This is a genomic window from Kitasatospora phosalacinea (assembly GCF_000717185.1).
In the GTDB taxonomy this organism is placed as follows: Bacteria; Actinomycetota; Actinomycetes; order Streptomycetales; family Streptomycetaceae; genus Kitasatospora; species Kitasatospora phosalacinea_A.
Genome location: NZ_JNYE01000050.1, coordinates 1 through 56,861, shown reverse-complemented (window position 1 = coordinate 56,861; position 56,861 = coordinate 1). Strand labels below are relative to the sequence as shown.

The following is a 56,861-nucleotide window of genomic DNA, read 5'->3' as shown; positions in this document are numbered from 1 at the left end:
CCGCGACCCGGGTCATGGTGGTCGCCAACCAGAAGGGCGGGGTGGGCAAGACCACCACCACCGTCAACCTGGCCGCCGGACTGGCCATGCACGGGCTCCGGGTGCTGGTCATCGATCTCGACCCGCAGGGCAACGCCTCGACCGCGCTCGGCATCGACCACCACGCCGAGGTGCCGTCGATCTACGACGTGCTGGTCGAGGGCAAGCCGCTGGCCGACGTGGTGCAGCCGGTGGTCGACGTGGAGGGGCTGTTCTGCTGCCCGGCCACCATCGACCTGGCGGGCGCCGAGATCGAACTGGTCTCGCTGGTCGCCCGGGAGAGCCGACTGCAGCGCGCCATCGCCGCGTACGAGCAGCCGCTGGACTACGTGCTGATCGACTGCCCGCCCTCGCTGGGGCTGCTGACCGTCAACGCGATGGTGGCCGGCCAGGAGGTGCTGATCCCGATCCAGTGCGAGTACTACGCGCTGGAGGGCCTCGGCCAGCTGCTGCGCAACGTGGAGCTGGTGCGGGCGCACCTGAACCCCTCGCTGCACGTGTCGACGATCCTGCTCACCATGTACGACGCCCGGACCAGGCTGGCCGCGCAGGTCGCCGAGGAGGTGCGGACGCACTTCGAGAAGGAGGTGCTGAGCACTGCCATCCCGCGGTCGGTGCGCATCTCCGAGGCGCCCAGCTACGGGCAGACCGTGCTGAGCTACGACCCGGGCTCCACCGGTGCGCTCTCCTACCTGGAGGCGGCGCGCGAGCTGGCGTTGCGGGCCGAGGTCGCCAAGACGACGGTCGGGCGGCACCGGGCGGCGGGCGCGGCGGTCGTTCCGCCGCGCAGCGGCGGGGAGACGTCCGCGCCGACGGCACAGCACAGTTCGATGGAGGGCAAGCGGTGAGTGGCACGCGCAGGGGTCTGGGCAGGGGTCTGGGGGCGCTGATCCCGGCGACCCAGCCGGCGGCCGCCGGGGGAGCTCCGGCCGAGCCGGCCGAGCCCGGGACGGTCACGGTGGTGCCGGTGGTGCCGGTCCCGACCGACCGCGGCACGGTGGCCGCCAAGGCCGCCGCGGAGAGCCTGCGGGAGCTGGCGGGCGACCAGCGCCGCAGCGTCCTGGAAGCGGCGCTGACCCCGGTGAACGGCGCCCGGTTCGCCGAGCTGCCGCTGGAGTCGATCCGTCCCAACCCGCGCCAGCCGCGCGAGGTGTTCGACGAGGAGAAGCTCGCCGAACTGGTCGCCTCGATCAAGGAGGTCGGCCTGCTGCAGCCCGTGGTGGTCCGTCAGACCGGTCCCGACCGGTACGAGCTGATCATGGGTGAGCGCCGCTGGCGGGCCTCCCGGGAGGCCGGTCTCGACGTCATCCCGGCGATCGTCCGGGCCACCGACGACGACAAGCTGCTGCTGGACGCGCTGCTGGAGAACCTGCACCGGGCCGAGCTGAACGCGCTGGAGGAGGCGGCCGCCTACGACCAGCTGCTGCGCGACTTCGGGTGCACGCACGAGGAGTTGGCGAACCGGGTCGGCAAGTCGCGGCCGCACGTGTCCAACACGCTGCGGCTGATGACCCTGCCGGTGTCGGTGCAGCTGAAGGTCGCCGCGGGGGAGGTCAGCGCCGGGCACGCCAAGGCGATCCTGATGGTGTCGGGTCCCGAGCAGCAGGAGAAGCTGGCCCACCGGGTGGTCTCCGAGGGGCTGTCGGTGCGCTCCACCGAGGAGGCGGCCAAGCTGCTGGCGGGCATCGAGCCGAAGAAGCGGGCCCCGCGGGCGGAGCCGCTGCCGACCCCGGCCTTCGAGGAGCTGGCCGGGCGCCTCTCCGACCGCTTCGAGACCAGGGTCAAGGTCGAGGTCGCCCAGAGCGGCGGCAAGTTCGGCAAGGGCAAGGTGGTACTGGAGTTCGGTTCGGTCGAGGACCTGAACCGGATCCTGGACAGTCTGGCCCCGGGTGAGCGGGGTCTGCCGCTGTCCTGACCCCGGGAGCACGATCGGCGGACCAACGGGTGCATGTTTCACGTGAAACGTGCACCCGTTCCGTCGGGCGGAGCAGACTGGAGGTCTGGACCGTTTCCGCCTGGAGGAGGAGGTGCGGGCGTGGGACGGAGGGTCGTTCCGCTGACGCTGGACAACCTCTCGGATCTGCCGAACACCTGCCGCTCCTGCGTCTTCTGGGAGCTCGACCCGGTCAGCGGGCGGGACGCGCAGGACGCCGGCAAGGGGGAGTTGGAGAAGGAGGGGTGGATCTCCGCCGTGCTGCTGGAGTGGGGCTCCTGCGGGCGGGTCGCCTACGTGGACGACCGCCCGGCCGGGTTCGTGCTCTACGCTCCGCCCGCGTACGTGCCGCGCGGGCAGTCCTTCCCGACCAGCCCGATCTCGCCGGACGCGGTGCAGCTGATGGTCTCCCGGGTGCTGCCGGAGTTCCAGGGGCAGGGCCTGGGGCGGGTGCTGGTGCAGTCGGTGGCCAAGGACCTGGTCCGGCGCGGCTTCCGGGCGATCGAGGCGTTCGGCGCGCAGGGGCGGGAGGTGCCGAGCTGCGTGCTGCCCGCCGACCACCTGCTGGCGGTGGGCTTCAAGACCGTCCGGCCGCACCACCGGTACCCGCGGCTGCGGTTGGAGGCGCGCACCACGCTCTCCTGGAAGGAGGACGTGGAGGGCGCGCTGGAGCGGCTGCTCGGCGGGCGGCGCACCGAACCGGCGCTGCGGCCGTTCTGAGCGGGCGGCCGGGAGCTGTCGGGGCCGGGGCCGAGGGGCCTTCGGGAGCTTCGGTGGAGCGGTCCTCCGCTCCGGGCGGTCGCTCCCCGGCGGGCCGTCGCGGCGCTGAGGGCTTCTCAGCGAAGCCTCCGGAGCGCCGGGGCCCGCGGCCGGGCGGAGGCCCCCGCGCGCTCAGGGCTTCCTGACGAAGCCTCGGAGCACCCCGGGAACGCCGAGGCGGCCCGGACGGATCATCCGTCCGGGCCGCCTCGGCGGAGCGGGAGGACCTACAGGTACTCGGCGAGCTCGCGCAGCAGCGCGGCCTTCGGGCGGGCACCGGTGATGGTCTTCACCAGTTCGCCGCCCTTGTAGACGTTGAGCGTCGGGATGGAGATCACGTTGTACGCCGCTGCGGTCTCCTGGTTGGCGTCCACGTCGAGCTTGACGACGGACAGCTTGTCGCCGTGCTCGGCCGCGATGTCCTCCAGGACCGGGGCGACCTGGCGGCACGGACCGCACCAGGTGGCCCAGAAGTCGACGAGGACGGGCTTGTCGCTCTTGAGGACCTCGGCGTCGAAGGTGGCGTCGGTTACTTCCTTGGTGGCGCCGGCCACGGGAACTCCTTGGGGTCGGAGGAGAGGTGCGTCAGTGATAACAACGGCGGGGGCGGATCTGTTTCTGCTTCCGCCGGGGCGGACCTGGTGCTGAGTCAGGTCCGCCGCGGCCGCCGGGTACTGCGGGGGTGTGCTGCGGGTGGTGCGGGTGGGTCAGACCGCGACGACGGCGGCCGGGGCCTCGTCGGCGTCGGCCAGCGCGGCCAGGTAGCGCTCGGCGTCCAGCGCGGCGGAGCAGCCGGTGCCGGCGGCGGTGATGGCCTGGCGGTAGGTGTGGTCCACCACGTCGCCCGCGGCGAAGACGCCGGGGACGTTGGTGCGGGTGGAGGGGGCGTCGACCTTGAGGTAGCCCTCGGCGTCCAGGTCGAGCTGGCCCTTGAACAGCTCGGTGCGCGGGTCGTGGCCGATCGCGATGAACAGGCCGGTGACGGCCAGCTCGCGCAGGTCTCCGGTGTTGGTGTCACGCAGGGTCAGGCCGGAGAGCTTCGGGTCGCCGTGGATCTCCTCGACCGCGCTGTCCCAGGCGAAGGTGATCTTCGGGTCGGCGAAGGCGCGCTCCTGCATCGCCTTGGAGGCGCGCAGCGAGTTGCGGCGGTGGATGACCGTGACGCTGCGGGCGAAGCGGGACAGGAAGGTGGCCTCCTCCAGCGCGGTGTCGCCGCCGCCGACCACCGCGATGTCCTGGTCGCGGAAGAAGAAGCCGTCGCAGGTCGCGCACCAGGAGACGCCGCGGCCGGAGAGCTTGTCCTCGTTGGGGAGGTCGAGCTTGCGGTGCTGCGAGCCGGTCGCGACGATCACGGCGCGGGCGCGGTGCACGGTGCCCTCGGAGTCGGTGACGGTCTTGACGTCGCCGGTGAGGTCGACCGCGACGATGTCGTCCGGGACCAGCTCGGCGCCGAAGCGCTCGGCCTGGGCGCGCATGTTGTCCATCAGCTCGGGGCCCATGATGCCGTCGCGGTAGCCCGGGAAGTTCTCCACCTCGGTGGTGTTCATCAGGGCGCCGCCGGCCGTGACCGCTCCTTCGAACACCAGCGGCTTCAGGGAGGCGCGCGCGGTGTACAGCGCAGCGGTGTACCCGGACGGGCCGGAACCGATGATGATCACGTTACGGACGTCGCTCACTGCTTCTCCTGGTCTGCCTGGCGTCCCGCTCGCGCGGTGGAGGGCGGTCTGCTCCGCCGCCCCGGACAACGACTCACCAGTCTCCCGCATTCCCAGGCCCGGCCGCACCCACCGCCCGCACTCCGGTCGCGGTGGGCCCGGCCGGGTGAGGAATCAGGGGGCCGGGACGGTGCTGTGCAGCAGGATCGTCGAACCGGGGCAGTCGGGGGTGGCCAGGTAGACGTCCAGCGGCCCGTCGCCGCCCGGCGGGCGGAACACCAGGGCCAGTACCGGGCGGCCCCGGTAGCGGCCCGGGCCGGCGGCGGCGGGCTGCTCGCCGGGGTGCCCGGCGGCCTCCAGGGCGCAGGACGGGGGCGCCGCCGCGCCGCCGGGGGTGGGCGCGCCGAGCTGGTGCGGGGACTTCCCGTCCAGCAGCTGCCGGACCTGGGCGGGGAGCCGGTCGGCGGTGAAGTCGGGCCCGTCCTCCCCGCTGCTGCCCTCGGTGCCGTTGCCCGGGGCGACCTGCTGGGGGGCGCCGGCGTCGCCGCCGCCGGTGCCCATGTCGGCCGGGGAGTCACCGACGGCCGCCGCGGGCGCGTTGGCGCTGGCGGCGCCGGAGTCCTGGCCGCTGCTGCTGCGGTCGAGCAGCGCGCCGCCCAGGCCCGCGCCGAGCGCCACCAGCGCGACGGCCGCGGTGGCGAGCAGGGGGTGGTCGGGGGGGAGGGGTCGGTCAAGGGGGGCGAGGGCTGCGGCCGGGTCTCGGTGCGGGCGGCCGATTCGGCGGCCAGGGCGGCCGTCAGCCGGTCCGCGAGGTCCTGCGGCATGGCGGGCACGGGGGTGTCGGCCAGCAGGTCCGGGAGTTCGCGCAGCAGGGCGAAGTCCTCGGCGCAGGCCGGGCAGTCGGCCAGGTGCGCGTGCAGCGGGGCGGCCTGCTCGGGCGGCAGCAGGTCCTCGGCGAGGTCGGCGAGGGCGTCCGGGCCGGGGTGGCCGGAAGGCGGGTGCGGCGTCATCGCGGGGTCGCATCTCCTTCCAGCGCGGGCGAGGGATCCGTGGATGGGACGGGGGAGGGCGGGTTCGGGTTCCCGTCCCGGGGGGCGGGCGGGACGGCGGCGCCCCGCGCCGGTGTTCCACGTGGAACGTCCCCGGACGCCTGGCCCGGTGTTCCACGTGGAACACCGGGGGGTTCGGCGGGGGCGACGGCGCCTGTTCCACGTGGAACGGGAGCGCTGCCGGGAAGCCCGGTTTCACGTGGAACACGATTCGGGCCGAGGTGGCGCAGCAGCGGCAGCAGCCGGGCCCGGCCGCGGGCGCAGCGGCTCTTGACGGTGCCGACCGGGACGCCGAGCACCTCGGCGGCCTCGGCCACCGGGTAGCCCTGCATGTCGACCAGCACCAGGGCGGCCCGCTGCTCGGCGGGCAGCTCGGCCAGCGCCTCGGCCACCTCGCGGCGGGTCTCGGCCCGCTCTGCGTGCTGCTCCGCCCCCTCGGCGCTGCCGAGGGCGCGCTCCGCGGTGCCCTCCGGCCGCTGGTCGAGCGACTCGGCCCGGCGGACCGCGCCGCGGCGGGCCCGGTCCAGGCAGGCGTTGACCACGATCCGGTGCAGCCAGGTGGTGACCGCCGAGCGGCCCTGGAACCCGGCGGCGGCCCGGAACGCGGAGACCAGGGCGTCCTGCAGGGCGTCGGCGGCCTCCTCGCGGTCGCCGAGGGTGCGCACCGCGACCGCCCACAGGCGGTCGCGGTGGCGGTGCACCAGCAGCCCGAAGGCGTCCGGGTCGCCCGCCGTGTGCCGGGCGAGCAGTTCGGCGTCGGTGGGCTCCTCGGCCATCCGCGCCCCCTCCTTGCGGTTCGGCCGTCCGCTGCGGCGGCCCGGGTCACGTCGTTGCGACCCCGGGTCACATCGTTGGGGATGTGCCGCAGCGGATCAAGGGGTGTTCGGGAGAGTGGCCCTAACCGTTGACCTGGACCTCGGCGACCTTGCCGCGGAAGCCGCCGCCGTCGTCGTTGGCCGGGACGTTGGTCAGCCAGAGCAGCAGGTACCGGGTGGTGACCGGGCTGTCCGGCGTCAGGGCGACCCTGGTGCCGGAGCCGGCCGCGACCGAGGCGCCGAAGCTGCGGAAGCCGGAGTCGTCGGCGCTCGGCGGGGCGGTGGTGCCGGCGGGGGCGGCCTTCAGCTCGGCCTTGGTGTCGCCGAGGAACTGGACGTTCACCGAGCCGACCTGGCGGGGCGAGCCGAGGTCGATCAGGATGCCGGTGCCGGGCCGGTAGGCGCCGCCGAACTGGTCGTTGTAGCGCTGGGTGGTCCAGGCGGTGGACGGGTTGCCGTCGGTGGCGTTCGGCAGCTCGACGCTGTGCTCGTCCTTGGTGTCGCCGAAGGCGTTGAACGGGGCCAGCGAGGAGATCGTGAGCTTCTCGCCGGTGGGGGCGGGCGCCGAGCCGGTCGGGGCGGGGGCGGGGCTGTTCTGGGTGCTGCCCGCCTTGTCCTGCTGGTCGTTGACGTACTGGGCCAGCTGCCAGGAGCCGATCGCCACGGTGGAGAGCGCGACCAGCGCGGCGGTCCACTTCAGCAGGCGGCGCAGCCCGCGGCGGCGGCGTGGCGCGGGGGCAGGAACGGGCCCGGCGGGCGGGGCGGGCTCGGTGCGCGGCAGCGCCTGGGTCGGCGCACCGGCGGCGTAGCGCGGCCGGGCGGCGGGCAGGGCGCGCAGCGCGGGCGGGGCGGGCTGCTCGGGCTGCCGGACCTTCGGCATCCGGCCGATCGCCGCGGCCAGCTCGGCGGGGCTGGTGATCGGCTCCTTGTGGTTGGGGGGCTGCTCGCACAGGATCCGCGCGGCGAGCTCCGCGAGGCCCTTGTGGACGCCCGCCCGGACCTGGTCCGGCGGGACGCAGCCGAGGCCCTTGGGCAGGCCCTGGAGGTCGTAGCGGTCCTCGGGGTAGGGCCAGCGGTGGGTGAGCGCCGCGTACAGCAGCGCACCGATCGCCCGGACGTCGGTCAGCTCGGCGTCCTCGGCGGGCAGGCCGCGCAGGGCCGCGTCCACCGCGATGCCGTTGATCCGGTACTGGCCGCCGTCGGTGCGCAGCACGCACTTGGGGGTGAGCCGCAGGTGCGCCTGGCCGCGCTCGTGGGCGGCGGCGATCGCGTCGGTGACCTGGCGGACCATCTGGTACGCGTCGTACGGCTCCATCGGGCCGCTCGCCAGCAGCTCGCCGAGGTCGTGGGCGCCGGGCAGCCACTCGCGGATGACGTAGACCAGCTCGCCCTCCTGCACCGCGTCCAGCACCTGGACGAAGCGCGGGTCGCCGAGCAGGGCGGCGCTGCGGGCGGCGGTGAGGACCGACTTGGCGCGGCGGTGGCCGGCCGCGAGCAGGTGGACGCCGACGGCGCGGCGGAGCTTCTCGTCGACGGCGCGCCAGCTGGTGAAGGTCTCCGACTCGGAGATGCACTCCTCCAGCCGGTAGCGGGCGCCGATCTTGTCGCCGCTGTGCCGCTTCGGGGCGGGCAGCACGGTCGGCAGGGTGGCGGTGTCGGCGTCCAGGGTCTCGGTGCTGGTGGCGGGGGCGGGCTCGGCGGGCTCGACCGGCGGCAGCGGGCGGCGCACCCCACGGCTGCGGGAGGGGCGGTCGGGGCGGGCGCCCTGGGCGGCGAGCTCGGCGTCGATCTCCTGGGCGGAGAGCGGGGCGGTGGCCTCGGGGGGCAGGGCCTGCGGCCGCTCCGCGGGGCCGTCCGGCGCGGGTGCGCCGGTGCGGGTGCCGACGGCGGGGGCGGCGGTGCTCCCGGGGGCGGCGGTCTTCGGGCGGGCCGCGCGCAGCGGGGTGGTCTTCGGGTCCGCCTTGGCGGTGCCCTTGCCGTTGCTCCGGCCGCCGTTCTTCTCCCCGCCCTTCGCCCCGCCCTTCTCCCCGCCCTTCGTCCCGTTTTTCGCCGCGCCGCCGGAGGTGGCCTTCGCCGCGCCGCCCGGGGAGCCCTTCGCGGGGCCCCCAGCGGCCCGGCCGGGCTCGGGCGCGCGGTCGGGCGCGCGGTCGGACCCGCGGTCGGACCCGTGGTCGGAGCCGGCGTCGAGCTCCGCGCCCGTCGCGGGCGCGGCCTCGGTCGCCGCCCCGTCCGTTTCGGACGTGTCGACGATCGCCTTGGTGCCGTCAGCCACCGTGGTCCTACCTCCCCTTGAGTCGCCCCGGTCCATCCCTGGACGGTCGACGTCCCCGTCTGCCGGGGCGGTCGGCCGTGCAGGGTCAATTGTGCCCACTTCCGGACGTCAGGTACGACCTCTGGGAGTGGCGGGAGGTTGCCCGGTTCTCCACTTCCGGCGGAACAGCAGACGAACGGGCCGGAACCGGGGGCGTACCCCGACTCCGGCCCGTGAGAAGCGTACTGAGGATCTGACGGTTCGTCCTCGTCCGGGTTGACGGCTCGTCAACGCGGTGCCCGCGGACGGTTCAGCGGCCGAGCCGCCTGCGGACCATTCCGGTGAGCGCGCCGAGTTCCTCGATGCGCATCTTGCGGGCCAGCACCAGGAAGACCGCGAGCTGCGCGCCGCCCGCGACCAGCAGGGTCAGCACGTTGCCGGTCCAGCCGTCCAGGACCTGCAGGGCGAGCAGTTCCAGCGCCAGGCCGACCACCGCGGCGGGCAGCGAGGCGATCGCCAGCCGGACGTACGTCTTGGTGATCCGGGCGGTGTCCAGGCCGCCGACCTTCGCCTTGAGCTTGGGCACCGCGACGGACACGCCGACCGCGTAGGAGAGGCCGTAGCCCAGTGCCATGCCGGTGACCGCCCACTGCGCGGGCAGCACCAGCCAGCACAGCACCGCGGTGGCGGCCTGGGTGAGCGCCACCCAGACGGTGTTGGAGAACGGCGTCCGGGTGTCCTCGTAGGCGTAGAAGCCGCGCAGCAGCACGTACTGCACCGAGTACGGGATCAGGCCGAGGGCGAAGGCGGAGAGCATGTAGCCGACCGCGGTGGTGCCGTGGGCGACCGCGCCGCCGTTGCCCAGGCCGTAGATCGAGGAGCCGATCACCGGGCCCAGCGACAGGAACAGGAACGCGGCGGGGACGATCGCCACCGCCGAGGTGCGCAGGCCGTACGAGAGGTCGTCGCGGACGGCGCCGGAGTCCTGGTCGGCGGCGGCCCGGGAGAGCCGGGGGAGCACCGCGCTCATCACCGAGACGGTGATCACCGCCATCGGCAGCTGCCAGATCAGCAGCGCGTTGGAGTAGGCGGCCAGGCCGACGCCGAGGTGGCCGTCCTGCTCGGCGGCCTTCCCGGAGGCGGTGGCCAGCTGGGTGACCACCAGGAAGCCGGCCTGGTTGGCCAGCACGAAGAGGAAGGTCCACTTGGCGAGCCGGGCGGCCTTGCCGAGGCCGTGGCCGCGCCAGTCGAAGCGCGGCCGGAAGGAGAAGCCCGCCGCCCGCAGGTAGGGGATCATCGACAGCGCCTGGACGGCCAGGCCCAGCATGGTGCCGATGCCGAGCAGCCGGACGCCCTCGGGGGAGATCGACTGCGGGGTGACCTCGGTGTGCTGGAAGGTGCCGTACACCGCGATGTACATCACGAAGGTGAAGATCACCACGACGTTGTTCAGGACCGGCGTCCACATCATCGCGCCGAACCGGCCGCGGGCGTTGAGGATCTGGCCCATCACCACGTGCACGCCCATGAAGAAGATGGTCGGCAGGCAGTACCGGGCCAGCGCCACCGTCGTGTCGGCGCTCGCCCGGTCGCGCATCAGCGCGTGCGAGACCAGCTGCACCAGCACCGGCGCGGCCAGCACCGCCACGAACACCACGCCCGCCAGGCCGGTCACCACCAGGGTGAGCAGCCGGTTCGCGTAGGCGGTGCCGCCGTCCTCGTCGTTCTTCATGCTGCGCACCAGCTGCGGCACGAACACCGCGTTCAGCGCGCCGCCGCCGATCAGGATGTACAGCAGGGTGGGCAGGGTGTTGGCGGCGTTGTACGAGTCGCCCATCGAGGCGACGCCGATCGCGGCGGCGATCACCATGGTGCGCAGGAAGCCGGTGCCGCGGGAGACCAGGGTGCCGGCCGCCATCACGGCGCTGGAGTTGAGCAGCCCGGCGACCCGGCCGCCGCCGTCGGGACGCTCCGGGGCCGCGGTGCCCGCGGTGTTCCCGGCCGGGGCGGGCCCGGGCGGGAGGACGGGTGCCGCCGGGCCGGTGGGCACGGCCGCGGCGGCGGCCGCGTTCGCCTCCAGCACGGCGGCGTCGACCTGCAGCACCGCCTCCTCCTCGGACAGCGGCGGGTCGAACTCGATCGGCGGCACGTACGGGCGCGTGCCCTCCGCGGCGGGGGCGGGCCGCTCCGGCCCGTCCTCCTGGTCCTCCTCGTCCTCCTCCTCGTCCTCCTCCGCGGGCTCCCGGGGCTCCCCGGGGCCGTCGGCGGCCGCCGACAGCAGCGAGTCCACCCCGACGTAGTCCTCCGCGGGCTCGGGCTCGGGCTCGACCTTCCAGCGCGGTCCGACCCCCCCGGTTCCCGCGTCGGTTCCCGCGTCGGTCTCCGGCTCGGGCCGGGCCGGGGGCCGGGCCTCGGGCCGCGCCTCGGTGCCCGCCTCCGCCGCGACCTCGGCGGCGATCGACGCCCAGCGCGGGGCCGGGGCGGTCAGCTGCAGGGTGGCCTCGGGCCCGCGCTCGCCCTGCCCGGGCACCGCGGCCGACCCCTCCGGGGTGTCCGTCTCGTCCGGGCCGGCCCCCGGCAGGTCGATCGCGCCGTACGGGTCCGCGCTCCCGAAGGCCCCGGCCGCGTACGGGTCGTGGGCGTAGGTGTCGGCGACGTACCAGTCGGCGGCCGGTTCCGCGGGGGCGGCGGACCGGGGGCCGCCCGGGCGCTCCTGGGGCGGGCCGCCGCCCTGGTCCTGGGTTGCTCGCTCGCTCCGCTCGTTCATGCCACCAATCCACGTCAGAGATGGGGGGACGGGCGCCCGGGGGGTGGGGCGGCCTAGTGATCCACCTTCTCATCACCGGCGACCCGATCGGTGTCATCCGCAGCGGACGAGGGGTCCGCGTCGGACGGCGGCTCGGTGCCCGTCCCGGCCGCGGCGGAGCCGTCGACCGGGCGGTCCGGGTCCTCGTCGACCTCGCCGGCCGCCCGGCGCTTCTTGCGCTGCAGGGAGAACCGCACCCCGGCCAGGACCATCAGCACGGTGCCGCCCGCGATCACGTACATCACGCCGCTGGCCACCGAGGTGACGTCGACGGTGAACTCCATCGCCTCGCCGTAGGGGCGGGCGTCCGGGCCGGTGGTCCACAGCTGGGCGGTCACCTGGACCGGGCCGTTGACCTGGGCCTCGACCGGGAAGCGGAGCGAGGAGTTGGTGGTGGCCTCCAGCACCAGCGGCTGGACCGGGTAGTCGATCCGCAGCCGGTTCGGCTGGGTGGAGGTGACGTGCAGCTCCAGGTTGCCGACCGACTGGGTCAGCCCGTTCTTCACGCTGACCAGCATCGTCGCGTTGTCGCCGGGCAGGGTCACCACGCTCTTCTGGATGACCCGGACCGCGGACTTCAGGTTGTCCAGGTAGGTGCGCGCCCCGAGCCGGTACTCGGCGCCGGCCTTCGGCCGGTCGCGCCACTCGGTGGACATCGAGCGCACCATCGTGGCGCTGAACGACTCGCGCACCCGCTCCGGCCGGGTGAGGATCATCATCAGCTGGTCCACGCCGTCCTGGAGCTGCATGGTGGCCGACAGCTCGGCGGTGGACAGCTCCCCGGCGGTCGCGTCGGACGGGTACGACTCCGGGACGGAGGTGTTCGCCTCCTTGTCCTGGGTCATCCCCGCGACCTTCTCCAGCGTCGCCTGCGCGACCCAGCCCCCGGCGGCGGCCTCCTGCACCGAGTCGTGCAGCGCCTGCGCGGTGCCGACGGTCAGCGTGCGGGGCGGCAGCACCAGCAGGCCGCGCGGGTGCTCCGGCTGCTGGTGGGCGATCGCCATGGTCTCGGCCAGGAAGTGCTGCCCGGTCAAGGTGCGGTCGTGCGTCGAGGCCAGGTCCGACCGGAACATCGCGGCGAGCGCCTGGTCGGAGACCACCGCGGTCTGCCCGTTGCCGATCGACCGGGCCGCGCCCGGCGTGTAGGGCAGCTTCTCGGACTCCGGCAGCGACGCGCCGTCGACCAGCACGATCCGCCCGCCCGCGACGGCCGCCACCGCCGCGGTGCGCTGGTCCAGCAGGCCCCGGTACGGCCAGGCGACGTCCGAGCGGGCGTCCACCGCCAGGCGGGCCTCGGTGGTGATCTGCCCGGCCGTCACCGCCTTGCGCAGCGCGTTGTCCATGCCGTTCAGCCCCGCGCCGTTGTGCGCGATCGAGGCCAGGTCGGGGTCGGCGTACGGCAGCGACACCACCTCGCTGCCCGAGGAGGCCAGCGCGGTGCGCAGCTTCGCCAGCCAGGCCGTCGCCGCGTCGCGGCCGGTGCCCGGGACGGTGTTCTCCTCGCTCGCGGACTCGCCGGAGGTGCCGGGCTTCTGCACCCGGTACGACTTGGTCATCGCGAACACGGTGTCCAGCAGGTTCGGGTCGATCGCCCAGGTCAGGTTCGGCATGCCGGTGCCGATCTCGACCAGCCGGTTCAGCCGCCCGTCGCCGGTCAGTTCGGCGGTCAGGCTGTCGTCGCGCAGCACCGGCGTCTGGTCGGCGTCCGCCATGGTCTGGGCGACCAGCACCGGCGCGTGGGTGAGCGGCCAGACCACGGCCAGCTGCGAGGGCTGGGCGGCGTCCTTGCCCTGGTACGGCAGGTACGTCCGGCCGATGCCCAGCGGGTGCGGCTGCTCGCCGCCGGTGCTGCCCCAGACGTCCACCGCCAGCTCGTAGGGGCCGGTCTCCCGGACCTTCAGCGCGGAGACCGGCACCGTCAGGGTGAAGTCCTCGCTCTGCCCCGGCTCCAGGTCGCCGACGTCCTCGGACGGCTGGTCCAGGGCCAGGCCGTCCAGGGTGCTCGGGGTGGTCCGGGACTCGGTCAGGTCGATCTCGCTGCGGGTCTTCATCGGCCGGGCCTGCGGCTGGCGGACCTTGACGGTCGGCGACTTGAGCTTCGTCCGGCCGGAGTTGAGGACCTTGCCGGTGATCGTCACGCTCTCGTTCTCGTGCGCGACCTTCGGCGCCACGGTGTCGATCTCCACCACGGCCGGGTAGTCGGCCGTCGCGGCCGGTCTGGAGGCGGCCGGGGCGGCGCAGAGGGCGCCGGCCAGCCCGCTCGCGAGCAGGGCGGCGGAGGCCCTGGCCAGCAGGCCCGTCCACCGTCCGCGACGCGCCGCCACTGCCGCGTTCCGCCCGGTCCGCTCGTCCACGTGCGTCCTCGCCGTTCCCGATCGTCTCGATCACTCCACGCACCGCCGCGGCCGACCCGACCGCGCGGGCCCCTGCCGAGGAGCACCCACCCGGCATGGTAACGACGCCGCCCGGCCCGCAGTGTTGCGGCCCGGGAGCTGCCGGACCGGCCCGGCGGCGCGAAACGGGAGGGCGGCGGAGCTGGCCGGGCACGTACCCTTGTGAGCCGTGTCCACTGCCAATGCGTCCAGCGCCAATCATTCCAGCTCCGCCGACCGGGTCGCCCTGCCGGGGCTGACCGAGGCGCAGACCCTCGGCCTGCAGGAACTGCTGCGGGTCTCCCCGGTCGCCGACGAGATCGCCCGCCGCTTCCAGGACGCCGGCCACCGGCTGTCGCTGGTCGGCGGTTCGGTCCGGGACGCCCTGCTCGGCCGGCTCGGCAACGACCTCGACTTCACCACCGACGCCCGCCCCCAGCAGATCCTCAAGCTGGTCAAGGGCTGGGCCGACGCGGTCTGGGACGTGGGCATCGCGTTCGGCACCGTCGGCGCCCGCAAGGACACGGCCGAGGGCTCGTTCCTGATCGAGATCACCACCTACCGCAGCGAGGCGTACGACCGCACCTCGCGCAAGCCCGAGGTCAGCTACGGCGACTCGATCGAGCAGGACCTGGTGCGCCGCGACTTCACCGTCAACGCGATGGCCGTCGACCTGCCCGGCCGGCAGTTCGTCGACCCGCACCGCGGCCTGGACGACCTGGAGGCCCGGGTGCTGCGCACCCCCGCCACCCCCGAGGAGTCCTTCTCCGACGACCCGCTGCGGATGATGCGGGCCGCCCGGTTCGCCGCCCAGCTGGACTTCGACCCGGCGCCCGAGGTGGTCGCCGCGATGACCGCGATGGCCGAGCGGATCACCATCGTCTCCGCCGAGCGCGTCCAGGCCGAGCTGAACAAGCTGCTGCTCGCCGACCACCCGGTCAAGGGCCTGCGCCTACTGGTCGACACCGGCCTGGCCGACTTCGTGCTGCCCGAGCTCCCGGCGCTGCGCCTGGAGAGCGACGAGCACCACCGGCACAAGGACGTGTACGAGCACTCGCTGACCGTCCTGGAGCAGGCGATCGCGCTGGAGACCGAGGGCCCCGACCTGGTGCTGCGGCTGGCCGCGCTGCTGCACGACATCGGCAAGCCGCGCACCCGCCGCTTCGAGTCCGACGGCCGGGTCTCCTTCCACCACCACGAGGTGGTCGGCGCCAAGATGACCCGCAAGCGGATGCGCGAGCTCAAGTACTCCAACGAGCTGGTCAACGAGGTGTCCCGGCTGGTCGAGCTGCACCTGCGCTTCCACGGCTACGGCGGCGGCGAGTGGACCGACTCCGCGGTGCGCCGCTACGTCACCGACGCCGGGCCGCTGCTGACCAGGCTGCACAAGCTGACCCGCTCCGACTGCACCACCCGCAACAAGCGCAAGGCCGCCGCGCTGGCCCGCACCTACGACTCGCTGGAGGAGCGGATCACCGCGCTCCAGGAGCAGGAGGAGCTGGAGGCGATCCGCCCCGCGCTGGACGGCAACGAGATCATGCAGCTGCTCGGCCTGCGTCCCGGCCCCGCGGTGGGCCGGGCCTACAAGCACCTGCTCGAACTGCGCCTGGAGCACGGCCCGGTGGAGCACGAGGAGGCGGTGGCCGCCCTGCGCGCCTGGTGGGCCGAGCAGCCGCAGGACTGACGCCCGCTCAGTGCTTCCCGGTGGACGGTGCGGGCGCGGCGTTCGCCGGGGCCAGGCACACCCGGTACCGGTAGGTCCGCTTGTGCGACCGGTACTGGCCGTCGTGGGGCGTCGTCCCCGGGTGGTCCTCGCTGCAGTCGAGCGACGGGGTGCCCCGGCCGGACTGGCGGTACAGCACCTTCCAGGCGGCGTCCGACGCGCTGCAGGACACCTCCTTGTGCTTGCCGTTCAGGCACTCCCCGACCTTCGGGCCGCTGTCGCCGGCGCCGGTCAGCGCGGCGAACGCCCACAGGCCGCCGACCACCACGCCGATCGCCCCCAGGCCCATCACGGCCCCGCGGACCTTCGCGCCCCGGCCGACCTGCTTGGCCGGTGCCCGCGGCGGCTCCTGCCCCCAGCCGGTCAACTGCCCTTCCCCGGCGGGAGGTTGGCCGTACCCGGGCGGTTGGCCGTACGCGGGCGGTTGGCCGTACGCGGGCGGTTGGCCGTACGCGGGCTGCTGCCCGTAGGCGGGGGGTTGCTGCCCGTACGCGGGGGGCTGGGCGTAGCCGGACGGGGGCTGCTGGCCGTAGCCCGGCTGCTGGCCGTACGCCGGGGGCTGCTGGCCGTAGCCCGGCTGCTGGCCGTACGCGGGCGGTGGGGCGTAGCCGGACGGGCCGCCGTACGGCGGTGGCGGCGGCTGCTGGCCGGGCTGGCCGTACGGGTCGGGCTGCCCGTAGGGCCCGGGCGGCGGCGGTGTGCTCATCTGATGATCCCCCTGCGGCGGTGACGTTGCCGTGCGCCCACGTACCCTAGCGGCCGCCCCCCGTCAGGGGCGGCGAGCGGCCCGGAAGTAGAGCACCGCCCCGAGCGCGTACAGCCCGGACAGCGTCAGCAGCACCGGCACGGAGCGGCCGTCCAGCGGCAGCACCAGCGCGGTGGCGGCGGCCGCGGCCACGTACGAGACGTTCATCAGGACGTCGTAGATCGCGAACACCCGGCCGCGGTACTCGTCCTCCACCGACTCCTGGACCAGCGTGTCGGTGCAGATCTTGCTGCCCTGGGTGACCACGCCCAGCAGCAGCGCCGCCGCCATCACCGGGGCCTCCCGGAAGGTCAGGCCGAGCGTCGGCACGAACACCGCGGCTCCGGCCAGGCAGATCGTCAGCCAGCCGTGCAGGCCGAACCGGCGGGTGGCCCACGGGCTGGCCGCCGCCGCCAGGAAGAAGCCCACCGCGGACATCACGACCGCCAGGCCCAGGGTGGCCAGGCCGCCGTCGACGTCCTCGGCCCGGTTGAAGGTGTAGCGGCACAGCATCAGCACCACCACGGTCAGCACGCCGTAGCAGAACCTGGCCAGGCTCACCGCGGCCAGCGCGCGCACCGCCGGACGGCACTCCCGCAGCAGGTGCCGCAGCCCGGCCCGCAGGTCGTTCCAGGCGGTCGCCAGGGCCTGCCGCAGCGGCGGGAGTTCGCGGTGCAGGTCGGGCCCCAGCTCGTCCGGCGCGATCGGCCGCACGGCCAGTGCGGCGACCAGGTACAGCAGCGCGGAGAGTCCCACGGTCAGGGCGCTGGCGGCCGAGCCGGTCGCCAGCACGCCGCCCACCAGCCCGAGGGAGCCGCCGACCGTCGCCGCGACCGTGCCCAGGGTCGGCGACACCGCGTTGGCGGTGACCAGTGCGGACGGGTCCGCCACCACCCGGGGCAGTGCGGCCGACAGCCCGGCCAGGATGAACCGGTTGACCCCGATCACCACCAGCGCCGCCGCGTAGAACACCCAGCGCGGCAGCCCGCCGAGCAGCAGCAGGGCGGTCGACAGGCAGAGCGCGCAGCGGAGCAGGTTCCCCGTCAGCAGCACCTGGCGCCGCCGCCAGCGGTCCAGCATCACCCCCGTGAACGGCCCGACCACGGAGAACGGCAGCATCACCACCGCCAGCGCGACGGCGATCTCGGCGGGGGAGGACTGCTTGTCCGGGGAGAAGAGCGCGTAGGTGGCCAGCGAGGCCTGGAACACCCCGTCCGACAGCTGCGAGAGCAGCCGGACCGTCAGCAGTCGCCGGAAGCCCGGACCGCGCAGCAGGCCGAGCAGCAGCCCCGGCAGGGTGGCCTCTCGCGGGGCCCGTTCGGTGATCACCCGCCAAGGGTGCCACGAGGCCGTCCCGTTCCACGTGGAACATCCGTTGGCTTCCGGCGGACGGACGCCCCCCGCGTGCTCCCGCACCACCGATGACCTCGCCGTTCCGGGGTCGTTGACCACTCCGGGAGGGAAGAACCAGTTCGGACAACGGGAGGCTCCCATGCGGGACGAGTTCACCGCCCTGCTGCTCGGACAGGTCGGGCAGCACGAAGGCCGCGACCCCGACGGCACCTGGAACAACCGCCAGCGCTACAGCACCGAGACCCCCGGGCTCGAATGGTCCGACGGCCAGCCCTGGTGCGCCACCTTCGAGGCCTGGGCCGCCCACCGGGCCGGCATGGACGCCCTCTGGCCGATGACCGCGTCCTGCCTGACCGCGGTCGCCTGGTGGCGCGACCACGGCCGCTGGAGCGACTACCCCGTCCTCGGCGGCCCCTTCTACCTCGGCCCCGGCGGCGGCACCCACACCGGCGTCGTGGTCGCCTACGACGCCGACACCATCAGCACGGTGGAGGCCAACACCAACGACAGCGGCTCCGCCGAGGGCGACGGCGTCTACCTCAAGTCCCGCCCGCGGCGCGGCCCCGGCTCGCCGTACGGGTACGGCGTCCCGGCCTTCCCGGAGGGCACCGTCTCCGCCGACCCGGCCCTCGGCGGCGTCCCCGCGGCCCGGACCGCGGCCCAGGCCACCACCCCGGCCGCCGGTGCGCCGCGCTGGCCCGGCCGCTACCTGCGGGTGCGCACCCCGATGCTGCACGGGGACGACGTGCTGATGTGGCAGCGCCGACTGGCCGCCCGCGGCTGGTCGATCACCGCGGACGGCTGGTACGGCCCCGCCTCGGCCCGGGTCTGCCGGGCCTTCCAGCAGCGCCACGGCCTCGCCGCGGACGGCGTGGTCGGCCCGGCCACCTGGGCCGCCGCCTGGTCCTGAACGCGCCGGAGGGCCGCCCCGCACGAAGCGGGACGGCCCTCCGGCCACACCTGACGATGAGTCAGTCTTGCTCAGCGCTCAGCGCTCGCCTTCAACAGCGAGCAGGCTTCGCTGCGCTCAGCGCTCACCTTCAACAGCGAGCAGGCTTCGCTGCGCTCAGCGCTCGACCTCGCCGCGGATGAACTTCTCGACGTTCTCCTTGGCCTCGTCGTCGAAGTACTGCACCGGCGGGGACTTCATGAAGTACGAGGACGCGGAGAGGATCGGGCCGCCGATGCCGCGGTCCTTGGCGATCTTCGCGGCGCGCACGGCGTCGATGATGACACCGGCCGAGTTCGGGGAGTCCCAGACCTCGAGCTTGTACTCGAGGTTCAGCGGGACGTCGCCGAACGCGCGGCCCTCGAGGCGGACGTACGCCCACTTGCGGTCGTCGAGCCACGCGACGTAGTCGGACGGGCCGATGTGGACGTTCTTGGCGCCCAGCTCGCGGTCGCGGATCTGGGAGGTGACCGCCTGGGTCTTGGAGATCTTCTTGGACTCCAGGCGCTCGCGCTCGAGCATGTTCTTGAAGTCCATGTTGCCGCCGACGTTCAGCTGCATGGTGCGCTCGAGGACGACACCGCGGTCCTCGAAGAGCTTCGCCATCACGCGGTGCGTGATGGTGGCGCCGACCTGCGACTTGATGTCGTCGCCGACGATCGGGACACCGGCCTCGGTGAACTTGTCGGCCCACTCCTTGGTGCCGGCGATGAACACCGGGAGGGCGTTCACGAAGGCGACCTTGGCGTCGATGGCGCACTGGGCGTAGAACTTGGCGGCGGCCTCGGAGCCGACCGGCAGGTAGCAGACCAGGACGTCGACCTGGCGGTCCTTGAGGATCTGCACGACGTCGGCCGGGGCCTCGTCGGACTCCTCGATGGTCTCGCGGTAGTACTTGCCGAGGCCGTCGAGGGTGTGGCCGCGCTGCACGGTGACGCCGGTCGGCGGCACGTCGCAGATCTTGATGGTGTTGTTCTCGCTGTTGCCGATGGCGTCGGCCAGGTCGAAGCCGACCTTCTTGGCGTCCACGTCGAACGCGGCGACGAACTCGACGTCCTTGACGTGGTAGTCGCCGAACTGGACGTGCATCAGGCCGGGGACCTTACCGGCCGGGTCGGCGTCCTTGTAGTACTCGACACCCTGCACCAGCGAGGCGGCGCAGTTGCCCACGCCGACGATGGCTACGCGAACCGAACCCATTCCGGTTGCTCCCTGAATCTCATGAGGTCCGCCGTGCTGCGGCGGCAACCTCGTTCCACATCTGTTCTGACTGTCTGGTCGGGCGCACGGGGCGCCCACGCCTCGCCGCGGGCGGCGGGGCCGGCGCGGTGGTGCAGCGCTCCGCTAGGAGCGCCCCGGGCGGTCGTACGGCGGCCCGGGCGGGTCGGAGGACCCGTCGGCCGGACCACGGCCGTCCGAAGTGCTGGGGGACGCGGCACTGCGTCCGGTCCGGGTGGCCCGCTCGGTCTCGATCAGCTCGTTGAGCCATCGGACCTCGCGTTCCACGGACTCCAGGCCGTGGCGCTGGAGTTCGAGGGTGTAGTCGTCGAAGCGCTCGCGGGTGCGGGTGATGGAGCTGCGCATCCGCTCCAGCCGCTCCTCCAGCCGGCTGCGGCGGCCTTCCAGCACGCGCATCCGGACCGCCCGGTCGGTCTGGCCGAAGAAGGCGAAGCGGACGCCGAAGTGCTCGTCCTCCCACGCCTCCGGGCCGGACTCGGCGAGCAGTTCCTCGAAGCGCTGCTTGCCCTCCGGGGAGAGCCGGTAGACGATCTTCGACCGCTTGCCGTTGAGGGCGGTGGCCGGGACGTACTCGACGTCCGGGTTGTCCTCCACCAGGAAGCCCTGGGCGACCAGGCTCTTCAGGCAGGGGTAGAGCGTTCCGTACGAGAAGGCCCGGAACGAGCCCAGCAGGACGTTGAGCCGCTTGCGCAGCTCGTACCCGTGCATGGGCGCGTCGTGGAGCAGGCCGAGGACGGCGAATTCGAGGACGCCGGAGCGTCGGCTCATACCGCCTTCCTCCTTCCGTGAGGGTTCCTGCTCGTCGGGTGCGGGCCCCGGTCCGGCAGTGTATGCCGAACCGATGTGTCGCGCCGATGTATCGGCTCGATATATCGGCAACAGTAACCCTGGGTCACGGAAGGAGCAAGAGGGGCACGCGTAACTGCGATCACAAGGCTTCTGGGCAACGGGCGTGTAATGAATCGCGGTCAGTTCGTCCCGGTTGGCTTCCAATGCCCGATTAGGAGGCTTTTCGGGAGCCGTACTCTTTCGCCTGTGCACCCTGACCGAGGAGCTGCGGAGAGATGAGCGAACACCGGCGCAGGTCGGCCAACCCCGGGGGCGAGCAGCCGCCTCCGCGGCGGTCCGACTCCGGAAGGCCGTATGCGTACGGCAACCCGGTCGAGGGCGCACCCGAGTACGGCCGCCGCGGTCCGGGCGGTCCGGGCGGCGGGCACCCCGGCCTGGGCCGGGCCGGTCGCCCCGGGCAGGTGCCGGGTCAGGGCGGTCCCGGGGGCCCCGGCGGTCCCGGGGGTCGGCGCGCCGCGCGGGAGACCGCCGAGCAGCCCCGGCTGACCCGGGCGGAGATGCGCAAGCAGTCCCGCAAGGGCGGCGGCGGTGGCGGTGGCGGTGGCGGCGGTCCGCAGGGCGGCCGTGCCGCCGGGCGGGGCGGCGGTCGGCCGGGCAAGAAGCGGATGATCGACTACCCGCGGTTCGGCAAGACCGGCTTCCGGCGCTGGGTGCCCTCCTGGAAGCAGGTGCTGAGCCTGTTCCTGGTCTTCTTCGGCGGCAGCGTGGCCGCGGTCGGCCTCGCCTACGCGATGGTCCAGGTGCCGAACGAGAAGATCCCGCTGGAGATCCAGAGCAACGTCTACTACTGGGCCGACGGCACCGAGATGGCCCGCACCGGCACCGACAACCAGCAGCTGGTGGAGCTCTCGCAGATAAGCCGCGCCGCCCAGGACGCGGTCATCGCGGCGGAGAACGACACCTTCCGCACCGACTCCGGCATCGACCCCAAGGGCATCGCCCGCGCCGTCTACAAGATGGCCTCCGGCGGCGAGACCCAGGGCGGTTCGACCATCACCCAGCAGTACGTGAAGAACGTCTACCTCTCGCAGGACCAGACGCTCTCCCGCAAGGCCAAGGAGTTCTTCATCACCCTGAAGGTCAACGGTGAGAAGACCAAGGACCAGATCCTCACCGGCTACCTGAACACCAGCTGGTTCGGCCGCGGCGCGACCGGCATCCAGGCGGCCGCGCAGGCGTACTACGGCATCGACGCCAGCAAGGTCGACGTCTGCCAGGGCGCCATGCTGGCGGGCCTGCTGAAGGGCGCGGGCCTGTACGACCCGAGCCTGAGCAAGGCCAACCACGACCGCATGGTGGGCCGCTGGAGCTGGATCCTGGACCGGATGGTCACCACCAAGGTGCTGTCCGCCGAGGACCGGGCCAAGTGCAAGGACTTCCCCGAGCCGATCGACGCGCAGAAGGCCACCAAGACCACCGGCGAGACCACGTACCTGATCCAGATGGCCAAGCAGTACGTCACCGCCAAGGACCCGAGCATCACCACGGCGGCCCTGGACCGCGGCGGCTACGAGATCCACACCACCTTCGACAAGGGCAAGGTCGACGCCCTGAAGAAGGCCGTGGACGACTTCTCGGCGGCCACCCTGAAGCCGGAGAGCCGGGAGCAGGACAAGAACGTCCAGGTGGGCGCCGCCTCGGTGGTGCCGGGCGACGGGGCGATCGTGGCCATCTACGGCGGCCCGGGCAGCGAGTACGGCCACTACAGCAACAACGCGGACGGCTCGGTCCTGGTCGGCTCGACCTTCAAGCCCTTCGTGCTGGCCGCCGCGATGGAGGACGGCGTCCTCACCAAGAACGGCGAGGACGGCCAGCCGGCCAAGATCAACCCGGACTCCCGCTACCTGGCCGACGACATGGCGCAGATCTACCGCGCCGACGGCAGCAAGGCGATCGGCGACGACGGCCAGCCCTACCGCCAGCGCAACAGCGAAACGGGCAAGAAGGGGTACGTGACGCTGCGGACGGCCATGCAGTGGTCGTACAACGTGCCGTTCGTGCAGCTCGGCCAGGACGTCGGCGGCGACAAGGTCGTCGCGATGGCGGAGAAGCTCGGCCTGCACGGGGACACCCTGGCCGGGGCCGACACGCTGACCCTGCCGCTGGGCACCTCGACGCCGAGCTCGATCCGGATGGCCTCGGCCTACTCGGTGTTCGCGGCGCACGGCCAGCAGGTCGACCCGTACTCGGTGACCCTGGTGAAGTTCCACGGCAAGGAGCTCCCGCAGTTCACCCACCCGACGCCGAAGACGGCGCTGGACCCGCTGGTCGCCGACACCATCACCGACGTGCTGCAGAACGCGGCGCTGCGCGGCACCGGCAGCAAGACCGCCGAGCTGGGCTTCCCGGTGGCGGGCAAGACCGGCACCACCGACGACAGCGTCTCGGCCTGGTTCGTCGGCTACACGCCGAGCCTGTCCACCGCGGTCGGCATGTGGCGCGACGACGTGAACGACAAGGAGAAGAAGGTGCGGCTCGACCTGCGCGGCACCGGCGGCAAGAAGGAGGTGCACGGCGGTGACTACCCGGCGGACATCTTCACCCGCTACATGAAGGTCGTCGGCCCGGGCAACCCGCGGAGCTTCACGCCCCCGTCGGGCACCTGGGGCGAGGAGGTCGACTCCTCCGGGGCCCCGGTCACCGCCTCGCCCTCGGCCTCGGCCTCGGCCTCCGAGTCGCCCACGGCCCTGCCGAGCGAGACGCTGCCGAGCGAGACGCCCGACCCGTCGCCGTCCGAGACCGACCGGCCGACCGGACGGCCGACCGGCCGCCCGACGAGCACGGCCAGCACCCCGTCGGACTGCCTGGTCCCGAGCCTGTGCCCGACCAACACCGCGACCTCCACCGCGACTTCCACCGCGAGCCCGGGTGCGGGGGGCGGCAACGGCGGCAGGAACGGCGGCACCACCGCGCAGTAGCCGCCGCATCCCGGCGCAAACACCGCAGAGGGGCACGGATCGCGAGGGCGATCCCGTGCCCCTCTTCGATTGCGCGGAGCGGTGCGGCAGTATGTGCGCCATGACCTCCAGCCTTCGTGACGAGACCTCGCCGCCCGGCCCCGCGCAGGCCGACGGTCCGCTGCCCAACACCGTGGTGGTGCCCGCGGACGAGGACCCGGTCGCGGAGGCCGGAAGCGAGCTGTTCGGCGGCCCGCCCGGGCGCCGGGCGCTGCTGGGGGTGTCCTGGTGGACGCCGGCCAAGTTCCTCGCGCTGGCGGTCATCGCGGTCTACGTGCTGGGCCTGTTCCAGAAGGCCCCGTGCTACACCGACGGCTGGTTCCACGGCGCCACCACCCAGTACACGAAGGCCTGTTACAGCGACATCCCGCACCTGTTCTCCGGCCGCGGCTTCGCCGACGGGCTGCACCCGTACCTGGACCCGATCCCGCAGGGCTCGCCGGACATGCAGTACCTGGAGTACCCGGTGCTGACCGGCCTGTTCATGCAGGTCGCGGCCTGGCTGACCACCCACAGCGGCGACCTGATGAGCCGTGAGCAGTGGTTCTGGATGGTCAACGCCGGGATGCTGATGATCTGCGCCGTGGTCGCGGTGGTCGCCACCTCCCGCGCCCAGCGCCGCCGCCCGTGGGACGCGCTGCTGTTCGCCCTGGCCCCGGCCCTGGCGCTGAACGCCACCATCAACTGGGACCTGCTGGCGGTCGCCCTGGCCGCCGTCGCGATGGCCTACTGGTCGGGCTCCAAGCCGGTCATGGCGGGCGTCTTCATCGGGCTGGCGACCGCCGCCAAGCTCTACCCGGCGCTGCTGCTGGGCCCGCTGCTGGTGCTCTGCCTGCGGTCCGGCAAGTGGAAGGAGTTCGGCCAGGCGTTCGGCGGCGCGGTCGGCGCCTGGCTGGTGGTCAACCTGCCGATCATGATGGCCAACTGGAAGGGCTGGCTGACCTTCTACAGCTTCAGCCAGACCCGCAAGGAGGACTACGGCTCGTTCTGGCTGATCCTCATGCAGGCCGTCCGGAACAAGAACCTGGAGACCCTGAACACCTGGATCGCCGCCCTGCTGGTGCTCAGCTGCCTGGCGATCGGCTGGCTGGCGGTCAGCGCCCCGCGCCGCCCGCGCTTCGCCCAGCTGGCCTTCCTGGTGGTGGCGGCGTTCATCCTGACCAACAAGGTCTACTCGCCGCAGTACGTGCTCTGGCTGATCCCGCTGGCCGCGCTGGCCCGGCCGCGCTGGCGCGACTTCCTGATCTGGCAGGCCTGCGAGGTGCTGTACTTCCTCGGCGTCTGGTCGTACCTGGCCTACAACGGCGACGGCAAGCACCACGGCATCGACCAGGAGTGGTACCACTTCGCCATCGCCCTGCACCTGGTCGGCACCCTGTACATCTGCTACGTGGTGGTCCGCGACATCCTGCAGCCCGACCGCGACCCGGTCCGCTGGGACGGCAGCGACGACCCCTCGGGCGGCGTGCTGGACGGCGCCCCGGACCGGTTCGTGCTCGGCACCGCCCGCGCCCTGCGCGAGCAGGAGACGTACGCGGCCTACGCCCCGGAGCGGGACTGGCTCGGCAAGGAGCCGGAACCGGTGGTCGAGCTGGGGCCGGGCGCCGGGTCCGGCCCCGCGCCGGAGCCCGGCAGGTAGCCGCGCGGCCGCCAGCGCGGCGGCCGCGCCCGAACGCACCGAAGCCCGTCCGCCGTGGTCCGGCGGGCGGGCTCCTGCGTTGCGGACCCCCGGGGCCCTACCGCTCGACCACCCGGTCGAAGTGGGTGGTGGTGTGGCGGACGGTCAGCGCCAGCTCGTCGCCGATCGCGGGCGGCTTGAGCTCGCCGGGCAGGAACAGGATCGACACCTGCATGTGCGGCGGCTCGGCGAACCACAACTGCTTGCCCTGCCAGGAGTACGGCGAGAGCGTCCGGTTGACGGTGGCCAGGCCGGCCCGGGCCAGCCCCTTGGCCCGCGGCAGCACCCCGTGCACGTACTTGGGCGCCTCCAGGCCGACGCCGTGCGCGGTGCCGCCGCCGACCACCAGCAGGTGGCCCTCGGAGGGGGCCTTGTGCTGCCGGTAGCCGTAGCGCTCGCCGCGGGCGACCGGGGTGACGTCCAGGACGGTGGCCCGGGAGGACAGCGCCTCCACCTCGCCCAGCCACAGCCGGGTGCCGATCCGGGAGCGGAACTCCGTGTCGGGGTGCCGCTCGGCCAGCCGCAGCCCGTCCTTGGCGGACAGGTGGCTGAGGTAGACGGTGCCGGTGGGGAGCCCGGCCTCGCCGATCGCCCGGACCAGCCGGTCCACCTCGTCCACCGGGTCGCTGCCGTCCGGCCGGTCCAGCGGCAGGTGCAGGGCGAAGCCCTCCACGGCCAGGTGCCGCACCGGCAGCCGGGGCAGCTCGCCGACCGCGACGCCGTGCCGCCGCATCGAGGTCATGCACTCGACCACGACCCGCGTCCCGGCGGGCAGCGCGGCCAGCGCCTCGGTGTGCGCGACGGTGCGCACCACCCGCCCGGCGGGCAGGTCGGCCTCCGGCTCGCCGGCCCGGTAGGGGGTGAGCACCAGCAGGTCGCCGGGGAAGTCGCCGGCCACCGCGGCCGCCTCGGCCGCACTGCCGACCGCCAGCACCGGGACGCCCAGCCGGGCCGCCTCGGCGGCCAGCCGGGCGTTGCCGAAGCCGTAGCCGTTGCCCTTGGCGACCGGGACCAGCCCGGCGAACTCGGCCAGCAGCCCGCGCTGGTGCGCCCGCCAGCGGCCGGTGTCCACGTACATCGTCAAGGTCATGGCGTTCTCCCCGTGCTCCCCGTGGTGTTCTTCAGGTGGCTCAACGGCGCGACATGTAGAGGTCGAGCGCCTTGTGCAGCAGCTTGTTGAGCGGGTAGTCCCACTCGCCGAGGTACTCCGCGGCCTGGCCGCCGGTGCCGACCTTGAACTGGATCAGCCCGAACAGGTGGTCGTCCTCGTCCAGGGTGTCGCTGATGCCGCGCAGGTCGTAGACGCTCGCGCCGAGCGCGTAGGAGTCCCGGATCATCCGCCACTGGACCGCGTTGGACGGCTTGACCTCGCGCTTGTGGTTGGCGGAGGCGCCGTAGGAGTACCAGACGTGCTCGCCGACCACCAGCATCGTGGTCGCGGCCAGCGGCTCGCCCTCGTGGTAGGCGAGGTAGAGCCGCATCCGGTTCGGGTCCTCGGCGGTGAGGGACTGCCACATCCGCTGGAAGTAGGACAGCGGCCGGGGCGTGAAGCGGTCCCGCTCGGCGGTGACCACGTACAGCTTGTGGAAGACCGCGAGGTCCTCGTAGCCGCCCTGGACCACCTCGACGCCGCTCTTCTCGGCCTTCTTGATGTTGCGCCGCCACAGCTGGTTGAAGCCGCGCTGCACGTCGTCCAGCGAGCGGCCGCCCAGCGGCACCTGGAACACGTACCGGGGCTGGACGTCGCCGAAGCCCGCGCCGCCGTCCTCGCCCTGCAGCCAGCCGGAGCGGCGCAGCCGCTCGGCGGCCTCCAGGGCGCGCGGCTCGGAGAAGTCGGGGCCGACGTCGCGCAGCCGCTTGGCCTGCTTGCCCGCGATGGCGTCCTTGATGGTGCTGGCCTCCCAGCGGCGGACCACCACCGGCGGGCCCATCTTCACCGAGAACGCGCCCTGCGACTTCAGGTGCGCCAGCATCGGCTTCAGCCAGCGGTCGAGGTCCTGGTCGAACCAGTCGATCACCGGACCCTCCGGCAGGTACGCCAGGTACCGCTTCACCTTGGGGAGCTGGCGGTAGAGCACCAGCCCGGCGCCGACGATCGCGCCGGAGGCGTCGAACCAGCCGAGGCTCTCCGCGCGCCACTCCGCCTTCACGTCCGCCCAGGAGGGCACCTGCATGTGGCTGGCCGAGGGCCGGCTCTGGATGAACGCCAGGTGCTCCTCGCGCGTGATGGTCCGCAGTCGCAGGCTCATGCCGCGTGCTCCTCCTCGTCGGATCTACCCATGGTGACCCTATCGCCCGAATGGTCCGATTCGACCGGGAACCGACCCGACATGATGATGCCCCCCCGTGCGCACCCGCTGGTACAGGTACTACGCCGGGAGGGCACCGGGGGTTGCGCGGCGGGCCGCAGGTTCACCCCGCGCCGCGCCCGGGCGTCACCACGCGCCCCCGAACAGGCCGCCGTGCGCGACGCCGAGGAACAGGCCGAACGCGGCGGCACCGGTGCCGATGACGACCGCGAAGCGCTCGGCGGTGGTCACCGAGACGAACAGCCCGGTCAGGCCGGTGATCACGCCGATCAGACCGGTCCACGAGGTCAGGATGTGCAGGTTGTCGAAGAACGAGGTGACGAAGGCGACCACGCCGAGCAGCACGGTCACGCCGACCAGGGCGTTCTCCCGGGGGTGCGGGTGTCCGTCGGTGTTGAGGGTGAACTGCGGCCGGTGCTGCTGCCGCGGCCTGGGTGCGGCCTGTGCCATGGGGACCCACCTCCTGGGGGAGGGAACGTTCGTTCTGTCCAGGTTGCGACCGATGTGACCGAGATGACAACCCGGGCGGGCAACTGTTTTGTCCACCGGTCGGCTCACCCGGTAGGCTGGCCCCTCTGCACTGGTATAGGGGCGTGCCCGCATGCCCGGAACGACCGGTGCCGACGCGCAAAACCCTCCTGCCACGGAAATGCCGTGGCCGTTGAGTCCAAAGGAGGTGGGTTACACATGCGTCACTACGAGGTGATGGTCATCCTCGACCCCTCGGTCGAGGAGCGCGCTGTCTCCCCCCTGATCGAGAGCTTCCTCAACGTCGTCCGCACCGGCGGCGGCAAGGTTGAGAAGGTCGACACCTGGGGTCGTCGTCGCCTGGCGTACGAGATCAACAAGCAGTCCGAGGGCATCTACTCGGTCATCGACCTCAAGGCCACGCCCGAGGTCGTCAAGGAGCTCGACCGCCAGTTCAGCCTGAGCGAGTCGGTTCTGCGGACCAAGGTCCTGCGCCCGGACACCCACTGAGCCCACTTCCGGCGTCCGCGCCGGAGGGTTCACGTCCGGTGTTCCACGTGGAACACCGCTGACGAGCACCGCAGAACTCCTTTCCGAGAGGTCATCACCACATGGCAGGCGAGACCGTCATCACCCTCGTCGGCAACCTCGTCGACGACCCCGAGCTGCGCTTCACCCCGTCGGGTGCCGCGGTGGCCAAGTTCCGTATCGCGTCCACCCCGCGCACCTTCGACCGCCAGACCAACGAGTGGAAGGACGGCGAGAGCCTCTTCCTCACGTGCAACGTCTGGCGCCAGCCGGCGGAGAACGTGGCCGAGTCGCTGCAGCGCGGCATGCGCGTGATCGTGCAGGGCCGACTGCGCCAGCGGTCTTACGAGACCAAGGAAGGCGAGAAGCGGACGGTCTTCGAGGTCGAGGTCGATGAGGTCGGCCCGAGCCTGCGCTCGGCGACCGCCAAGGTCACCCGCGCCAACCGGACCGGCGGTCCGGGCGGTGGCGGTGGCGGCTTCGGCGGCGGCGGCCAGCAGGGTGGCGGCGGCTACGGCGGCGGCGGCAACCAGGGCGGCGGCAGCTGGGGTGGAAACCCCGGCGGCGGCAACCCGGCTCCGTCCGACGACCCGTGGGCGTCCAGCGCCCCCTCCTCGCCCAACCAGGGCGGCGGCGGCTGGGGTGGCAACTCCGGCGGCGGCTACTCGGAAGAACCCCCGTTCTAAGCGGTGCACGGCCGGTCCCCCGCGGGCCCGCCGATGCTGACAGATCTCGTACCTAAACGGAGCACACAATGGCGAAGCCGCCTGCTCGCAAGCCGAAGAAGAAGGTTTGCGTCTTCTGCAAGGACAAGGCCACGTACGTGGACTACAAGGACACGAACCTGCTGCGGAAGTTCATTTCCGACCGCGGCAAGATCCGTGCCCGCCGGGTCACCGGCAACTGCACCCAGCACCAGCGCGACGTCGCCACGGCCGTGAAGAACAGCCGTGAGATGGCGCTGCTGCCCTACACCTCCACCGCGCGCTAAGAGAGGGTGACCGAAGAATGAAGATCATCCTCACTCACGAGGTTCCCGGCCTCGGCAGCGCCGGCGAGGTCGTCGAGGTCAAGGACGGCTACGCCCGCAACTTCCTGGTCCCGCGCGGCTTCGCCATCCGCTGGACCAAGGGCGGTCAGAAGGACGTCGACGCCATCCGTCGCGCCCGGAAGATCCACGCCATCCAGACCCTCGAGGCCGCCAACGAGGTCAAGGCCAAGCTCGAGGGCCTCCAGGTCAAGCTGGCCGTCCGCTCCGGCGACGCCGGCCGCCTGTTCGGCTCGGTGACCCAGGCCGACGTCGTGGAGGCCATCAAGGCCGCCAGCGGCCCGGCCGTGGACAAGCGCGCCGTCGCGATCGCCTCGCCGATCAAGACCGTGGGCAGCCACAAGGTCTCGGTCAAGCTGCACGCCGACGTCCAGGCCAACCTCGACGTCAACGTCGTCGCCGCCTGAGCGCAGCAGTAACGCAGTCCGGAGGGCCGGACCCCGTTCGCGGGGTCCGGCCCTCCGGTCGTTGCGCCGTGCGGTTCAGGACCGGACGGCGCCGGTGACCATCCAGTGGCCGGTGCGGACCCGGCCGACCAGGAACGCGGCCCGGGTCAGCATGAACAGGTTCATCGCCCACCACAGCCCGGCCAGTCCCAGGCCCAGCGCGGGCACCGCCAGCGCCGCCGGGACGAACAGCAGCAGGGTGGCCAGCATCGCCCAGGCCAGGTAGCGGCCGTCGCCCGCGCCCATCAGTACGCCGTCCAGCACGAACACCAGCCCGCCCACCGGCTGGGTCAGCGCGGCCAGCAGCAGCGCCGCGGACAGCTGCTGCTGCACCGCCGGGTCGGAGCTGAACAGCGGGACGTACAGCGGTCGGCCCAGCACCATCAGCAGCCCGAACAGCACGCCCGCGCCCAGGCCCCACTCGACCATCCGCCGGGTCGCCGCCCGGGTGCCCGGCAGGTCGCCCGCGCCCAGGTAGCGGCCGATGATGGCCTGCCCGGCGATCGCCACCGCGTCCAGCGCGAAGGCGACGAAGGACCACACGGTCATGGTGATCTGGTGGGCCGCCACCTCGGCGTCGCCCAGGTTGGCGGCCACCGCGGTGGCCAGCAGCAGCACCGCGCGCAGGCTCAGGGTGCGCACCAGCAGCGGGCCGCCGGCCCGGGCCGAGGCGCGGATCCCGGCGGTGTCCGGCCGCAGCGCGGCGCCCTCCCGGCGGGCGCCGCGGACCACCACCACGACGTACACCGCGGCCATCGCGTTCTGCGCGATCACGGTGCCCCAGGCGGAGCCGGCCACGCCCAGGCCCGCGCCGTAGACCAGGCCCAGGTTGAGCAGCAGGTTGGTGGTGAATCCGCCGATCGCCACCAGCAGCGGGGTGCGGGTGTCCTGGAAGCCGCGCAGCACGCCGGTGGCGGCCAGCACCAGCAGCATCGCGGGGACGCCGAGCGCGCTGATCCGCAGGTAGGTCACGGCGTGCGGGGCGGCGGTGGCGGAGGCGCCGAGCAGCCGGGCGGCCTGCGGGGCCAGCAGCAGGGTCAGCGTCACCACGCCGACCGACAGCAGCAGCGCCAGCCAGATCCCGTCGACGCCCTGCTGCACGGCGGCGCGCCGGTCGCCCGCCCCGATCCGGCGGGCCACCGCGGCGGTGGTGGCGTACGCGAGGAAGGCGAAGACGCCGACGACGGTGGTGAGCGCGGCGGAGGCGACGCCCAGGCCGGCGAGCTGGGCGGTGCCGAGGTGTCCGACGATCGCCGAGTCGGCCATCAGGAACAGCGGCTCGGCGACCAGGGCGCCGAAGGCCGGGACGGCCAGGGCGAGGATCTCCCGGTCGTGGCGGCGGCGTTCGGCGGCGGCGGGGGAGCGGGCGGGCATGGGGTCAGCCTACTCATCCACAGGTAATGGGTACAGCTGAGATTGGACTCTTACTCAGGCTGTGGACGGCGACTGTGTCGAACACCTCTTCGGTGCGGGCTCCGGCCGTGTGAAGAATTTCTCATGCACAGGCTAAGTGGGAAGTAGTTGCAGGTCAGCGAGTTGACATCGGGCCGATAGGATGGTTATCCACAGGGTTGTGCACAGCTTTGGCGGAGTTCTCCACAGGCCCGGAGCAGTTATCCACACCCCCTGTGGATAACATCGCCCGGCGCGTCGGTCCCGCGTACCGTGGCCGTGCCGCTACGCGGGCCGGACCGGCGGCCGTTCAGGGCGACCCGCGCGGGGCGGGCGCTGTCGGCTCGGTACCGTAAGAAGGACAGGCGCCGAAGACGGTACGTCACCGGCCCGGCCCGTACCAACTTCGCACGCTCGCTGATCGGGGAACACGCGTGACCGGCCCCCAGTACGACGACCACGACGCCCCGCCGCCGCCGGAGGACGACTGGCAGCCGTCCGACGACGCCTTCCCGCTGGACTCCTTCCCCGACGTCCCGGGCGACCGGCTGCCGGTCTCCCGCCGCTCCGGCGCCCCGGCCGGGCGCGACGGCGGCTCCGGCGGTGGTTCGGGCGGCCGCGACGGCGGTTCGGGCGGCGGTTCGGGCGGTGGTTCGGGCGGCGGCTTCCAGCGGCGCGACGGCGGCAAGGGCGGCGACCGCTTCCCCGGCAAGGGCGAGCGCCGCGACCGGGACGACGACCGCGGAGGGGGCTTCGGCGGCGAGGGCTTCGAACGCGTCCCCCCGCAGGACCTGGCGGCCGAGCAGTCCGTGCTCGGCGGCATGCTGCTCTCCAAGGACGCCATCGCGGACGTCGTCGAGGTGCTCAAGCCCGCCGACTACTACCGCCCCGCCCACGAGCTCATCCACGGCGCGATCCTCGACCTCTACGCCCGCGGCGAGCCCGCCGACCCGATCACCGTGGCCGGCGAACTCACCAAGCGCGGCGAACTCGCCCGCGTCGGCGGCGCCTCCTACCTGCACACCCTGGTCAACTCCGTCCCCACCGCGGCCAACGCCGAGTACTACGCCGAGATCGTCCACGAACGCGCCGTCCTGCGCCGCCTGGTCGAGGCCGGCACCCGCATCGCGGGCATGGGCTACGCCGCCGAGGGCGACGTCGACGACATCGTCAACGCCGCCCAGGCCGAGATCTACGCCGTCACCGAACAGCGCACCAACGAGGACTACGCCCCCCTCGCCGACATCATGGAGGGCGCCCTCGACGAGATCGAGGCCATCGGCTCCCGCTCCGGCCAGATGTCCGGCGTCCCCACCGGCTTCGCCGACTTCGACCAGCTCACCAACGGCCTCCACCCCGGCCAGATGATCGTCATCGCGGCCCGTCCGGCCATGGGCAAGGCCCTCGCCCTGGACACCCCGCTGCCCACCCCGGACGGCTGGACCACCATGGGCGAGGTCGCCGCGGGCGACTGGCTGCTCGACGCCGACGGCCGACCCACCCGGGTGGTCGCCGCCACCGAGGTGATGACCGGTCGGCCCTGCTACGAGGTCAGCTTCGACGACGGCACCACCGTGGTCGCCGACGCCGACCACCAGTGGCTCACCGAGACCAGGGCGGCCCGCCGGGCGGGCGGGAGCGGACGGGTCGTCACCACCAAGGAGATCGCCGCCACCCTGCGCTGCGACACCTCGGACGGCCGCGCCAACCACTCCGTGCGCAACACCGCCGCGCTCGACCTCCCCGAGCGGGAGCTGCCCGTCCCGCCCTACGCCCTGGGCGCCTGGCTGGGCGACGGCCACACCGACGCCGCCCGGATCACCACCACCGACCCGGAGGTGCTGGAACGCCTCGCCGCGGACGGGCTGACGGCGCGCCGGATCGGCGACACCCCGACCTACGCGCTGAGCTACGACGTCCCGGAGCCCGAGACCCCCGAACGGGCCTGCGTCGTCTGCGGCACGGTCTTCGCCCCCGGGCTCGCCCACGTCCGCACCTGCGGGCGCTCCTGCGGCGGCCGGGCCCGGTCGGTCTCCGCGCCCGTCCCGCCGGCCACCTGCACGGACTGCGGCGCCCCGTGCTCCTCGCCGTTCTCCGAACCCCGGTGCAGCGCCTGCACCCGGCGGCACGACAGCCTGCTGACCGCCCTGCGCGACCTGGGCGTGCTCGGGCGCAAGCACGTCCCGGCGGCCTACCTGCGCGGCTCCGTCGCCCAGCGGCGGGCCCTGCTGGCCGGGCTGCTGGACACCGACGGCACCGTCAACGCCACGGGGTCGGTGCAGTTCGCGGTGACGAACCGGGAACTCGCCGAGGGCTTCCGCGACCTGGTCACGGGCCTCGGCCACCGGTGCGGCGTGGCGACCGAGCGCGCCGCGGGCCGCTCCGAGGAGTCCTCGACCGTCTGGACCGTCACCTTCACCCCGACCGAGGAGGTCTTCGGACTGGTGCGCAAGCGGGCGGTCCACGCCGAGCGCAGGCGCCCGGCCACCCCGCGGCTCCGGCAGCGCTACGTCGTCGACGTCCGCGAGGTCGACAGCGTGCCCGTCCGGTGCGTCGAGGTCGACAACCATGACCACCTGTACCTGGCCACCCGGTCGATGGTGCCCACCCACAACTCGACGCTCGCCCTGGACTTCGCGCGGGCCTGCTCGATCCACAACAACCTGCCGAGCGTGATCTTCTCGCTCGAAATGGGCCGCAACGAGATCGCCATGCGACTGCTGTCGGCGGAGGCGCGGGTGGCGCTGCACCACATGCGCTCGGGCAACATGACGGACGACGACTGGACGCGGGTGGCCCGGCGGATGCCCGAGGTCAGTGCGGCGCCGCTGTACATCGACGACTCGCCGAACCTGTCGATGATGGAGATCCGGGCCAAGTGCCGACGGCTCAAGCAGCGCAACGACCTGCGGCTGGTGGTCATCGACTACCTCCAGCTGATGCAGGCCGGCGGGTCGAGACGGGCCGAGAGCCGGCAGCAGGAGGTCTCGGACATGTCCCGGAACCTCAAGCTGCTGGCGAAGGAGCTGGAGATCCCGGTGATCGCGCTCTCCCAGCTGAACCGAGGCCCCGAGCAGCGCACCGACAAGAAGCCGATGGTCTCCGACCTGCGCGAGTCCGGCTCGATCGAGCAGGACGCCGACATGGTCATCCTGCTGCACCGCGAGGACGCCTACGAGAAGGAGTCCCCCCGCGCGGGCGAGGCCGACCTGATCGTGGCCAAGCACCGCAACGGCCCGACCGCGACCATCACCGTGGCGTTCCAGGGCCACTACTCGCGCTTCGTCGACATGACCCGGGACGTGACCTGACGTCACCTGGGTCGACGTCAGGACGGCTTCGTGGTGCGGGTGGGGGGATTTGAACCCCCAGCCTGCCGCCTTGAATCAGAGGCGGCTGCTCTGGACCGGTTGAGCTACACCCGCGAGGCCCGGCCGGACCGGGGTCCGACGGGTGGTGCGGCCCCAATTTTGCTACCCGGGCGGCCCGCCGGGCACCGGGTTTTCCGGCCGGGCCGGGCGGCGGTGCCGCGGTCGAGCAGCAGGTGCGTGCGGGCAGGGTACGCAGGGGGTCGGACGGTGGTCAGAACCAGTGCAGGCAGTGCGGTTCGCGGTCGGGGCGGAACAGGGCGTCGGCGCGGGCGGGGGCTTCGGGGTGGTGGGCGCGCAGGTGGCCGGCTCGGGCCAGGGTGCTGGGGGTGGTGCCGCCGAGCAGGATCGAGCCGAGGTCGCTGATGTCGAGGGAGAGGTCGGGGGCGAGGTCGGTGGGGGTGCACTCGGCCTTGCCGTCGCGGACGGTCAGCAGGTGGCGGTGGTGCTCGCCGAGGAACGGGTCGTCGACGTCGAGGACGAGCGTGCCGTCGGTGCTCCAGCCGCGGGCGGTGAGCGCGCCGGGGACGTCCAGCACCCGGGCCCAGAGCCAGTCGGTGTGCTTGCCGGGCTGGGCGGCGCCGAAGTCGGCGAGCTGCCAGGGCAGCGGGCTGTCCGGCGGGACGTGCCGGAACACCACCTCCTGGACGAGGTCGTGGCCGAGCAGGTAGCGGGTCAGGGCGGTGTACGCGGCGTCGGTGGCGGCGACCGTCTCGTCGACGACCAGGCTGCGCTTGTCCTCGATCGCGTAGCTGGCGTACCCGTCGGGTTCGCCGTCGGCGTCCCGGTGCAGGGCGACGTAGCGGGGCTTGGGGGCGATCGGGGGCTGGCCGGCGCCGCGGGCCCACCAGCGGTGCGGGCGGGAGACCGAGCCGGGGCGGGCGCGCCGGTAGCGGTCGTAGACCTGCTCCAGCAGGTCGACCGCCCGGTCGCGGGGCAGCAGTTCGACCGTCCCGGCGGGTTCGGCGGCCCCGGCGCGGGGCGGGGTGAGGGCGGCCCGGAGCCGGGGCACGGTCAGGGCGCGGGTGTAGGTGGCGGGGCCGTAGCCGAAGCGCCGGTAGATCAGCGCCTCGGAGGCGAGCAGGACGGACAGCACCTCGCCGCGGGCCCGCAGGTCGGCGAGCTGGCGGCGCATCATCGCGGTGAGCACGCCCCGCCGCCGGTGCGAGGGCAGCACGCCGACGGCCGTCACCCCGGAGACCGGGACGATCCGCCCGCCGGGGAGGGTGAGTTCGAAGGTGTACGCCCCGGCGGTGCCGACCGGGCGCCCGTCCGCGTCGCGGGCCAGCAGGCCGCGGTCCGGCTCGAAGGCGGACCACCAGACGCCGGTGCCGTCCTCGCCGGGCGGGTCGGGGAACAGGCCGAACGCGGCGTGCATCGTCTCGACGAAGAGTTCGTGGTCCTGCTCGGTGGTGGGCCGGATGTCGATCAACTGCCGCTGCCTTCCCGGGGTCGCCGTCGCTGCTGCGGTTCAGTGCAGCCGCCTGGTGAGTGCACGGTCAAGTGGTTAAGCGGGGCCGCCCGGGCGGTGGGGTAGGGTCGCCCGCCATGGACGAGGACCTGGAGCTGCGCCCGCTGCCGGACGAAGTGCTGGTGCTGCTGGGGGAGTTGGCCGCGCCCCCGCGGCTGGTGGCGCACCTGCGGCTGGTGCACGACGTGGCCGCGCAACTGGCGGACTGGGTGGCGGAGCACTGCCCCGGGCTGGCGTTCGACCGGGACGCGGTGCTGTTCGGCGCGGCCACCCACGACATCGGGAAGACCGCGCACCGGGCGGAGCTGTCCGGCCCCGGCTCGGCGCACGAACCGGCCGGCCGGGACCTGCTGCTCGCCGCGGGCGTCCCGCCCCGCCTGGCCCGCTTCGCGGCCGGGCACGCCGACTGGGGCCCGTCCGCCACCGCGGAGGACCTGCTGGTCAGCCTGGCCGACAAGGTGTGGAAGGACGGGCGGCTGCCGGAGCTGGAGGACCTGCTGGTGGACGCCCTGGCCCGGGCGGGCGGCGGCGAGCGCTGGTCGTGGTTCCTCGCCCTGGACGAACTGCTCTCCGCCGTCGGCGAGTCGGCGTCGGCGCGCCTGGCGTACCAGGCGCGCCACCCGCTCTAGGTCGGGCAGGGCGGGCAGGACTCAGTCGAGCGTCACGGTGCTGCGGAAGACGGTCGCCCCGGGGCCGGTGAGGACGGTGGCGGTGCCGCGGGCGGGCAGGAAGGCGGACTCGCCCCGGTGGAGCGTCAAGGTCTCGCCGCCGGAGGCGAGTTCGGCCGTCCCGGCGGTGCACAGCAGGATCTGCGGGGCGTCGCCGGGCAGGGTGGCGGGGCGGTCGGCGAGGTCGTAGCGGGAGAGCCGGAACTCGTCGATCGGCACCGGGTAGAGCCGCTCCCCGTCCGCACCCGGCTCGGGGCGCAGGACCTCCGGGAGGCCGCTGCGGAAGTCGACCACCCGGAGCAGCTCGGGGACGTCCACGTGCTTGGGGGTGAAGCCGCAGCGCAGCACGTTGTCGGAGTTGGCCATGATCTCGACGCCGGTGCCGCGCAGGTAGGCGTGCGGCAGGCCGGCCCCGAGGTAGAGCGCCTCGCCGGGCTGCAGCCGGAGGTGGTTGAGCAGCAGCGCGGCGACCAGCCCGGGGTCGCCCGGGCACTGCGCGGCGGCGAACGCGTACCCGGCCAGCTCGCCGGTCGGGTCGGACGCGGCGGCGGCGGTGACGGCGCGGGCGACGGCGTCCACGGTCTCCCGGCCCGCGGCGTCGGTCAGGCCCAGGGCCCCGGCGAGCGCCCCGGCCAGGGCCTCCGGCTCGGGCTTCGTGCGCAGCAGCTCGACCAGCGGGTCCAGCCCGGGGACGCCGAGCGAGGCCATCAGCGCGGCCGCGTCCGCGGGCGGCCGGAAGCCGCACAGCCCCTCCAGCCCCTCGTCGAGCGCGCAGATCAGCTCGGGCTTGTGGTTGTCGTCCTTGTAGTTGCGGTGCGGCGCGTCGACCGGGACGCCGCGGGCCTCCTCGTCCGCGTACCCGGCCCGGGCCTGCTCGCGGGTCGGGTGGACCTGCAGGGAGAGCGGCAGGGCGGCGGAGAGCACCTTCGCCAGGAACGGCAGCGCCGGCCCGAACCGCTCCACCGACGCGGCGCCCAGCTCGCCCACCGGGTCCGCGGCGATCACCCGGTCGAGGGCGACCGGCCCGTCACCGCGGTCGACCAGGGACGGCGCGCCCGGGTGGGCGCCCATCCACAGCTCGGCCTGGGGAGCACCGGTGGCGGGACGGCCGAGCAGCTCCGGGATGGCCGTGGACGAACCCCAGGCGTAGTCGCGAACGGTGTTGTCGAGCCGGTCCATCAAGTTCTCCCGGAGTGGTGGGTGCCGAGCTGCCAGGCGTGCGGAGAGCACCGACAATAGTCGACATCCCCGGCCCTCCCGGGCCGCCCGGGCGGTCACCCTCCTGGGCGTGCCCACCCGGCGGCACCGGGGTCTTCCGGCCAGGCTGGACGGTGCGGGACCGCCTCGGGCCCGCCGTACCGCCCACCGCACCGAGCAGGGGAGCAGCCGTGAACGCGTCACCGCCCGACGAGAGCGCCCACGGCCACCCGACGGGCGCCGCACCGGCCCCCCGCCCGCTGGAGGTCGAGGTCTTCACCGGCCCGGAGAGCGCGTTCTTCGCCACCTCCAGCCTGATCATGGGGGAGCGCACGGCGATCCTGGTCGACGCCCAGCTGACCCGCAGCGCCGGCCGCGAACTCGCCGAGTGGATCGCGGGCAAGGGCCGCGACCTGCTCGCGATCGTGGTCAGCCACCAGCACCCCGACCACTACTTCGGCGCCGAGGAGGTGCTGCGGCTCTTCCCGACCGCGCAGCTCGTCGCCGCGCCCTCGGTGGTCGAGGGCATCGGACGGACCGCGGCGGCGAAGGTCGCCCAGTGGAAACCGGTCTACGGCGACGACATCCCGGACCAGCCGCTGCTGCCCGCGCCGCTGCTCCCGCAGCCGCTGGTGATCGACGGCCAGCTGATCCGCGTCCTGCAACTCGGCCAGGGCGACAGCGCGGGCTCCACCGTCACCCACCTGCCGAGCATCCGCACCGTGGTCGCGGGCGACTTCGCCTACAACGGCACCCACGTCTGGACGGCCGACACCGACCCCGACGCCCGCGGCCAGTGGTCGCACAACCTCGGCCTGATCGCCGACCTCGGCGTGGACCGGGTCATCGCCGGGCACCGCGCCCCCGGCGCGGACGACGCCGCGCACCGGGTGCTCGCCTTCACCGCCGGCTACCTGCGCGACTTCGACGAGGCGCTGCACGACCACCCGGACGACCCGGAGGCGCTCACCGCCGCGATGAACGCCCGCTACGGCGGCCTGACCCTGCCCGCCATCCTGGAGCACGGCGCGGCCGCGAACACCGCCCGCCGGGAGATCCCGACCGAGGCGGACGGGGTGGATGGGTTGGACGGGGTGGTTGAGGGCGAGGACGTGGTCGAGGCCGAGGTCGGCGACGGCGAGCGGTGATACTGCCGGAGTGACGGAGAGCGGGTACGACGCGGTGGTGGCGGCCGGCGGGGCGGGGCGCCGGCTCGGCGGGGCGGACAAACCGGCGCTGACGGTCGGCGGCCGCCCGCTGCTGGACCGGGTGCTGGCGGCCTGCCCGGACGCCCGGAGGGTGCTGGTGGTCGGCCCCGAGCGGCCGACCGAACGGGCCGCGGTGCACTGGCTGCGCGAGGACCCGCCGGGCGGCGGGCCGGTCGCGGCGGTGGCCGCCGCCCTGCCCGCGGTGACCGCGCCGCGGGTCCTGCTGCTCGCCGCCGACCTGCCGTTCCTGGACGCCGCGACGGTGCGACGGCTGCTCGCCGCGCTCGACGACCCCGCCCGCGACGGCGCCCTCCTGGTCGACGCCGCGGGCCGCGACCAGCCCCTGGCCGCCGCCTACCGCACCGCCCCGCTGCGCGCCGCGCTCGCCGCCCTGGGCGACCCGGCCGGCCGCCCGCTGCGCCGCCTCCTCGACGGCCTGCACCTGGCCCGGCTGCCCGACCCGGCGGGTGCCTCCTTCGACTGCGACACCTGGGACGAACTGGCGGCGGCCCGCGAGCGGGCGGGCGACTGAGCGGCCGGGTTCTGTTCATCCGGTCCGAGCCGGTCCGCCCTGTCCGTTTGAGGTGGGTCCCATGTGCTTTGGAGGTGTTCGAACGGTACGTCAAATGCCCCGTCAGTACCGGGTGGTTGGTGTGCGGTCGGCTGTTACGCGGTGGTGACGGACCGGGCACGGGCGCGGGATATCGGCTCGACATGATTCTCCTGCAGCGCTCGCCGGGCCCAGGGGGACACGAGGCGGACGCGCACCCGCCGCTCACCGCCGTCCGTTCCTGGGGGAACCTCCGATGTCCGTCCGTACCCGCCGTGCCCGTCTCGCCTCCTTCGCCGCTGTCGTCGTCCTCGGCGCCACCGTCCCCGTTCTGACCGGCGCCTCCAGCGCCTGGGCGTGCGGCGACGAGCCCGCCGCCGCGGCGGCCGCGGGCGCCCCGGCAGCGCAGCCCTCTGCCGTGCCCGCCGTTGCTGCTGAGGCGCAGAGCGTGACCGCTGCCGTGCTCCCGATGACGGAGAGCCAGATCACCGCGGGCGGTGCGCCGGTCGAGTTCGGCGTGGAGGTGTTCAACCCGGGCCCGGGCGCCGTCAAGGGCATCGCGCCCTTCCTGACCTTCCACAACGGGGCGGGCAACGGCATCGAGGGGAACCTGGCGCCGAAGGACCTGGTGCTCCAGGTGGTCGTGCACGGCGAGTGGAAGACCGTCCCGCTGGCCTACGGCTGCGACGTGGTCCTGCACGCCGACACCTCCTTCCTGGCCACCGACCTCGACGCCGTCCGCGCCACCCGCCTCCTGTTCCGGCTGTCCGTCGTCAAGCAGGACGCCGCGCAGACCCGCGTCGACGTCTCGCTCGCCGCCGTGCACCTGCCCAGCCACGCCCCGCTCGGCGGTGTCACGAACTTCGCACTCCCGATCGTGCAGCCCGCCGCTCCGACCGCCTCGGCTTCCGCGACCGCCACCAGGACCCCGACCGCCTCGGCTTCCGCGACCGCCACCAAGACCCCGGCCACCCCGGCTGCTTCGGCCTCCACCACCGCCCGGGCCGTCGTCCCGGCCGCGGCGGTCAGCTCCGCGGCCGTGAGCCCGTCCGCGGTGCCCGTCGCGGCGAACCTGGCCTCCACCGGCGGCGGCTCCTCCTCCACCCCGATGCTCATCGGCGGCACCGCACTGGTGCTGCTCGGCGCCGGCGCCGTGGTCTTCGCCCGCCGCCGTGCCGCGGCCGCCCGCGGCTGACCGACCCGGCACCAACCCCCTCTCCGCCCCGACGGCCTCCGCAGCCGCCGGGGCGAAGCACGTCCCGCCCCGCTCCACGGTGCCGAACCCGGAAACCTGACCCCGGCAACCGGACCCAGCCCGCGGCGAGCCCCGCCCCGGCGACCCCCGCGCCCCTGACGGGGCTCGTCAGCAGCGCGGGCCCCCGGCGGGGCTTCCGTGCGGGCGTCTCACGGCGGGGCGGGGCGGGTGGTGAGCGAAACGAACCGCGGTGCTCACCGGGGAAAGCGGCTTGCCGGGGGTCGGATCGGGCAGCATGGCGTCATGGAGCGCACATTGGACGACTGGATGGCCGCGGCCGCTGCCGAGCTGGGTGTGGACCTGGCGGTGGACGTCCGGGGGCTGCTGGACATGACCCGGGTGGTCGCGCACGGCGTCGAGCGCCCGGCCGCGCCGCTCACCGCGTTCCTGGTCGGCTACGCGGCGGCCGCGGGTGGTGGCGGGGCGGCGGCGGTGGCCGCGGCGAACGCCAGGGTGACGGCGCTGGCCGAGCGCTGGGCCGCGGAGGCCGACGGTGCCGACGGGGCGGACGGGCGATGAGCCGGGCGGCGGCGGAGCGGGCGGAGGAGGTCAGGGTGACTTCCGGGGCGCCCACCCTGCGCGGGTGTCCGTGGCCGGCGGCCCGGCAGGCGGCGCGGGCCGCGGCCCGGCCGCTGCCGGTGGAGCGGGTGGAGCTGGCGGCGGCGGCCGGTCGGACGCTCGCCGAGCCGCTGGCGGCGCTCACCGACCTGCCGGCCTTCGACACCTCGGCGATGGACGGCTGGGCGGTGGCCGGTCCGGGTCCGTGGCGGCTGTCCGGCCGGGTGCTGGCGGGCCAGTCCTGCGCGCCGCTGGCGGACGGTGCGGCGGTGGAGATCGCCACCGGTGCCCAACTGCCGCCCGGGGCCACCGGGGTGCTCCGGCGCGAGCACGGCGCGCTCACCGAACTCCCGGACGGCGCCGCCCAGCTGCGCGGCGAGGTGGCGCCCGGTCAGGACGTCCGGCCGCGCGGCCAGGAGTGCGGCCGGGGCGAGGAGTTGCTGTCCGCCGGGCTGCCGGTGACCCCGGCGGTGCTCGGGCTGGCCGCCGCGGCCGGGCACGACCGGCTGGCGGTGCACCGGCGGCCGACCGTCGAGCTGCTGGTGCTGGGCGACGAGCTGCTGGTGGCCGGGCTGCCCGGGCCGGGGCGGGTGCGGGACGCGCTGGGCCCGCTGCTGCCGCCGTGGCTGGCCGGGGCCGGGGCCGAACTGCTGGGCAGCCGCCACGTCCGGGACGACTTCGGGCTGCTGCGGGACGCGATCCGGCACTCGCCCGCGGACCTGGTGCTCACCACCGGCGGGACCGCCGCCGGGCCGGTGGACTACCTGCACGCCGCGCTGGAGGCGACCGGCGGGCACCCGCTGGTGGACGGGGTGGCGGTGCGGCCCGGGCACCCGATGCTGCTGGCGGCGCTGCCCGGCGGGCGCCACCTGGTGGGCCTGCCCGGCAACCCGCTGGCCGCCGTGGCGGGCACCCTCACGCTGGCCCTGCCGCTGCTGCACGCGCTGTCCGGCCGCACCGCCCCGGCCGTCGGCCCCGCCGAGCCGCTGGCCGCCGCGCTGCCCGGCCACCCCGTCGACACCCGGCTGCACCCGGTGCGCCGCACCGCCGCCGGGCTGGCCCCGCTGCCGCACGACGGCCCGGCGATGCTGCGCGGCCTGGCCCGGGCCGAGGCGCTGGCGGTCGTCCCGCCCGGCGGCCTGGCGGCGGGGGAGTACGCCGAGGTGCTGGCGCTGCCGTCGACCTGAGGCCTGAGGTCCGAGGCCTGAGGCTTGAGGCCTGAGGTCCGAGGTCCGAGGTCCGAGCGGGATGTTCCACGTGGAACCGGGCGGTCCGCCTCCACCGATGTCGAAGCCCCGGTTCCACGTGGAACCGGGGCTTCCGGGCTTCCGGGCTTCCGGGGCGTCAGTGGGTGACCGGGGTGGCCGGCTTGATGACGATCAGGCGGTCGGTGAGCTGCAGGGTCGCGGCCTCCGGCTCGGTGTAGTTGAGCACCCGGCGGCCGCGGACCACCGCCACCACCAGGTCGTCCAGTTCGCGCGGGCTGCGCCCGGCCTCGGCCTTGGTGACCGGGCGCTCGGCGACGTCCAGGCCGTTGCCGTAGGTCAGCAGGTCCTCCATCACCGAGCCCGCGTTCGGGCTGAGCATCGACATGCCGAGCAGTCGGCCCGCGGAGCTGGACGAGGTGACCACCACGTCCGCGCCGCTCTGCCGCAGCAGCGGGGCGTTCTCGTCCTCGCGGACGGCGGCGACCACGGTGGCGCCCCGGTTCAGCTGGCGGGCGGTCAGGGTGATCAGGGCGGCGGTGTCGTCGCGCTCGGGGGCGACCACCACCTGGGCGGCGCGCGGCAGTTCGGCCCGGATCAGGGTCGCGGCCCGGGTGGCGTCGCCGAGCACGCCGACCAGTCCGTCGTGGGTGGCCTGGTCGATCGCCTTGGCCTGCGGGTCGACCACCACGATGGAGTCCTTCGGGACGCCCTGCCCGAGCAGGGTGTCCACGGCGCTGCGGCCCTTGGTGCCGTAGCCGATGACGACGGTGTGGTCCCGCACGGTGTTCCTCCAGCGTTCGATCCGCCACTGCAGGCGGGTGCGTTCGGTGAGCACTTCGAGAGTCGTGCCGACCAGGATGATGAGGAAGAGCACGCGCAGCGGGGTGATCACGAAGATGTTCACCAGCCGCGCGCCGTCGCTCACCGGGGTGATGTCGCCGTACCCGGTGGTGGAGAGGGTGACGGTGGCGTAGTACGCCGAGTCGAGGAGGCTGACCGAGGAGTCCGCGTTGTCGTTGTAGCCCGCGTGGTCCGCGTACACGATCAGCGTGGTGGCCACCAGCACGCCCAGGGCCAGCAGCAGGCGGCGGGCGACCTGGCGCGTCGGCGGGCGGGTCTGCCGGGCCGGGAGGGCGATCCGGCGGGTGGGGTCGATGGTGTCGGTGCCCGGGTCCCGGAAGCGACTGAGCGTCAGACGGGACGGCCGGGCACCCGTGTCGTGGGGAGGTTCGGAGTTCGGCACAGGCACAAGGATGCGGGGTGCGGGCGGCGCCCGGGGACGGCGGGGCCGGAGTGTCGCCACCCTGTCGTCCCGGAGCCGCGGACCCTGACGGTCTGTCCGTTGACACCGGCGGTGACGGTGGGGAGGTCGACGGGGGCGGTGACCGCGGTGACCGCGGTGACGGCGGTGACCGCGGTGACGGCGAGGGGGCCGGGGGGCGGGAGGGGCGGGGGCGTAGCGTGGCGGCCATGCGAGCCATCACGATTCCCGAGCCCGGCGGCCCCGAGCGGCTGGTCTGGGCCGAGGTCCCCGATCCCGTCCCGGCGGCCGGCGAAGTGCTGGTCGAGGTCGCCGCCACCGCGGTCAACCGGGCCGACCTGTTGCAGCGCCAGGGCTTCTACGACCCGCCGCCCGGTAGTTCGCCGTACCCCGGCCTGGAGTGCGCGGGCCGGATCACCGCGCTCGGCCCCGGGGTGGCCGGCTGGGCGGTCGGCGACGAGGTCTGCGCGCTGCTCGCGGGCGGCGGGTACGCGCAGCAGGTCGCCGTTCCGGCCGGTCAACTGCTGCCGGTGCCGAAGGGGTTGACGGCCCAGCAGGCCGCGGCGCTGCCCGAGGTGGCCTGCACGGTGTGGTCCAACGTGTTCCAGGTCGCCCACCTGCGCCCCGGCGAGACCGTCCTGCTGCACGGCGGAGCCAGCGGCATCGGCACCATGGCGATCCAGCTCGCCAAGGCCGTCGGCGCCCGGGTCGCGGTCACCGCGGGCAGCCCCGAGAAGCTCGCCCGCTGCGCCGAGCTCGGCGCGGACCTGCTGATCGACTACCACCGGCAGGACTTCGTCGCGGAGGTCGCCGCGCTCGGCGGGGCCGACGTCGTCCTCGACATCATCGGCGCCAAGTACCTGCAGCGGAACATCGACGCGCTGGCCGTCAACGGGCGCCTGGTGGTGATCGGCCTGCAGGGCGGTGCCAAGGCCGAGGTCAACCTCGCCACCCTGCTCGGCAAGCGCGCGGCGCTGGTCGCCACCAACCTGCGCGGCCGCCCGCTCGGGGAGAAGGCCGCCATCGTCGCGGCCGTCCGGGAGCACGTCTGGCCGCTGGTCGAGGCGGGCGCGGTCCGTCCGGTGGTCGACCGCGTCCTGCCGATCACCGACGCGGCCGAGGCGCACCGGGTGGTCGAGTCCGGTGCCCAGGTCGGCAAGGTCGTGCTGGAGGTCTGACCGGGCGTGCGCGGGTGCCCCGGGCGGGAGGCCCGGGGCACCCGCGGCGGTCAGACCTCCAGCAGGCGCGCGGCGATCTTCTGGGCGTGCAGGCCCGCCTCCTCGTGCGCACGGGCGCGCGAGGCGTCCGCCGCCGGGCGCAGCTCGGCCATCGCCGGGTTGCGGGCGGCCATCGTCAGCTCGGGGACGACGAACTCGACCTCCAGGCCGAGCATGCCGCCCAGCGCGGTGGTCAGGAACGGCACCGCGTGGTCCCAGCCGGCCCGCGGGGTGCCCTCGCCGTAGGCGCCGCCGCGGCTGGCGACGACGACCGCGGGACGCCCGGCGGTCGGCAGGTCCTTCGTGCCGATGGTGCGGCCCGAGATCATGATCTGGTCGAGCCAGGCCTTGAAGGTCGAGGGGATCGACATGTTGTACATCGGCACGGTGAACAGGTAGGCCCCGGCGCCGAGGAGCTCGTCGACCAGCTCCTCCTGCAGCGCCATCGCCTCGGCCTGGGCGGGGGTGCGGGCGGCCGGGTCGACGAAGCGGGCGGTGATCCCGTCGGCGCTCAGGTGCGGCACCGGCGCGGCGCCGAGGTCGCGGTGGACCACGCGCCCGGCGGGGTGCTCCTGCTGCCAGGTGGTGAGGAAGGTCTCGGCCACCTGGCGGGAGACGGAGCCGGTGCTCATCGCGGAGGAGTCGATGTGGAGGAGGTAGGACATCAGACCTTCATCGGTTAGACAGGACGGCAGTTGATAGCCCGTCAAGTATTCCAGCGGGGACACGCCAGGGTTGCGCGGGGTGCGGTGGTACCGCAACGGGCGGCAGCGCCGCACCCCGCCGCCCCGGAGCGGGCCGGCTCCCGGCCGGTGGCCGGTCGGTGGTCAGCCGGTGGTCAGCCCGCGTTCGACGCGGCGCCGCAGAGCACCTCGTTGACGGCGGTCAGGAAGAGCCGCGGGGTCTCGGCCGCGGCCATCGCCTCGTCGTCCAGGACGATCCCGTACTGGCGCTGGACCCGGCCGGCCGTCTCCAGCAGGGCCAGCGAGTCGTAGCCGAGGTCGCTGAACGGGACGTCCGCGATGTCGCCGCTCAGGTCGACCTCCTCGTCCTCGCCGGCGCTCTCGCGCAGGACGGTGACCAGGTCCTCCAGGGACAGCGGTTCCTGCACGGCCTCACTCATGGGTTCACTCCGTTCGTCGGTGGTGCCGGATTCCCGCGTCATGCGGGCGTCCGGAGTACGAGGGCGCTGTTGAAGCCGCCGTGGCCGCGGGCCAGCACCAGCGCGGTGCGCAGCCGGGCGGACCGGGGGGCGCCGACGACCAGGTCGATGCCGTGCCGGTCGGCGGCCGCGGTCACCGGCCCGGCCGGGGGGATGACCTGGTCGCGCAGGCTGAGCAGGGCGGTGGCGACGTCGAGCGCGGCGCCGCCGGAGCCGAGCCGGCCGGTGAGGGCCTTCGGCGCGGCGACCGGGACGCCGCGCTCGCCGAAGAGCTCGCGCAGGGCCCGGGCCTCGGCCTCGTCCGCCGCCGGGTTCCCGGCGGCGTCGGCGAAGACCACGTCGACCTCGCCGGGCTCCGCGCCCGCGTCCGCCAGGGCGAGTTCGGCGGCGCGCCGGAGGGTGTCCGGGCGGTCGGAGTCCGGCGGCGGGTCGAAGGTGGCGGCGTAGCCGGCGATCTCGCCGTAGACCTGGGTGGTGGCGCCCCGGGCGATCCGGTCGCGGACCCGCCCGGCCTCCTCCAGGACGAGGATGGCGCCCCCCTCGCCGGGCAGGTGGCCGCAGGCCAGCTCGGAGAAGGGCAGGTAGGCCTGCTCGGGGTCGGGGCGGGTGCTGAGCAGGCCGGTGGACTGGTGGGCGATCCAGCCCCACGGGCAGAGCGAGCTGTCCATCGCGCCGCTGACCATCAGCGCGGTGCCCTTGCGGATCGAGCGGCGGGAGTGGCCGAGGGCGTCGAGTCCGCCGGCCTGCTCGGTGACCAGGGCGGCGCTGGGGCCGCGCAGGCCGTTGCGGATGGAGATCTGGCCGGTGTTCACCGCGTAGAACCAGGCGAAGGACTGGTAGGCGCTGACGTACTCCGGGCCGGAGCCCCAGAGGTTCTGGAGCTCGCGCTGGCCGAACTCGTACCCGCCGGCGGAGTTGGCGGTGGCCACGCCCATCTCGAAGTCCGGCAGGTCGGCCGGGTCGACGGCGGCGTCCGCGAAGGCCCAGTCGGTGGCGGCCAGCGCCATCCGGGTCACCCGGTCGGTCTGCGGGAGCAGCCGCCGGGGGACGTGGTCGGCGGCCGAGAAGGCGTCCTCCGGGACCTCTCCGGCCAGCCGGGTGGGGTAGCCGGAGGGGTCGAAGCGCTCGATCGGGCGGATCCCGCTGTGGCCGCGCAGCAGTGCGGTCCAGTACTCCTTGGTGCCGACGCCGTTGGGGGCGATCACGCCCAGGCCGGTCACCACCGCCTTCCCGGTCATGCCGCGGTCCTCTCGGGTCGGGTGAGCACGACGGCGCTCTGGAAACCGCCGAAGCCGCTGCCGATGCTCAGCACGGCGTCGACGCGCTTCTCCCGGGCGGTGTTCGGGATGTAGTCGAGGTCGCAGGCCGGGTCGGGCTCGTGCAGGTTGGCGGTCGGGGGCAGCAGGTCGTGCTGCATGGCCAGGACGCAGGCCGCGACCTCGATGGCGCCGATCGCGCCGAGGGAGTGCCCGACCATCGACTTGATGGAGCTCATCGGGGTCTGCCGGGCGTGCTCGCCCAGTGAGCGCTTGACGGCGGAGGTCTCGTGGATGTCGTTCTGCTTGGTGCCGGAGCCGTGCGCGTTCACGTAGCCGATGGACTCGGGGGCGACCCGGCCCTGCTCCAGCGCGATGCGGATGGCCTCGGCCATCTCCCGGCCGTCGGTGCGCAGTCCGGTCATGTGGTAGGCGTTGCTGCGCGTCCCGAAGCCGGCGAACTCGGCGAGGATCCGGGCGCCGCGCCGCCGGGCGTGCTCGTACTCCTCCAGGACCAGGACCGCGGCGCCCTCGGCGAGCACGAAGCCGTTGCGGGTCCGGTCGAAGGGCCGGGAGGCGTGCTCGGGGTCGTCGTTGCGCGGCGTCGTGGCCTTGATCGCGTCGAAGCAGGCGACGGTGATCGGGCTGATCGGGGCGTCCGTCCCGCCGGCCAGCACGACGTCGACGGTGCCCTCCCGGATCAGGTCGGCGGCGTGTCCCAGGGCGTCCAGCCCCGAGGTGCAGCCGTCGCTGATGACGGCGGCGGGCCCCTCGGCGCCGCCCGCCCAGGCCACCTCGGCGGCCAGCGAGCCGGGGACGAAGTAGTTGAAGAGGTGGGGCGAGGTGTACGCGTGGTCGACCAGCCATTTTCGGCCAGAATCGCTCACGACGGCGTACTCCTCCTCCAGGCTGACGCTGCAGCCGACCGCGCTGCCCAGCGAGACGCCGATGCGGTGCGGGGCGATGCCGGCCTCGGCGATCCCGCTATTCCGCAGCGCTTCGCGGGTGGCGGCCGTGGCCAGCTGCGCCGCGCGGTCCATCCGTCGCACCTCGCGCGGAGTGAGACCGTGTGCGAGCGGGTCGAAATCGCATTCGGCGGCGATCCTGGAGCGGTAGCCCGTGGCGTCGAACGCGGTTATCGGGCGGGTCGCGGTACGGCCGGACGAGATCAGGTCCCAGAATTCCTCCACCCCTGAACCACCAGGTGCCATCACACCTATTCCGGTCACGACTACTCTTCGATTCATTGGACACTCCTCGGCGGAATGCGGGTCTGTGGAGCGCGATTTCGTCCGGAGCTCCCCCGGCTGCTCTGGTCGAGAATCTCGGTCGGGCCTAGAGGAACCCTTGAGGGCGCCTAGAGCGGTCACGAGCGAGGTTCTTTACTGTGGGGATCCGACTGGTCACCGGGAGTGATCGAAGTTGATTGACTAGCGGACGAAACCTTGCGAGCAGGTATTTTTACCAATTCTTTAACCAGGCCGTCGCTCGAGGGCTGTGATTTTCGCCCTGGACAGTCGCGCGGCCCTCCTATAACGTTCCTGGCTGCGAGTCAAATGCTGCCGCAACGGGGCGGCCGGCAGTGACTTTCCGCTATTGACGACTGATTCGTCGGTCGGATAACCAGGGGGGGAATAGGTTCGTCCCAGGTGTGCTTTTTCTGGATGGTCGCCGCCCACACCGGTGATATCGGCCCGAGCTGCGGCCGTTGTCCAGGAGTAGATTCCTAGTAAAGGATGTCCTGTGTTTGCTCGCGTCCTCGGACCGCTTGAGGTTGAACTCAACGGAATGGCCATCGCGCCGACCGCTCCCAAGCCGCGCAAGGTCCTGACCCTGCTCGTGCTGCACGCCAACCAGATCGTTCCGTCCTCCGCGCTCAAGCGGGAGCTGTGGGACGAGGAGGCGCCCGTCAGCGCGTCCACCACGATCCAGACCTACATACTCCTGCTGCGGAAGCAGTTGATGCGGGCCGCCGGTGGTTCGATGGCCAGCGCGAAGGCGCAGCTCGTCACCTGCCCGGGGGGCTACCAGCTGCGCAACAGCGGCGGACTCGACCTGCACGCCTTCGACCGGCTCTGCACGGAGGGGCGGCAGGCGCTCGCCCGGGGGGAGGACGAGCGCGCCTCGTCGACCCTGCGGGCCGCCCTCGCCCTGTGGCGCGGGCCGGCGCTCTGCGGCGTCCAGTTAGGGCCACTGCTGGAGGTCGAGGCGCTGCGCCTGCAGGAGAGCCGCATCGTCGCGCTCGAACAGCGCATCGAGGCGGACCTGCGGCTCGGCCGCCACCACGAGCTGATCAGCGAACTCACCTCGCTCGTCGGCGAGTTCCCGCTGCACGAGAACCTGCACGCCCAGCTGATGCTGGCGCTCTACCGCTCCGGGCGCAAACCGCACGCGCTCGACGTGCACCAGCGGCTGCGGAGCCGTTTCATCGACGAGCTGGGCCTGGAGCCCTCGGCCAGGATGTACCGGCTGCACCAGGCGATCATCGTCTCGGATCCCGCCCTGGACGCGGAACGGCGCAGCCGCACCCTGCTACTGGACCGCTTCGCGGGGCACGCGGTCGCTTCCTGACCGCTGCCGCGAGCGCACCGGCCGCCGGGAGGCGGCCCGCGTTGCGTACGGCCCGCGTTGCGTACGGCCCGCGTTGCGTACGGCCCGCGTTGCGCACGGCCCGCGTTGCGTACGGCCCGCGTTGCGCACGGCCCGCGTTGCGCACGGCCGCCGGGAGGCGGCGGGGCGGACGGCAACGAGCGGCAACCAGCGGCGACGAGCAGCAACGGCCGGACCGGCCCTGGGCAGAGGGCGGTCCGGCGTACCGGCGTACCCGGGCGCGTGCGTCCGGTCGGGCCGGACGGGCCCGGCCCGCGGCCCGGCCCGTCCCGTTCCGCGGCGGTGCTCAGCCGTCCGCGCGGGCCCCGGGGGCGTCCTCGGCGTCGTCCGCCCAGGTGTCCGATACGGCCCAGTCGGGGCAGGCCAGGACCTCCACGACGGCGCAGGACCACGAGAAGCCGGCGCCCACGCCGACCAGGGCCACCCGGTCGCCCGGGCCGACCTGCTTGGTCTCCACCAGGTGCGCCAGGCCGGCGAACTGGTCGCCCCCGCCGAGGTGGCCGATCGACCGGCTCCACGGCCAGGTCGACTGCTCGGGGGCGATGCCGAAGGGCTGGAAGTAGGTCGCGGCCAGCCGCCGTCCGCCCAGGTGCGGGAGGACGAAGCGGGCGACGCCCCCGACGTCGAGGCCGAGCGCGGCCAGGCCGTCCACGAGCGTGCGGCGCTGCCCGCCGCCGACCCAGGCCACGGCCGCGGCCCGGCCCGTTTCGGCGAGGAACTCCCGCTTGCAGCGGTCGAGGTCGACCACCCGGCGCAGGCCGGAGGCCTCCGGGGCGAACGGCGCGTCGCCGCGGTGCATGCCCTCCAACCGGGGCTCCGAGGCGGTGAAGTGGCCGAGCAGGCGGGCGAAACCGCCCTCCCGGGAGAGCACCAGGGCGGCGCCGCCGTCCGCGTAGACGGTGCCCGGGTCGCTCGTCCAGCGCCGGAAGGCGGGCGGGCAGAAGACGTCGCCGCTGGTGAGCAGGGCCGCCGGTCGGTCGGTGCCGGCGCGCAGGTAGGCCGCGGCCAGTTCGAGCGAGGCCATGCCGCCGTTGGAGACCTGCTTCACCTCCATCGCCGGTGCGTGCACCGGCAGTTCGCCGAGCGCCCGGCGCTGCACGTAGGAGGCCGGGGCCCACAGGTCGTGCCCCTGGTCGTAGAGGCTCGCGTGCAGCACCAGCCCGATGTCCTGCGGCGGGCACTCCGCCCGGCGCAGTGCGATGCGGGCGGCGAGCGCGGCCATCTCCGGCGCGCTCTGCCCGGTGGAGACGGTCACCGAGGTCACCCCGGTGCGGGCGGCGTCCCGCGCCGTGACCTCGCCCGCGGCGACCGCCTGCTCGGCGCTGACCGCGGGCGGGAGCCAGGAGGCGCACCCCGCCACGAACAGGGGGGCGCCGGTCTCGTAACCGTCCATGGGGACCTCCGCGGGTGCTCGGGCCGCCGGCCGGCCGGCCGACGGTGGATCGCGGCCAATCTCCCCAGTGCCGCTAGAGAGCCGGTCGACACGCGGTCGATCCCGGCTGGAGGAGCCCGCCGGGGCGGCCGTCCGGCCGCTCGCGAGGCCGTCTTGAGCCGATTGCAAGGTTCCGCTGGAACAGTGCCGGACGGGCGCCGCGGGGCGCCCCGGAGGCCGGGGAACCGGCCGTCGACGAGGAGGGAACCCCGTGCCGGAGACCGAAGCCGTACCCGGGCCGTCCGCCCCGGCGGGCCCCCGCCCCGTTGCGCTGCTGCTGCCCGGACAGGGTGCCCAGCACGCCGCCATGGCCACCGGCCTGTACGGCTGGGAGCCGGTGTTCACCGAGGCGATGGACACCGTCTTCGACGCGCTCGGCGCGGTCGGCCCGCAGCTGCGGGACGACTGGCTGGCGGAGCGCCCTCGAGTGCCCCTCGACCACGTGACCCGGGCCCAGCCGCTGCTGTTCGCGGTGGACCACGCGCTGGCCCGCACCGTCCTCGCGTGGGGCCTGGAGCCGGTGGCGCTGCTCGGCCACAGCGTCGGGGAGCTGGCCGCCGGCGTCCTCGCCGGGGTCTTCGACGTCCGGGACGCGGCCGCGGTGCTCTGGGACCGCGCCGAACGGCTCGCCGTCCTGCCGCCCGGCGGCATGCTCGCGGTCGCCGCCGGTGCCGCCGAACTCGCGCCCTTCCTGCGGGAGGACGTGGTGGTCGGGGCGGTGAACGCGCCGCGCCAGACGATGCTGGCCGGCTCCGCCGGGCCGCTGGCCGCGGTCGCCGCCGACCTGCGCGCGGCGGGCCGCACCTGCCGGGAGGTGCGGGCGACCACCGCCTTCCACAGCCCCGCGGTCGGTGCCGCGGTGAACAGCGAGATCTACGCGGGGGTGCGCCTGGGCGTGCCGCGCACCCCGCTCTGGTCCGCCTACTCGGCGGCGCCGCTCACCGCGGAGCTGGCCGTCGACCCGGACTTCTGGGCGCGGCACCCGGTCGACCCGGTGCTGTTCGGTCCGGCGCTCGACGGGCTGCTCGGGTCCGGTGACTTCTTCCTGCTGGAGACCGGGCCCGGGCAGAGCCTGGCCGGTCTCGCCCGCCGGCACGCCCGGGTGCGGCGCGGCGCGAGCGCCGTCACGGCCCTGCTGCCGGCGGCGGCGCGCGGGCCGGAGGCGGACCGGGAGGCCCTGCTCGCGGCCGCCGGCCGCCTGCGCGCCGAGGGCCACCCGCTGCCCGGCCTGGCCGCCGGCTGACGCGCTGCCACAACGACCGCGCCCGCCCGGGCCCCGGGCGGGCGCGTGCCCCCGATTGGTGAACGACCGAGGAGGTCTGTGATGGGAACTGAAACCGTCGACACCCCGTACGTGCCGTACGAGGAAGCGATCACGATCGGCCGGCTGAACACCGCCTACGCCCAGTCGCGCATCCTGAACAGCGCGGTGGAGACCGGGCTGTTCGAGCTGCTCGCCGAGGCTCCGGCGGACTCCGCGGCGATCGCCGAGCGGCTCGGGCTGCACCACCGGCTGGTGCCGGACTTCCTGCGCGCGCTGGTCGCCCTCGGCCTGCTGGAGGAGACCGCCGGGGTCTTCCGCAACAGCGCGGCGGCGGCGGCCTGCCTGCTGCCCGGCTCCCCGTACTACCTGGGCGGTTCGGTGCGCGCGGCCGCCGCCCGGCACTACGGCATGTGGGCCCGGCTGACCGAGGCGCTGCGCGACGGCGAGCCCAAGGCGGAGGGGGCAACCGGCCCGGACGCCTTCGAGCGGCTCTACCGGAACCGGGACGCCGCCCGGCGCTTCCTGGCGCACATGGACTCCGCGCACGCGCTGGTCGGCCCGCAGCTGGCCGAGGTCGTGGACTGGTCGCGCTACGAGTCCTTCGTGGACGTCGGCGGCGCCCGCGGCCACATCGCCGCCGCCGTGGTGGCCGCCCACCCGCACCTGCACGGCGGCGTCTTCGAACTGCCCGCCGTGGAACCGCTGTTCGACGAGCACATGGCGGAGCTCGGCACCGCCGAGAAGGTCACCTTCCACGCGGGCGACTTCTTCGCGGACGAGCTGCCCGCGGCGGACGTGCTGGTCTTCGGGCACGTGCTGCACGACTGGACGCCCGAGCGCCGGGCCTTCCTGCTGGAGCGGGCCTTCGCCGCGCTGCGGCCGGGCGGCGCCGTCGTCGTGTACGACCAGATGCTGGACGACGGCGCGCCGGAGCTCGGCTCGCTGCTCGGCAGCCTGCAGGTCGCGCTGGTCACCGGCGGCTCCGAGTACGGCGTGGACGAGGGCCGGGAGCAGCTGGAGAAGGCGGGCTTCACGGTCGAGCTCGGCCGGCGCATCCGCACCATCGGCAGCGACTACGTGCTGGTCGGGGTGAAGCCGTGACCGGGGTGGTGATCGCGGGCGGCGGCCCGGTCGGGCTGATGCTCGCCTGCGAGCTCGGGCTCGCGGGCGTCGACACCGTCGTCCTGGAGCGGCTGGAGCGCCCCAGCGGGGAGTCCCGGGCGCTGGGCCTGCACTCCCGGACGGTCGAGGTGCTGCACCAGCGCGGCCTGCTGGACCGGGTCGGCAACCAGGTGCCGGTGTGGCCCAAGGGGCACTTCGCCGGGCTGCGCAAGGTCGACATGACCAAGCTCGACGCCGAGCACAGCTACGCGCTGATGGTCCCGCAGTCCCGGACGGAGGAGATCCTCCACGAGCGGGCGCTGGAGCTGGGGGTCGACATCCGGCGCGGCCACCGGCTGGTCTCGCTGGAGCAGGGCCCGGACGGGGTCACCGTCGGCGTCGAGGGGCCGGACGGCGCCTACCGGCTGGACGGCCGCTACCTGGCCGGCTGCGACGGCGGCGCCAGCACGGTGCGCAAGCTCGCCGGGGTGCCCTTCCCCGGCACCGCCTCCACGGTCAACGCGCTGCTGGGCGACGTCCAGCTGATCGGCGAGCAGCCCGCGGGCCGCGAACTGCTGCGGCTGGAGGGCGGCCTCTTCGGCCTGATCCCGCTGGGCGAGGGGCTGTACCGGGTGGTCGCGGTGGAGTTCGACGCCGAGCCCGTCCCGCGGGACGTGCCGGTGACCACGGAGGAGTTGGCGGCGGCCGCCAAGCGGGTCTCCGGCCTCGACCTGACCATCGGCGAGGCCCGCTGGATGTCCCGCTTCGGGAACGCCACCCGCCTGGTGGAGCGCTACCGCACGGGCTCCGTCCTGCTGGCGGGCGACGCCGCGCACGTCCACTTCCCGGCCGGCGGACAGGGGTTGAACACCGGCATCCAGGACGCCCTGAACCTCGGCTGGAAGCTGGCCGGCACCCTGAACGGCTGGGCCCCCGACGGCCTGCTCGACAGCTACGAGGCCGAGCGGCGCCCCGTCGCGAAGCGGGTCTGCATGAACACCCGCGCCCAGCTGGCGATGATGCACCCGGCCCCGGAGATCGATCCGCTGCGCGAGCTGTTCAGCGAACTGATGGACCTGGACCAGGTCAACCGCTACATCGGCGAGATGATCACCGGCCTGGACATCCGCTACCCGATGGGCGGCGAGGACGGCGCGGCCGAGCCGTCGCACGCCCTGGTGGGGCGCCGGATGCCCCCGCTGCCGCTGCTCACCCCCGACGGCCGGGTCAACGCCCTCGAACTGCTCGCCGCGGGCCGGGGCCTGCTGATCGACCTCGCCGACGCACTGCCCGCCGCCTGGGCGGACGGCCGGACCGACCGGCTCACCCGGCTGACCGCCACGCTCGCCGACCCCGCGAAGGCCCCGGGCACGGCCGCGCTGCTCGTCCGCCCGGACGGCTACGTGGCGTGGGCCTGCGCGGAGCCGGGCGGCACCGAGGGCCTGGCGGAGGCGCTCGACCGCTGGTTCGGCGCCGCGTCCTCCTGACCGGCCGCGGAGCCACCGACCACCGGACGAGCACCCGGCGAGCACCCGACGGCCGACCCCGTCACGACCACGAATCCACCACGGAGGACCGACCGATGTCCCAGCAGACGGCCGACCCGGAGCTCTACGCGGAGATCCAGGACTTCTACGCCCGCCACATGCACCTGATCGACGCCGGGCAGGTGGACGCCTGGGTGGAGACCTTCACCGAGGACGCCACCATCTCCAACAACGTCAACCCGCACCCCGCGCACGGCCGCGAGCAGATCGTCGGGGTGATCCGCCGCGCCCAGCAGCAGCTCGACGCCGACGGCATCCGGCACCGGCACTGGATGGGCATGCTCGTCGTCGAGCCGACCGCCGACGGGACGGTGCACGCCCGCAGCTACGCGATGCTGCTCGCCGTCCGGCTCGGCGGGGCCCCGGTGCTGGACCGCAGCACCCGGTGCCACGACGAGCTGGTCCGGGTCGACGGCGACTGGCAGATCCGCAGCCGGCGGGTCCACCACGACGGCCGCCCCTGACCGGGCACCGGCGGAGGACGGGGCGGGTGCGTCCCGGCGTGCTGCGCCGGGACGCACCCGCCCCACCTGCAAGGAAGTACACGATCCGTCACCCGCCTTCTCGGGCACGCCACTTGGGCGTCACCTGCGCGTTGCCCGGTTTCCGCCGCACCCGCGCGTGGGCCAGAGCGCGGGCGCGTATCGTTTGGTCAACAACCGGAACTTGAAGCGGAAGAGGGCGGTCTACGCCGTGTCGCCACACTCTGAAGTGCCCGTCAACTCTTCGAGCCCTTCGGCCTTCGGCCCAAACGAGTGGCTCGTCGACGAGATGTACCAGCAGTACCTGCGGGACCCGAGCTCGGTGGACCGGGCCTGGCAGGACCTGTTCGCCGACTACAAGCCCGGCGGGTCGGCGGCACCGGCGAGCGCGGCGGTCGAGGGGAACGCCGTGACGCCCGCCGTCACCGCGCCCGTTCCCGCTCCCGCTGCCGCCCCGGCCGCCGCTCCCGCGCCCGCAGCCGCAGCCCCCGCGCCGAAGGCCGCCCCCGCCGCGCCCGCGCCCGCAGCCTCCGCGCCGAAGGCCGCACCGGCGGTCGACGCGGCGGGTGCCGAGCTGATCGCGTTGCGCGGTCCGGCGAAGGCGGTGGCGTCGAACATGGACGCCTCGTTGGAGGTGCCGACGGCGACTTCGGTGCGTGCGGTTCCGGCGAAGCTGCTGATCG

47 protein-coding genes, 1 tRNA gene and 1 pseudogene (1 of these 49 running past the window's edge) are annotated in these 56,861 nt (G+C 74.0%); 25 read left to right on the top strand and 24 right to left on the bottom strand.

Going from position 1 to position 56,861, the window contains the following annotated elements; all coding sequences use genetic code 11:
- From OO57_RS21300 to OO57_RS21290, 3 genes are all read left to right on the top strand, one after another.
- Positions 1-887 carry the 3' portion of a ParA family protein gene (locus OO57_RS21300; protein WP_051778040.1) on the top strand. It extends 109 nt beyond the left edge of the window, so 887 of the gene's 996 nt are visible here — the last part of the coding sequence; the start codon falls outside the window, past its left edge; its stop codon occupies positions 885-887.
- The gene (locus tag OO57_RS21295) at positions 884-1,954 is read left to right on the top strand and encodes a ParB/RepB/Spo0J family partition protein (RefSeq protein ID WP_033254164.1); all 1,071 of its coding nucleotides are present in this window, start codon (positions 884-886) and stop codon (positions 1,952-1,954) included. Before OO57_RS21300 ends, OO57_RS21295 begins: the two co-directional genes overlap by 4 nt.
- A gap of 120 nt (positions 1,955-2,074) precedes the next feature.
- Positions 2,075-2,692, top strand: a complete 618-nt coding sequence (locus OO57_RS21290; RefSeq protein ID WP_033254163.1) for a GNAT family N-acetyltransferase — start codon at positions 2,075-2,077, stop codon at positions 2,690-2,692.
- A gap of 266 nt (positions 2,693-2,958) precedes the next feature.
- Here OO57_RS21290 and trxA read toward each other — a convergent pair whose 3' ends face one another.
- The 7 genes from trxA to OO57_RS21255 form a co-directional block, all read right to left on the bottom strand.
- Complete coding sequence (gene trxA, locus OO57_RS21285; RefSeq protein ID WP_033254162.1) at positions 2,959-3,285, bottom strand: thioredoxin; 327 nt, start codon at positions 3,283-3,285, stop codon at positions 2,959-2,961.
- A gap of 153 nt (positions 3,286-3,438) precedes the next feature.
- Positions 3,439-4,407 carry a thioredoxin-disulfide reductase gene (gene trxB, locus OO57_RS21280; protein ID WP_033254161.1) on the bottom strand — a complete coding sequence of 323 codons (969 nt, stop codon included), beginning with the start codon at positions 4,405-4,407 and terminating at the stop codon, positions 3,439-3,441.
- A 153-nt stretch (positions 4,408-4,560) separates the two neighbouring features.
- Positions 4,561-5,064, bottom strand: a complete 504-nt coding sequence (locus tag OO57_RS21275) for a hypothetical protein (protein WP_033254160.1) — start codon at positions 5,062-5,064, stop codon at positions 4,561-4,563.
- A 328-nt stretch (positions 5,065-5,392) separates the two neighbouring features.
- A complete protein-coding gene (gene sigM / locus OO57_RS21270; protein WP_051778039.1) occupies positions 5,393-6,211 on the bottom strand; it encodes an RNA polymerase sigma factor SigM in 819 nt (272 codons plus the stop codon).
- 121 nt (positions 6,212-6,332) lie between these two features.
- The gene (locus tag OO57_RS21265) at positions 6,333-8,522 is read right to left on the bottom strand and encodes a protein kinase family protein (protein ID WP_051778038.1); all 2,190 of its coding nucleotides are present in this window, start codon (positions 8,520-8,522) and stop codon (positions 6,333-6,335) included.
- Between the two features lie 289 nt (positions 8,523-8,811).
- The gene (murJ, locus tag OO57_RS21260; protein WP_033254159.1) at positions 8,812-11,268 is read right to left on the bottom strand and encodes a murein biosynthesis integral membrane protein MurJ; all 2,457 of its coding nucleotides are present in this window, start codon (positions 11,266-11,268) and stop codon (positions 8,812-8,814) included.
- A gap of 53 nt (positions 11,269-11,321) precedes the next feature.
- Positions 11,322-13,631, bottom strand: a complete 2,310-nt coding sequence (locus OO57_RS21255) for a DUF6049 family protein (protein WP_158715182.1) — start codon at positions 13,629-13,631, stop codon at positions 11,322-11,324.
- Positions 13,632-13,926: 295 nt separating this feature from the next.
- Between OO57_RS21255 and OO57_RS21250 the strand changes: the two genes are divergently transcribed.
- Positions 13,927-15,363, top strand: coding sequence for a CCA tRNA nucleotidyltransferase (locus tag OO57_RS21250; protein ID WP_033254204.1), 1,437 nt, complete (start codon positions 13,927-13,929; stop codon positions 15,361-15,363).
- Between the two features lie 7 nt (positions 15,364-15,370).
- Here the strand turns inward: OO57_RS21250 and OO57_RS44825 are convergent, their stop codons facing one another.
- Entirely contained in the window at positions 15,371-16,108 is a 738-nt protein-coding gene (locus tag OO57_RS44825) for an LppU/SCO3897 family protein (protein ID WP_051778036.1), read from the bottom strand.
- 63 nt (positions 16,109-16,171) lie between these two features.
- Entirely contained in the window at positions 16,172-17,476 is a 1,305-nt protein-coding gene (locus tag OO57_RS21240) for an MFS transporter (RefSeq protein ID WP_081973847.1), read from the bottom strand.
- Between the two features lie 163 nt (positions 17,477-17,639).
- Here OO57_RS21240 and OO57_RS45790 point away from each other — a divergent pair, with 163 nt between their 5' ends.
- Positions 17,640-18,410 (top strand): peptidoglycan-binding domain-containing protein, encoded by a 771-nt coding sequence (locus OO57_RS45790; RefSeq protein WP_033254157.1) that lies wholly within the window; start codon positions 17,640-17,642, stop codon positions 18,408-18,410.
- A gap of 156 nt (positions 18,411-18,566) precedes the next feature.
- On the opposite strand, the gene OO57_RS21230 is transcribed toward OO57_RS45790, so the two are convergent.
- Positions 18,567-19,649, bottom strand: a complete 1,083-nt coding sequence (locus OO57_RS21230; protein WP_033254156.1) for an inositol-3-phosphate synthase — start codon at positions 19,647-19,649, stop codon at positions 18,567-18,569.
- Between the two features lie 144 nt (positions 19,650-19,793).
- Positions 19,794-20,456 (bottom strand): PadR family transcriptional regulator, encoded by a 663-nt coding sequence (locus tag OO57_RS21225; RefSeq protein WP_033254155.1) that lies wholly within the window; start codon positions 20,454-20,456, stop codon positions 19,794-19,796.
- Between the two features lie 578 nt (positions 20,457-21,034).
- On the opposite strand from OO57_RS21225, the gene OO57_RS21220 reads away from it, so the two are divergent.
- Both OO57_RS21220 and OO57_RS21215 read left to right on the top strand, forming a co-directional pair.
- The gene (locus OO57_RS21220; RefSeq protein ID WP_106974057.1) at positions 21,035-23,455 is read left to right on the top strand and encodes a transglycosylase domain-containing protein; all 2,421 of its coding nucleotides are present in this window, start codon (positions 21,035-21,037) and stop codon (positions 23,453-23,455) included.
- 91 nt (positions 23,456-23,546) lie between these two features.
- Positions 23,547-25,133 carry a glycosyltransferase family 87 protein gene (locus OO57_RS21215; protein ID WP_234337438.1) on the top strand — a complete coding sequence of 529 codons (1,587 nt, stop codon included), beginning with the start codon at positions 23,547-23,549 and terminating at the stop codon, positions 25,131-25,133.
- 97 nt (positions 25,134-25,230) lie between these two features.
- Here the strand turns inward: OO57_RS21215 and OO57_RS21210 are convergent, their stop codons facing one another.
- The 3 genes from OO57_RS21210 to OO57_RS21200 all read right to left on the bottom strand — a co-directional run bounded on the left by OO57_RS21210 (position 25,231) and on the right by OO57_RS21200 (position 27,931).
- A complete protein-coding gene (locus tag OO57_RS21210) occupies positions 25,231-26,262 on the bottom strand; it encodes an alanine racemase (protein ID WP_033254154.1) in 1,032 nt (343 codons plus the stop codon).
- Positions 26,263-26,302: 40 nt separating this feature from the next.
- Entirely contained in the window at positions 26,303-27,421 is a 1,119-nt protein-coding gene (locus OO57_RS21205; protein ID WP_033254153.1) for a lipid II:glycine glycyltransferase FemX, read from the bottom strand.
- A 186-nt stretch (positions 27,422-27,607) separates the two neighbouring features.
- Complete coding sequence (locus tag OO57_RS21200) at positions 27,608-27,931, bottom strand: hypothetical protein (protein WP_033254152.1); 324 nt, start codon at positions 27,929-27,931, stop codon at positions 27,608-27,610.
- Between the two features lie 237 nt (positions 27,932-28,168).
- Between OO57_RS21200 and rpsF the strand changes: the two genes are divergently transcribed.
- The 4 genes from rpsF to rplI all read left to right on the top strand — a co-directional run bounded on the left by rpsF (position 28,169) and on the right by rplI (position 29,932).
- Complete coding sequence (rpsF, locus tag OO57_RS21195) at positions 28,169-28,459, top strand: 30S ribosomal protein S6 (RefSeq protein WP_033254151.1); 291 nt, start codon at positions 28,169-28,171, stop codon at positions 28,457-28,459.
- A gap of 101 nt (positions 28,460-28,560) precedes the next feature.
- A complete protein-coding gene (locus OO57_RS21190) occupies positions 28,561-29,163 on the top strand; it encodes a single-stranded DNA-binding protein (protein ID WP_033254150.1) in 603 nt (200 codons plus the stop codon).
- A gap of 68 nt (positions 29,164-29,231) precedes the next feature.
- Positions 29,232-29,468: a 30S ribosomal protein S18 gene (gene rpsR, locus OO57_RS21185; RefSeq protein WP_033214207.1), complete on the top strand. Its 237-nt coding sequence runs from the start codon at positions 29,232-29,234 to the stop codon at positions 29,466-29,468.
- A gap of 17 nt (positions 29,469-29,485) precedes the next feature.
- Complete coding sequence (gene rplI, locus OO57_RS21180; RefSeq protein ID WP_014136989.1) at positions 29,486-29,932, top strand: 50S ribosomal protein L9; 447 nt, start codon at positions 29,486-29,488, stop codon at positions 29,930-29,932.
- Positions 29,933-30,007: 75 nt separating this feature from the next.
- Here the strand turns inward: rplI and OO57_RS21175 are convergent, their stop codons facing one another.
- Complete coding sequence (locus OO57_RS21175; protein WP_033254149.1) at positions 30,008-31,345, bottom strand: MATE family efflux transporter; 1,338 nt, start codon at positions 31,343-31,345, stop codon at positions 30,008-30,010.
- A gap of 533 nt (positions 31,346-31,878) precedes the next feature.
- On the opposite strand from OO57_RS21175, the gene dnaB reads away from it, so the two are divergent.
- On the top strand, positions 31,879-34,674 hold the full coding sequence (gene dnaB / locus OO57_RS21170) for a replicative DNA helicase (protein ID WP_418909904.1): 2,796 nt from the start codon (positions 31,879-31,881) through the stop codon (positions 34,672-34,674).
- Positions 34,675-34,705: 31 nt separating this feature from the next.
- On the opposite strand, the gene OO57_RS21165 is transcribed toward dnaB, so the two are convergent.
- Positions 34,706-34,788, bottom strand: a tRNA-OTHER gene (locus OO57_RS21165).
- Positions 34,789-34,945: 157 nt separating this feature from the next.
- Entirely contained in the window at positions 34,946-36,160 is a 1,215-nt protein-coding gene (locus OO57_RS21160) for a GNAT family N-acetyltransferase (RefSeq protein ID WP_033254198.1), read from the bottom strand.
- Between the two features lie 119 nt (positions 36,161-36,279).
- On the opposite strand from OO57_RS21160, the gene OO57_RS21155 reads away from it, so the two are divergent.
- Complete coding sequence (locus tag OO57_RS21155; RefSeq protein WP_033254148.1) at positions 36,280-36,831, top strand: HD domain-containing protein; 552 nt, start codon at positions 36,280-36,282, stop codon at positions 36,829-36,831.
- 21 nt (positions 36,832-36,852) lie between these two features.
- Here the strand turns inward: OO57_RS21155 and manA are convergent, their stop codons facing one another.
- On the bottom strand, positions 36,853-38,049 hold the full coding sequence (gene manA, locus OO57_RS21150) for a mannose-6-phosphate isomerase, class I (protein WP_033254147.1): 1,197 nt from the start codon (positions 38,047-38,049) through the stop codon (positions 36,853-36,855).
- 209 nt (positions 38,050-38,258) lie between these two features.
- Between manA and OO57_RS21145 the strand changes: the two genes are divergently transcribed.
- The 5 genes and pseudogenes from OO57_RS21145 (at position 38,259) to OO57_RS21125 (ending at position 42,825) form a co-directional block, all read left to right on the top strand.
- Entirely contained in the window at positions 38,259-39,215 is a 957-nt protein-coding gene (locus OO57_RS21145; RefSeq protein ID WP_051778034.1) for an MBL fold metallo-hydrolase, read from the top strand.
- Positions 39,148-39,795 (top strand): annotated as a pseudogene (gene mobA / locus OO57_RS21140) (molybdenum cofactor guanylyltransferase); the annotation flags it as partial. The gene OO57_RS21145 and the pseudogene mobA, both read left to right, overlap by 68 nt.
- Before the next feature lie 286 nt (positions 39,796-40,081).
- Entirely contained in the window at positions 40,082-41,020 is a 939-nt protein-coding gene (locus OO57_RS45785; RefSeq protein WP_051778032.1) for an LAETG motif-containing sortase-dependent surface protein, read from the top strand.
- A 303-nt stretch (positions 41,021-41,323) separates the two neighbouring features.
- The gene (locus OO57_RS21130) at positions 41,324-41,599 is read left to right on the top strand and encodes a DUF6457 domain-containing protein (protein WP_033254146.1); all 276 of its coding nucleotides are present in this window, start codon (positions 41,324-41,326) and stop codon (positions 41,597-41,599) included.
- On the top strand, positions 41,596-42,825 hold the full coding sequence (locus OO57_RS21125; RefSeq protein ID WP_199811295.1) for a molybdopterin molybdotransferase MoeA: 1,230 nt from the start codon (positions 41,596-41,598) through the stop codon (positions 42,823-42,825). Before OO57_RS21130 ends, OO57_RS21125 begins: the two co-directional genes overlap by 4 nt.
- A 157-nt stretch (positions 42,826-42,982) precedes the next feature.
- Here the strand turns inward: OO57_RS21125 and OO57_RS21120 are convergent, their stop codons facing one another.
- Positions 42,983-44,041, bottom strand: coding sequence for an NAD-binding protein (locus tag OO57_RS21120; protein ID WP_051778049.1), 1,059 nt, complete (start codon positions 44,039-44,041; stop codon positions 42,983-42,985).
- A 275-nt stretch (positions 44,042-44,316) separates the two neighbouring features.
- Between OO57_RS21120 and OO57_RS21115 the strand changes: the two genes are divergently transcribed.
- A complete protein-coding gene (locus tag OO57_RS21115) occupies positions 44,317-45,285 on the top strand; it encodes an NAD(P)H-quinone oxidoreductase (protein WP_033254144.1) in 969 nt (322 codons plus the stop codon).
- A gap of 50 nt (positions 45,286-45,335) precedes the next feature.
- Here OO57_RS21115 and OO57_RS21110 read toward each other — a convergent pair whose 3' ends face one another.
- The 4 genes from OO57_RS21110 to OO57_RS21095 form a co-directional block, all read right to left on the bottom strand.
- Positions 45,336-45,989, bottom strand: a complete 654-nt coding sequence (locus OO57_RS21110) for an FMN-dependent NADH-azoreductase (protein ID WP_033254143.1) — start codon at positions 45,987-45,989, stop codon at positions 45,336-45,338.
- A 173-nt stretch (positions 45,990-46,162) separates the two neighbouring features.
- A complete protein-coding gene (locus tag OO57_RS21105) occupies positions 46,163-46,447 on the bottom strand; it encodes an acyl carrier protein (protein ID WP_033254142.1) in 285 nt (94 codons plus the stop codon).
- 38 nt (positions 46,448-46,485) lie between these two features.
- Positions 46,486-47,724: a ketosynthase chain-length factor gene (locus OO57_RS21100; RefSeq protein WP_033254141.1), complete on the bottom strand. Its 1,239-nt coding sequence runs from the start codon at positions 47,722-47,724 to the stop codon at positions 46,486-46,488.
- The gene (locus OO57_RS21095) at positions 47,721-48,989 is read right to left on the bottom strand and encodes a beta-ketoacyl-[acyl-carrier-protein] synthase family protein (protein WP_033254140.1); all 1,269 of its coding nucleotides are present in this window, start codon (positions 48,987-48,989) and stop codon (positions 47,721-47,723) included. The genes OO57_RS21100 and OO57_RS21095 overlap by 4 nt, the downstream gene beginning before the upstream one ends.
- Before the next feature lie 541 nt (positions 48,990-49,530).
- Between OO57_RS21095 and OO57_RS21090 the strand changes: the two genes are divergently transcribed.
- On the top strand, positions 49,531-50,313 hold the full coding sequence (locus tag OO57_RS21090) for an AfsR/SARP family transcriptional regulator (protein ID WP_051778031.1): 783 nt from the start codon (positions 49,531-49,533) through the stop codon (positions 50,311-50,313).
- Between the two features lie 325 nt (positions 50,314-50,638).
- Here OO57_RS21090 and OO57_RS21085 read toward each other — a convergent pair whose 3' ends face one another.
- Positions 50,639-51,745 carry a ketoacyl-ACP synthase III family protein gene (locus OO57_RS21085; protein ID WP_051778030.1) on the bottom strand — a complete coding sequence of 369 codons (1,107 nt, stop codon included), beginning with the start codon at positions 51,743-51,745 and terminating at the stop codon, positions 50,639-50,641.
- 250 nt (positions 51,746-51,995) lie between these two features.
- Here OO57_RS21085 and OO57_RS21080 point away from each other — a divergent pair, with 250 nt between their 5' ends.
- The 5 genes from OO57_RS21080 to OO57_RS39620 all read left to right on the top strand — a co-directional run.
- Positions 51,996-53,027 (top strand): acyltransferase domain-containing protein, encoded by a 1,032-nt coding sequence (locus OO57_RS21080; protein WP_033254138.1) that lies wholly within the window; start codon positions 51,996-51,998, stop codon positions 53,025-53,027.
- 81 nt (positions 53,028-53,108) lie between these two features.
- Positions 53,109-54,149 (top strand): methyltransferase, encoded by a 1,041-nt coding sequence (locus tag OO57_RS21075; RefSeq protein ID WP_051778029.1) that lies wholly within the window; start codon positions 53,109-53,111, stop codon positions 54,147-54,149.
- Complete coding sequence (locus tag OO57_RS21070) at positions 54,146-55,636, top strand: FAD-dependent monooxygenase (RefSeq protein ID WP_033254137.1); 1,491 nt, start codon at positions 54,146-54,148, stop codon at positions 55,634-55,636. The genes OO57_RS21075 and OO57_RS21070 overlap by 4 nt, the downstream gene beginning before the upstream one ends.
- Before the next feature lie 95 nt (positions 55,637-55,731).
- The gene (locus OO57_RS21065; RefSeq protein ID WP_033254136.1) at positions 55,732-56,160 is read left to right on the top strand and encodes a nuclear transport factor 2 family protein; all 429 of its coding nucleotides are present in this window, start codon (positions 55,732-55,734) and stop codon (positions 56,158-56,160) included.
- A gap of 229 nt (positions 56,161-56,389) precedes the next feature.
- Positions 56,390-56,861: 2-oxoglutarate dehydrogenase E1 subunit family protein (locus OO57_RS39620; RefSeq protein WP_418909903.1), on the top strand; the 472-nt coding region annotated here is incomplete at its 3' end.

What these genes read in the sequence shown, in the direction of transcription:
- OO57_RS21075 (WP_051778029.1), top strand. Translation starts at nt 53,109, where the DNA reads ATGGGAACTGAAACCGTCGACACCCCGTACGTGCCGTACGAGGAAGCG.
- OO57_RS21220 (WP_106974057.1), top strand. Translation starts at nt 21,035, where the DNA reads ATGCGCAAGCAGTCCCGCAAGGGCGGCGGCGGTGGCGGTGGCGGTGGC.
- OO57_RS45785 (WP_051778032.1), top strand. Translation starts at nt 40,082, where the DNA reads ATGTCCGTCCGTACCCGCCGTGCCCGTCTCGCCTCCTTCGCCGCTGTC.
- OO57_RS21130 (WP_033254146.1), top strand. Translation starts at nt 41,324, where the DNA reads ATGGAGCGCACATTGGACGACTGGATGGCCGCGGCCGCTGCCGAGCTG.
- OO57_RS21190 (WP_033254150.1), top strand. Translation starts at nt 28,561, where the DNA reads ATGGCAGGCGAGACCGTCATCACCCTCGTCGGCAACCTCGTCGACGAC.
- OO57_RS44825 (WP_051778036.1), bottom strand. Translation starts at nt 16,108, where the DNA reads ATGAGCACACCGCCGCCGCCCGGGCCCTACGGGCAGCCCGACCCGTAC.
- OO57_RS21115 (WP_033254144.1), top strand. Translation starts at nt 44,317, where the DNA reads ATGCGAGCCATCACGATTCCCGAGCCCGGCGGCCCCGAGCGGCTGGTC.
- rpsR (WP_033214207.1), top strand. Translation starts at nt 29,232, where the DNA reads ATGGCGAAGCCGCCTGCTCGCAAGCCGAAGAAGAAGGTTTGCGTCTTC.
- OO57_RS21110 (WP_033254143.1), bottom strand. Translation starts at nt 45,989, where the DNA reads ATGTCCTACCTCCTCCACATCGACTCCTCCGCGATGAGCACCGGCTCC.
- OO57_RS21225 (WP_033254155.1), bottom strand. Translation starts at nt 20,456, where the DNA reads ATGAGCCGACGCTCCGGCGTCCTCGAATTCGCCGTCCTCGGCCTGCTC.
- manA (WP_033254147.1), bottom strand. Translation starts at nt 38,049, where the DNA reads ATGGACCGGCTCGACAACACCGTTCGCGACTACGCCTGGGGTTCGTCC.
- OO57_RS21210 (WP_033254154.1), bottom strand. Translation starts at nt 26,262, where the DNA reads ATGACCTTGACGATGTACGTGGACACCGGCCGCTGGCGGGCGCACCAG.
- OO57_RS21125 (WP_199811295.1), top strand. Translation starts at nt 41,596, where the DNA reads ATGAGCCGGGCGGCGGCGGAGCGGGCGGAGGAGGTCAGGGTGACTTCC.
- OO57_RS21100 (WP_033254141.1), bottom strand. Translation starts at nt 47,724, where the DNA reads ATGACCGGGAAGGCGGTGGTGACCGGCCTGGGCGTGATCGCCCCCAAC.
- OO57_RS21105 (WP_033254142.1), bottom strand. Translation starts at nt 46,447, where the DNA reads ATGAGTGAGGCCGTGCAGGAACCGCTGTCCCTGGAGGACCTGGTCACC.
- OO57_RS45790 (WP_033254157.1), top strand. Translation starts at nt 17,640, where the DNA reads ATGCGGGACGAGTTCACCGCCCTGCTGCTCGGACAGGTCGGGCAGCAC.
- murJ (WP_033254159.1), bottom strand. Translation starts at nt 11,268, where the DNA reads ATGAACGAGCGGAGCGAGCGAGCAACCCAGGACCAGGGCGGCGGCCCG.
- OO57_RS21095 (WP_033254140.1), bottom strand. Translation starts at nt 48,989, where the DNA reads ATGAATCGAAGAGTAGTCGTGACCGGAATAGGTGTGATGGCACCTGGT.
- sigM (WP_051778039.1), bottom strand. Translation starts at nt 6,211, where the DNA reads ATGGCCGAGGAGCCCACCGACGCCGAACTGCTCGCCCGGCACACGGCG.
- OO57_RS21230 (WP_033254156.1), bottom strand. Translation starts at nt 19,649, where the DNA reads ATGGGTTCGGTTCGCGTAGCCATCGTCGGCGTGGGCAACTGCGCCGCC.
- rplI (WP_014136989.1), top strand. Translation starts at nt 29,486, where the DNA reads ATGAAGATCATCCTCACTCACGAGGTTCCCGGCCTCGGCAGCGCCGGC.
- OO57_RS21155 (WP_033254148.1), top strand. Translation starts at nt 36,280, where the DNA reads ATGGACGAGGACCTGGAGCTGCGCCCGCTGCCGGACGAAGTGCTGGTG.
- OO57_RS21175 (WP_033254149.1), bottom strand. Translation starts at nt 31,345, where the DNA reads ATGCCCGCCCGCTCCCCCGCCGCCGCCGAACGCCGCCGCCACGACCGG.
- OO57_RS21085 (WP_051778030.1), bottom strand. Translation starts at nt 51,745, where the DNA reads ATGGACGGTTACGAGACCGGCGCCCCCCTGTTCGTGGCGGGGTGCGCC.
- OO57_RS21090 (WP_051778031.1), top strand. Translation starts at nt 49,531, where the DNA reads ATGGCCATCGCGCCGACCGCTCCCAAGCCGCGCAAGGTCCTGACCCTG.
- OO57_RS21215 (WP_234337438.1), top strand. Translation starts at nt 23,547, where the DNA reads ATGTGCGCCATGACCTCCAGCCTTCGTGACGAGACCTCGCCGCCCGGC.
- OO57_RS21205 (WP_033254153.1), bottom strand. Translation starts at nt 27,421, where the DNA reads ATGAGCCTGCGACTGCGGACCATCACGCGCGAGGAGCACCTGGCGTTC.
- OO57_RS21065 (WP_033254136.1), top strand. Translation starts at nt 55,732, where the DNA reads ATGTCCCAGCAGACGGCCGACCCGGAGCTCTACGCGGAGATCCAGGAC.
- OO57_RS21200 (WP_033254152.1), bottom strand. Translation starts at nt 27,931, where the DNA reads ATGGCACAGGCCGCACCCAGGCCGCGGCAGCAGCACCGGCCGCAGTTC.
- rpsF (WP_033254151.1), top strand. Translation starts at nt 28,169, where the DNA reads ATGCGTCACTACGAGGTGATGGTCATCCTCGACCCCTCGGTCGAGGAG.